This window comes from Metallibacterium sp. (assembly GCF_054637675.1).
The window spans coordinates 1-57,060 of the sequence record NZ_JBTSRB010000007.1 but is presented as its reverse complement, the minus strand read 5'-3'; the positions used below and the strand labels follow the sequence as shown (position 1 = coordinate 57,060).

The window sequence follows — 57,060 nt, the reverse complement described above, 5'->3', positions numbered from 1 at the left end:
TTTGCACGTGCTGCGCATCCTCGATGGCGATATCGTCAGTCGGCGGACGCCGCCCCTGCGACACCAGATGATTCTTGGCGGTGTTCACCGCGATCTTGTAAAGCCAGGTGTAGAACTGGCTTTCGCCGCGGAATGAGCCGATGGCGCGATAGGCGCGGATGAAAGCTTCCTGCGCGATATCCTCGCACTCGGTCCAGTCGTTGATGTAGCGGGAAACCAGCGCCACGATCTTGTGCTGATACTTGCGCACCAGCAGATCGTAGGCACGGGTATCGCCTTGCTGGACGCGCTCCACCAGCATGCGATCCGTTTCGTTTTCGCCCATCCGGGCCCGCTCCCCGCTGAAGATGTCGCGCGCTGATCTGGCCCGCGCTGTCGTTGAACCGTGCGACTGGATGTCGCGTACCGTAGGGTACAGGAAACTCAGCGCGCACCGAACCGGCCGCAAGTCATGCACGTGGCCAGGATGCAGTCGTTCACGCCCTATTTGCGCGATAGCCAGCAAACCGCGGCCATCGCGTCCATGCCAAAATTGACGGGTTACCGATCCGGAGATCCCAGGTGAGCCGACATCCCGGCGGTGAAATGCAGGAAGGCGAGCTGCTGGCGGCAGTGGACCTCGGTTCCAACAGTTTCCACATGGTCGTCGCGCGCTACGAGCACGGCGTGCCGCGCCTGATCGACCGCCTGCGCGAGACTACGCGCATGGCCGCCGGGCTGGATGTCAACGGCAGCCTTGATGCCGAACACCGGCAACGCGCGCTGGATTGCCTGGCGCGCTTCGGCCAGCGCCTGGCCGGGGTGGCACCCCAGCATGCGCGAGCGGTCGGCACCAACACCTTGCGCCAATTGCTGCATCCGCAGGAGTTTCTGCGTCCGGCCGAACGCGCGCTGGGGCAACCCATCGAGATCGTCTCCGGCCGCGAGGAAGCGCGCCTGATCTTTCTCGGCGTGGCGCACGGCCTGCCGTCTTCGCGCCAGCGCCGGCTGGTGGTGGACATCGGCGGCGGCAGCACCGAGTTCATCATCGGTCATCAACTCGAACCGTTGCACGCCGAAAGCATCCAGGTGGGCTGCGTGGCGTCGAGCCTGCGCTTTTTCCCCGGCGGCAAGATCACGCGTAAGCGCTGGCAACACGCGCGCGAGGAAATCGGCGTGCTGCTGCAGCAATTCGCGATGGACTATCGCGAAACCGGCTGGCAGGAATGCTTTGGATCGTCCGGCACGATCAAGGTCATCGAGGCGGTGGTCTCAGGGCTGGGACTGAGCGAGCATGGCATCACCCTGCCCGCGCTGGTGGGGTTGCGCGAGGTGTTGCTGCAGGCCGGGCACATCGATCGTCTGCGCCTGCCCGGGCTGTCCGAGGAGCGCATGCCGATCTTCCCAGGCGGTGCGGTGATTCTTGAAACCGCCTTCGAGAACCTCGGCCTGGAACGCATGCTGGCGGTGGAAACCGCGATGCGCGACGGCATTCTGTGGGACATGATGGGCCGCGCCGCGGGCAGCGATCCGCGCCGCGCCAGCATTCAGGCACTGGCACGCCGCTACGCAGTGGACGAGGCCCAGGCCGCGCGCGTGGACTCCACCGCGCAGGCATTGCTGCAGGCCATCGACGGGCAATGGGACTTGGGCGAGGACGCCGCCGAATGGCTGGACTGGGCCGCGCGCGTGCATGAAATCGGCCTGGCCATCGCACACAGCCAGCACCATCGTCACGCGGGTTACATCCTGCGCCATGCCGACTTGCCGGGTTTCTCGCGCGACGAGCAGCAACTGCTGGCCTGCATCGTCGAATCGCACCGGCGCAAACCCGACAAGGCCGCGTTCAACGCGCTGCCGCCGCGGCTGCGCATGTTTGCACGGCGCATCACCAGCCTGCTGCGCCTGGCGGTGCTGATGCGCCGCGCGCGGCGCTCCGAAGCCCTGCCGCCGCTGCGTCTGGACGCGCAGGGTGAACGTCTGCATCTGGTGCTACCCACGGCCTGGCTGGAGGCGCACCCGCTGACAATCACCGACCTGGATCTGGAGCGTGCGCTATTGACCGAACTGGGGCTGAAGCTGGAACTTGAGCGCATTTGATCCGGGCACCGCGCCAGCGGCCTATCATCAACACTTATTTCCCGAACCCTACCCGCCATGTCACGTCGATTGACCCGCCCACTCGATCTTGTCCTGCTTGCACTGGGGCTGCTCGCACTGCCCTTGCTGGCGCTCGCGCAGCCCGCACCCCGCGCTGCGACTCCACTGGCGAAGGCCGCTCCGACCAGCGCCCCCGCCAACGCAACCTCGGTTGCCGCGCCGCAGCCGCGTGTGCTGGTCAAAACCAGCGACGGTTCCTTCGTGATCGAGTTGTACCCGGACAAGGCGCCGAAAACGGTCGCCAATTTCCTCACCTATGTGCACGACGGTTTCTATGCCGGCACTGTGTTTCAGCGCGTGATCAAGGGGTTTTTGATTCAGGGCGGCTTGTTCGATCGCCAACTGCAGCCCAAGCCCACGCGTCCGCCGGTTGCGATCGAAGCCGACAACGGGCTTTCCAACCTGCGCGGCACCGTGGCCGCGGCGCGCGCCGCCGACCCGAACTCGGAAACCTCGCAGTTTTTCATCAACCTGGTGGACAACCCGCGGCTGGATTTCATCAGCGATCAAAGTGGCGCCACCTGGGGCTATACCGTGTTCGGCAAAGTCATCGAGGGCATGAACGTGGTCGACGCGATCGGCAATCTGCCCACCGGACCACAGGGACCGTTCACCGCCGATGTGCCGCGCCCGTTGCCCATCATCGAAAGCATCACCGAACTGCCCGCCGCTGCGGTGCTGCCGGCTGCGACGCCGGCACCGGCCAAACCGGGCGCGGCGCACCCGGCTGGCTGAGCATCTTGGCCTGCCTGTTCGTCTCGGACCTGCATCTGGACCCGGCGCGGCCGCGAATCACGCGCCTGTTCGAGCATTTTCTCGCCGGCGAGGCGCGCGCTGCAAAAGCCGTGTACATCCTCGGTGATCTGTTCGAGGCATGGATCGGCGACGACGACGACAGCGAACTGCCCGCGCGTGTCGCGCGCGCATTGCGCGCCCTCGCCAGTACCGACGTGCCGATTTTTTTCATCGCTGGCAATCGCGATTTTCTGCTCGGCGCCGACTATGCCGCGCGCGCTGGCATGCGCCTGCTGCCCGATGCCAGTGTGCACACCATCGCCGGTGTGCCCACGTTGCTGATGCATGGCGACGCGCTGTGCACGGATGATCATACCTACCTCGCGTTCCGCGATCAGGTACGCACACCCGAATGGCAGCGACAATTCCTCGCGCAAGCGCTGGATGCGCGCCGCGCCTTCGCCGCACAGGCGCGCGCCGGCAGCCGCGCGCATACCCGCGACACGCCCGAGGTGCTGATGGATGTCAACGCCCAGGCAGTCGCCAGCGCCATGCGCAGGGCTGGCGTGCGGCGCCTGATCCATGGCCACACGCATCGCCCGGCCCTGCACCGCTTCTGGCTCGACGCGCAGCCCGCCGAGCGCATCGTGCTGGGCGACTGGTACGAACAAGGCTCGCGCCTGCGCGTGGCGGCGGGCAGTCTGGCACTTGACAGTCTTGATCCCGCGCTGCCTGTCGAGCAGGCCTGAAACGCGCCCGCGCAGCACACCCGTGCCGCGATTTTTTGCGCAATGCGCTGTTGACGCGCGTGCACCTTGCAGGAATAATCCCGCGTTCCCGCCGGTTGTGCCATTGCCTTCCCGCGGGCTGCGCGCCCGTAGCTCAGCTGGATAGAGCACCAGGCTACGAACTTGGTGGTCGGGAGTTCGAATCTCTCCGGGCGCGCCACTTGAATATACAAACCAAAGGCCAGCTTCAGCGCTGGCCTTTGGTTTTTCGGCTGTTGCAAAGCGCGCGTGCGGATTGCGCTGCCAGAGCGCGTAGCGTGCCAAAATCGGCACCGCGCGCGGCAACAGCACCGCGGCCCCGTAGCTCAGCTGGATAGAGCGTTCCCCTCCTAAGGGAAAGGTCGCCCGTTCGAATCGGGCCGGGGCCGCCACCGCCACCGCCACCGCGCCGCGAAGGGCCGCAGCATGCCGGCTGCTAGAATCCCGTGTTGGTTCGGCCTCGCGCCGTCGTTATCGCAGGAGTTTTTCGTGACGCATTCCATCCTGGCCGCACTCGGCCTCAGCGATACCCATTCCGGCACTTATCTGGGCCAAGACGCGTGGGCAGCATCCGCGGAGGGCGATATGATCGAGGTGCGCGCGCCGCGCGACGGCAGCGTGCTGGGTCACGTGCAGGCCAGCGGCGCCGGGGATTACGAGCAGGTCGTGCAGCGTGCCGAGGTGGCATTCAGGGAATGGCGCCAGGTGCCGGCGCCGCGCCGCGGCGAAGCAGTGCGCCTGTGCGGCGAGGCGTTGCGCAGACACAAGGACGCGCTGGGCTCGCTGGTGGCGCTGGAGATGGGCAAGATCAAGCCCGAAGGCGATGGCGAGGTACAGGAGATGATCGACATCGCCGACTTCGCCGTGGGTCAGGCGCGCATGCTGTACGGCTTGTCGATGCACTCCGAGCGCCCCGGCCATCGCATGTACGAGCAGTGGCACCCGCTGGGCGTGGTGGGCATCATCAGCGCGTTCAACTTTCCGGTCGCGGTGTGGGCGTGGAATGCGTTCATCGCCGCCGTGTGCGGGGACATTTCCATCTGGAAGCCCTCGCCCAAGGTGCCGTTCAGCGCCATCGCCGCGCTCAAGATCTGCATCGAGGCGCTGCGCGCAGGCGGCTTCCCCGACATCTTTTTTCTGTTCAACGACGCCGGCACAGAGCTGGCCACGCGCTTCGTCGATGATCGCCGCGTGAGTTTGATCAGCTTTACCGGCTCGACCGCCGTGGGCCGCAACGTCGGCCAGCGCGTGGCGCAGCGCATGGGCCGCTCCCTGCTGGAACTGGGCGGCAACAACGCCATCATCGTGGACGAAAGCGCCGAGTTGAAACTGGCGATCCCGGCGATCGTGTTCGGCGCGGTCGGCACCGCCGGCCAGCGTTGCACCAGCACGCGCCGGCTGATCGTGCATCGCGCCAACCACGATTCCCTGGTCGACAAACTCAAGGCCGCCTACGCGCAGGTCGAACAGCGCGTGGGCGATCCCACCGATGCCGGCACGCTGATGGGGCCGCTGATCGACGCCGCGGCGGTACAGCGCTTCGAGGAGGCCATCGCGCGCGCCAAGGCCGCGGGCGGCAGCATCGCCTACGGCGGCGGAAAACTGCCGCGTCCCGGCAACTACGTGCGCCCGACGCTGATCACCGGCCTTGCGCCCGATGCCGAGGTGATCCAGCACGAGACCTTCGCGCCCATTCTCTATGTGCTGCCCTTCGACAACATGCAGCAGGCACTGGCCATCCAGAACGGCGTGCCGCAGGGCTTGTCCTCGGCGATCTTCACGCAGAATCTCAAGCACGCCGAGCAATTCCTGTGCTGCGCGGGCTCGGATTGCGGCATCGCCAACGTCAATATCGGCACCTCGGGTGCCGAGATCGGCGGCGCCTTTGGCGGCGAGAAGGAAACCGGCGGCGGGCGCGAGTCCGGCTCGGATGCGTGGAAGGCCTATATGCGTCGGCAGACCAACACCATCAATTACTCCGACGCGCTACCGCTGGCACAGGGCATCAAGTTCGAATTCTGAGCGATCCCGTGAACGCACACGCTGCGATCGAGGCCACCTTGCACGCCGCCGAAGTGGCGCTGCTGGATGCGCAGCAACGCGCTGATGTCAATGCCATCGCGGCGCTGCTGGCCAACGATTTCGAGGAAATCGGCTGCAGCGGTCGGCGCTATGATCGCGCCACCGTGCTGGCCGCGCTCGGCACGGCAAAACTGGATGCGGCCGAGATCGCGGATTTCAGTCTGCGCCTGCTCGCTGCCGACCTCGCGCTGGTGAACTTTCGCACGCGCGTGCGGCGCGGCGACACCGTGCTGCACAGTTTGCGCAGCTCGGTGTGGCGACGTGAACACGATGCCTGGCGGATCGCGTTTCATCAGGGCACGCCCTGCGCTGGCTGAGATTTGGCGTCGGACGATTCGCATCGATTTTGTGCAGGAGTTGCCAGACATGAACACGATCTACGTACGTACCAGCGGCGCCGCGATCGCCAGTATGGTCTTCGGCATCCTTGCCTGGGTCGCATTACCGCTGCTGGGCGCCATCCTCGCGGTGGTGTTGGGACATGTGGCGCGCGCCGAAATCCGCCGCGCGCCGCCGGGCAGCATCGGCGGCGATGGCATGGCCGTGGCCGGGCTGGTGCTGGGCTACGTGCATCTGGCACTGGCCGCGCTGGTGCTGGTGCTGATCGCCTGGCTGGGCATGTTTGCCATCGCCGCCTGGTTCGGGCACGTCTTCGTTTGAACACGCCCGCGCCAATGCCGCCATCGCGCGGCTATGCGCTGGCGCGCGCCCTGCTGTTCCGGCTGGATGCCGAGCGCGCACACGCGCTGGCGCTGACAGGTCTGGACTGGATGCAGCGCCTGCATCTCGTCCGCCTGTTGGTCAGTGTGGTGCCAGCGCTGCCGGTGCGCGCGTTTGGCTTGAGCTTTCCCAATCCAGTCGGTCTGGCCGCCGGGCTGGACAAGGATGCCGCGCACGTGGACGGCCTGGCTGCGCTGGGCTTCGGCTTCATCGAAGTCGGCACGGTGACGCCGCGCGCGCAGCCAGGCAATCCACGCCCGCGCCTGTTCCGCCTGCCCGCGCAGCAGGCCCTGATCAACCGCATGGGCTTCAACAACGCCGGCATCGATGCACTGCTGCGCAATCTCGATCGCGCGTGCTACCGCGGCGTGCTCGGCATCAACATCGGCAGGAACAAGGACACGCCCAACGCACAGGCTGCGGATGATTATCTGCACGGCCTGCGGCGCGTGCATGCCCACGCCAACTACATCACGGTGAACATTTCCTCGCCCAATACGCAGGGATTGCGCGACTTGCAGGTGCACGCGGCGCTGGATGCGTTGATCGGGCATTTGCGCGAGGCACAAGAGCGTCTTGGTGCACAAGCCGGCACGCGCAAACCCATGTTGCTGAAGATCGCCCCGGATCTGGACGAGCGCGACATGGACGACATGGCCGACGTGCTGCAGCGCCGCGGCATCGACGGGCTGATCTGCACCAACACCACGTTGGCGCGCGTGGGCGTGGCCGGCGCTGCGCACGCGCAGGAAAGCGGCGGGCTCTCGGGTGCGCCGCTGCGCGCGAGCGCCGATCGCGTGCTGCGCGGCATGCGCGCGCGCCTGCCGCAGGTTCCCGTCATCGGCGTGGGCGGTATCAATATGGGGGCTACTGCCGCGGAAAAAATCGCGGCCGGCGCGACGCTGGTGCAACTTTACACCGGGCTGATTTATCGCGGCCCGGTGCTGATCCATGAATGCGTGCAGGCGCTGCGCGCGCGGGCGGAGGCTGGCGATGCGCCCCGCGCAGATTGAACTGCCCGGCTGCATGCTGATCGAGGATGCGCCGCTGGATGCGCGCAACACCTTGCGCGTCAAGGCGCGCAGCGCTTGGCTGGCCGCGCTGAGCGACCCGGCCGCGCTGCCGCGGTTGCTGGACTTCCCCACCCTGCGCGGCCTGCCGCTGCTGGCGCTGGGCGCCGGTTCCAACGTGCTGTTCACCGGTGACTGGCCCGGACTGATCGTGCAGTTGCGCAACAGCGGTATCGAGCGCATTGGCGAAGCGCGGGGACAGGTGCAATTGCGCGTCGGCGCCGGCGAGTCGTGGGACGCATGGGTACGCTGGACCCTGGCGCAAGACTTGGTGGGGCTGGAGAATCTCATCCTGATTCCCGGCACGGTTGGTGCCGCACCGATCCAGAACATCGGCGCCTACGGTGTCGAGGTGGCACGCAGCATCCTCAGCGTCGAGGCTTGGGACCGCGAGCACAACTGCTTCGTCGAGTTGCCCGCAAACGACTGCGCGTTCGGCTACCGCGATTCGCGCTTCAGGCGCGAGCCGCAGAGATGGATCATCAGTGCCGTGCGTTTCAATCTGGCGCGCGAAGGTGCGCTGCATCTCGACTACGCCGGCATCCGCGAGGAACTCGCGGGCATGCGCGTCGAACAGCCGCGCGCGGTGCACGTGGCCGAAGCGGTGTTGCGCCTGCGCACACGCAAACTGCCCGATCCGGCGCTGATCGGCAACGCCGGCAGCTTCTTCAAGAATCCGCAGGTCGACGCCGCGCTCGCCGCCACGCTGCGCATGCGCCATCCAGGTCTGCCGCAGTGGCCGCAAGCCGACGGCAGCATCAAGCTTTCGGCCGCGTGGATGGTCGAGGCCACCGGCTGCAAGGGGTTGCGCGAGGGCGACGCCGGTATCTCCGAGCGCCACGCACTGGTGCTGGTCAATCACGGCGCGGCCAGCGGCGCGCAGTTGTGGGCGCTGGCCGTGCGCGTGCGTGACGCGGTGCACATGCGCTTCGGCGTACTGCTTGAGGCCGAGCCACGCGTGCTGCCCTGAGTGCGCGGAGCTGGCACCGCCCTGAACCTCGCCGCTCGCCGCGCCACCGTGCACTGGACGCGCCGTCAGTGAGCGGTTAGGCTTCGCACGCTGATCCGGCCGGCGCGAAGCCGCCCGACGCTGCACTCCCCGCACTGCGGGACATCATCCAGTCTGACTTCTGCCTGAGCAGCCGGGCATATGGCGAGCAGCCGGTTACAGTAGGAAATTTTGCGTGACGGCCGCAGCATCGCAGCACCTGATGCGCGGACCCTGTATGCGCAGATCGCGGGACCACGCTGAATGCAAGTCGCGCAGCGCATTTTGCTGAAACTGATCTCTGGCGCTTTCTTGGCGCCTGTTCGCAAACAGCGACACGCAATCCGAGAACACATTTGATCGCACCCCACAAAAGCCTGGCCGCGGCTTGCGGCCCTCGCCTGACGAGTGCCGCATGAGCACCGAACCTGCCGCCGCAGGAAGCATCGAAACGCCGCAAGGCCCGTTCAAGGCCGTCCCGCAGCAGCAGGAAATGCCGCTGGCGCTCGTGCGCGGCCAGCCGCTGCTGAGCATGCCGCAGGATTTGTATATCCCGCCGGACGCGCTGGAGGTGATTCTCGAAGCCTTCGAGGGACCACTGGATCTGCTGCTGTACCTCATCCGCCGCCAGAATCTGGACGTGCTGGATATCCCGATCGCCGAGATCACCCGGCAGTACATGGACTACATCGATCTGATGCACGCGATGCGCCTGGAACTGGCGGCCGAGTATCTGGTGATGGCGGCGATCCTTGCCGAGATCAAATCGCGGCTGCTGCTGCCGCGCCCGCCCAGCGACGAGGCCGGCAACGAATCCGATCCGCGCGCCGAACTGGTGCGTCGCTTGCAGGAGTACGAACGCTACAAACGCGCCGCCGAGGATCTGAACGCACTGCCGCGCGTGGAGCGCGACACCAGCGTGGCGCATGCCGATGCCGGCGAACGCAGCGTGCCGCGTGTGCCGCCGCCGGTGGATTTGCGCGAACTGTTGCTGGCGCTCAAGGATGTGCTGCGCCGCGCCGAACTCAGCGGCGCCGTGGCCATGCAGCGCGATGCGCTGTCGATCCGCGAGCGCATGAGTGATTTGCTGCGCCTGATCGAGGATGGCGCGTTTCACGTCTTCACCGAGGTGTTCAAACCCGGGCAGGGACGGCTCGGCATCGTGGTCAGCTTCATCGCCATGCTGGAATTGATCAAGGAAGGTTTGCTCGATGTGATCCAGGACGAACCGCTGGCGCCGATTTACCTGAAGGCGCGCAGCGCAGCGGCCTGAGTGCCACGCTGCCACGCAAGCGCACACCGCGCGCGCCACCCGATAACGCAACACACACGACCCGCACATGGACACCGATCAGATCAAGCGCATCCTCGAAGCCGCCCTGCTCGCCAGCCTCGAACCGCTGTCATCGACCAGGCTCGCCGGTCTGTTCACCGAGGACGAGGGCGTAACCGCCGGCGACATCGCGTGCGCGCTCGAAGCCCTGCGGGCCGATGCACCCGCGCGCGGCGTGGTACTCAGCGAAGTCGCCTCCGGCTATCGCTATCAGGTCGCCGGCGACGTGCATGCATGGGTCGCGCGCTTGAGCGCCGAGCGCCCGACACGCTACTCGCGCGCGCTGCTGGAAACCCTCAGCCTGATCGCCTACCGGCAGCCGATCACGCGCGGCGAGATCGAGCAGATTCGCGGCGTGGTGGTATCCAGCAACATGATTCGCACGCTGGAAGAGCGCGAGTGGATCCGCATCGTCGGCCACCGCGACGTGGCCGGCCGCCCCGCACTGTTCGGCACCACGCGCCAATTCCTCGACTACTTCAACCTCAAGGCGCTGGAAGATCTGCCGCCGCTGGCCGAGATCCGTGATCTGGAGGAACTGGCGCCGCAGTTCGAGTTCGAGGCCGCGCTCGGCAGCGCCAGTTCCACCCCACCCGCGCGCATCGATACCGAGGCCAGCACTGTCGGCATCACGCCTGATTTTTCCGCATCATCCGATTCCATCGACTCACCCGCGCTCGGAGAAATCGCGCCGACGCAAGACACCGATTCCAAGGAGCACCTCGCATGACCGCGCCCACGCGCACCCTGCTGTCACTCAAGCGTCAGGCCGCCGCCGACCACGGCCCGCGCCTCGAAGAACGCCTGCACAAGGTACTGGCCAACGCCGGACTCGGCTCGCGCCGCCTGCTGGAGCAACGCATCGAGCAGGGCGAGGTGCGCGTCAACAACGACGTCGCCACGATCGGCACCAGCGTCGGCGCCGGTGATCGTGTCGAACTCGACAACCACGCCTACGTGGTCGCCAGCGATCGCCGCGAAGACGCCGAAGTGCTGATGTATCACAAGCCCGAGGGCGAGGTGATCACCCGCGAAGACCCGGAAGGGCGCCCCACGGTGTTCGACCATCTGCCGCGTCTGAAAGGCTCGCGCTGGATCGCGGTGGGCCGCCTCGACCTCAACACCACCGGCCTGCTGCTGCTGACCACCGACGGCGATCTGGCGCACGCGCTGATGCACCCCGGCACCGCGCTGGAGCGCGAATACCTGTGCCGCGTGCATGGCGAGGTTCCGGACGAGGCCTTGGCGCGGCTCAGCGCCGGCATCGAACTGGAAGACGGCCCCGCGCGCTTCGAGGAAATCGCGCCGATCAGCCGCGGTGGCAGCCATAGCTGGTTCCGCGTGATTCTGCGCGAGGGCCGCAACCGCGAAGTGCGACGCCTGTGGGAATCACAAGGCCTCATGGTCAGTCGCCTCAAGCGCATCCGCTACGCCAACATCGAGCTGCCGCGCCTGTTGCGCCGCGGCCATTCGCAGGCGCTGGACGCTGAAGCCGTGAGCGCGCTGCGCGCGATCGCCGGGCTCGGTGCGCCGCAACCGACGCTGACCCTGCAGCCGGTGTTGCACCAGCGCCGTGCGCAGCGCAACGCGGTCAAGGTGCGCGCCGACCGCCCGCAAGCCTGGGCCGCCGGCAGCGACGAGAGTCGTGAGCTGGCTGCCTTCGATCGCGTGCGCGACGATCACCGCGACACGCGGCGGCGCACCACGGGTCCGAAGCGCGAGGTCAACGGCAACGTGATGCGCGCGGATCGCGCGCATGGCGCACGCAAGCCGCGCGCGTTCAGCCCTGGGCAGGAACTGCCCTCGGTGCGCCAATGGGTGGCGGGCGAGGATCGCCCCGGGCGCGGCGGCCCGCGCCGTGGCGCTGGCGCGCACATGGCAACAGGCCCGTGGCTACCGGCCAGTCGAGGCCACGGAGAACGCGCCGCACGGCCTTTCAGCGGCGAACGGGCGCCACGTCCCGGTGGCGAACGTGGGCCGCGCCCGGGTGGAGATCGCGGGCCGCGACCCGCTGGCGAGCGCGCGGCACGCCCATTCGGCGGCGAGCGTGGTCCGCGTCCGAGCGGCGATCGCGCCGCGCGACCCTTCAGCGGCGAACGCGGACCACGCCCAGGTGGAGATCGCGGACCGCGGCCCGCTGGCGATCGCCGCCCGCGCAACGATGCACCGCGCGGACCACGCCCGCCCGGCCGCGGACGCTGAGCCGCCGCCGTGGACCGCTATGCCGCGATGCAGTTGTTCCTGCGTGTGGTCGATGACGGCAGCTTTGCCGCCGCGGCCAACCACAGCGGCATCTCGCGCGCGCAGGCCAGCAAACTGATCCGCGCGCTGGAAGAAGACCTGGGCGTGCGCCTGATCCAGCGCACCACGCGCAAACTCAGCCTCACCGAAGCCGGCCGCCACTATCACGAACGCGTGGCCACAGCGATGGCGGCACTCAGCGAAGCCGCGGCCGAAGCCGGGCAGCGTCAGACCGAGCCACGCGGCCATCTGCGCGTGAGCGCGCCGACCTCGTTCGCGACGCGGCATCTGGCCGATGCGCTCACCGAATTCCTGCGCCGCAATCCGCGCATCGAACTGGAACTGGATTTGAACGATCGCCGCGCCGATCTCGTACGCGACGGTTTCGACATGGCCATCCGCATCGGCAATCTGGCCGACTCCAGCCTGATCGCGCGGCGCATCGCGCCCGCGCGCATGTTGGCGGTGGCTGCGCCAGCTTATCTGAAAGCGCATGGTACGCCGACGCATCCGCAGCAATTGGAAGCGCACACGGCGCTGCTGTACACGCTCACCGCGCACCCGGATGTGTGGGCCTTTGCGCGCGAGCAGGAAACCCTGAACGTGCGCGTGCACGGCCCGCTGCACGCCAGCAATGGCGACGTGCTCGCCGCTGCCGTGGTGCGGGGGTTGGGCGTGGCGGTGCAGCCTAGCTTCATCGTCGGCAATCTGGTGCGCAGCGGCGAGCTGATGCGCATCCTGTGCGACTGGCGCCTGCCCGAAGCCACGATCTACGCGGTGTACCCGGCCGGTCGCAGCCTGCCCGCCAAGACGCGCAGCCTGATCGATTTTCTGGCCGCGCGCTTCGGCGACGAACCTTATTGGGACGAAGGCCTGTTCAGTGCCGCGGCGTCCACGCCGGCTTCGCGCCGCGGCAAGCCTGGCGCGAAGTTCTGAACTGCTGAAGTTCAGCCCCTCGCCCGGTGGAAGAGGGAGCGCGGGGTTCGGGTGCCTCGCCTTTGCGCCACGCGAGAACCCATCCGGGCTATGCGCCACCTTCCCTTGCGGACTTCCGTTGGTCTCCCGGCGGGAGAAGGGAAGCCAGTTCATCCGACGAGCTGCGACAGCCTTCGGCAAGCACCGAATAGCCCCTCTCCCGCCGGGAGAGGGGTTGCGGTGAGGGTTCGAATCTTGCTTCTTGCTTCGTGACGAGAAAGACCAGTTGCTCATCCGGTACTGGGCGCCACCTCGTCCCGGCCCTCACGCACAGCGCCCGGGCATTCGGCAGCGCATGATCTGCCCGCGGCGGATCATGGGCGAAGGGAAGCAAGTCCCGCCAGCGTTGCTCGAACTTCTCAGATTTCGCTCAGGCTGAAATCGTCGGCATCCATCCACGCCGGAAAACGCGCGCGGTGCGCCAGCAATGCAGCCGGATCGAGCATGACGGTAACGGCCTGCGCGCTGCGCCCCAGTTCCATTAGCGGCTGACCGAGTGCGTCCAGCACCACGCTGTCGCCGGCGTAATCCAGACCGTTGCCATCGCGGCCGACGCGATTGACCGCGGCCACGCAGGCCAGATTCTCGATCGCGCGCGCGCGCAGCAGCGTGCGCCAGGCGTGGCGCCGCGGCTCGGGCCAGTTGGCCACGAACAAGAGCAGGTCGTAATCCATGCCGCCCGTGGCGCTTTCCATGCGGCGATTGCGCAGCCACACCGGAAAACGCAAGTCATAGCAAACCTGCGGCAGCACGCGCCAGCCCTTGATCTCGACGATCAGTCGCTCGGCGCCGCCGGCATAACGCTCGTGCTCGCCGGCCATGCGAAACAGATGACGCTTGTCGTAGTGCAGGCACTGGCCATCCGGCTGCATCCACAGCAGCCGGTTGAAATAGCGGCCGCCTTCGCGCACCACCAGACTGCCGGTGATCACCGCGCCCAAATCCGCCGCCAGCGCACGCAACCAGTGCACACCGGCGCCGTCCATGTCCTCCGCCTGATGCAAGGTGTCGTTGGTGAAACCGGACAGAAACGTCTCCGGCAGCATGATCAAGTCGCTGCCCTGCCCCTTGAGGCTGCGCAGCAATTCGCCGTAATACGCGCGATTGGCCGCGGCGTCGTGCCAGCGTGTTTCGCCTTGCACCAGACCGAGCCTCAAAGCTTGCACAGGCGCTCCGCGGCGGCGGCCAGGGTGGCATCGGATTTGGCGAAACAGAAGCGCAGCAGGCGCGCATCCGGTGGCGTCTCGTAAAATGGCGACAGTGGAATCGCGGCCACGCCGACCTCGCGCACCAGCCAGTCGCAAAAATTCAGATCATCGACATCGCGGATGGCGCTGTAATCGGCCAACTGGAAATAACCGCCGGGCACATCCAACAATTGCAGCCGCGAGGGGGCCAGCAGCGCGCGGAAAAGATCGCGCTTGGCTTGATAAAAAACCGGCAGTTCGAGGTAATGCGCGGGTGCGTGCGCCAGCATCTCGGCAAAGGCCCACTGCGCGGGCTGGAAGCTGCAGAACGTCAGGTACTGATGCACCTTGCGGAACTCGGCGCTGAGCACCTTGGGCGCGATGCAGTAACCCAGCTTCCAGCCAGTGCAGTGATAGGTCTTGCCGAACGAGCTGACCACGAAGCTGCGCTCGGACAGCGCGGCGTGGCGCAGCACGCTTTGATGCTGCGCGCCGTCGAACACGATGTGCTCGTAGACCTCATCGGACAGCACCCACAGCCCATGCGCCTGCACCAGCTCGGCCAGCGCATCGAGATCGGCGGTGGAGAACACCGCGCCCGAAGGATTGTGCGGGCTGTTGACGATGATCATGCGCGTGCGCGGCGTGACCGCGTCGCGCACGCGCTGCCAGTCCACGGAAAAATCCGGCAGGCGCAACGGCACATGCACCGCGCGCGCACCCTGCAGGTCGATGGCCGGCTGATAGCTGTCATAACAGGGATCGAGCACGATCACTTCCTCGCCGGCGCGCACGCTGCAGGCGATGGCGGCGAACAGCGCCTCGGTGGCGCCCGAGGTGACGGTGATTTCGGTATCGACGCCGACGCGGCGGCCATACAGACGCTCGGTCTTCAGCGCGATCTGCTCGCGCAGCGCGGTGATGCCGGTCATCGGCGCGTACTGGTTGCGGCCCTCGCGCATGGCGCGCGCCAGTGCATCCTGCAAGGCCTGCGGCGGGTCGAAATCAGGGAAGCCCTGACCCAGATTGATCGCCTGGTGCTGCAGCGCAAGCTGGCTCATCACCGTGAAAATGGTGGTGCCAACCGCGGGCAATTTGGTTTCGATCTGCATGCGTCGGCTCGGCTTTGAACGCGCGGCATGCTAGCACGCTACCCACGCACGGCATGGCCGTCCAAACCGCTGGCGCGCATCAATTCCATGGCGAATCTGGCCTCAAGAACCCCAGCAGTTGGCGCCGCCGCCGGTCGAGGTCTTGTTGCCGGCCTGATCGAGGCTCAGCGTGGCGCAGCCGGTATCCTGGGCCTGCGGACCGATGGCGGTGGCGGTAATCGTGTAGGTCGATGATGTGGGTGCAACCGTCATGCTGTAGTAGCCCTCGGCTGAATCGGCCGCGATCGTGGGGCAACTGCCGGTCGTGGGCGCGTAAGAGAAGTACTGCGCATAGCAGCGCTCCATGATGGCCTGATCCTGATTGAGCGCCGCGTAGGCATCCGAGCGCCGGCTGCGCAACACGTACTTGTTGTACGCGGGGTATGCGATCGCCGAGAGGATGGCGATGATCGCCACGACGATCATCAGCTCGATCAGGGTGAAACCACGCACAGGATTCATTGCTTGTTCTCCACGGGCGCCCGATCAGGCGCACCCGTCATGGTCGTGTCATCCGGCATCATTGCACCTGCCACCAACCCAGGCGCGAACGACCGCCGTATTGTTCGGGCGTCACCGGGATCTGGAGGTTGGAGCCAGGCGTATAAATATTGCCGCCGCCGCTGGGATTGGTGAGGATGGTTGGTGCGGCTGCGTAGCCGCCGCTGAGTTGCGTGCCCACCGGGTTGTTGCCACCGACGCTGACAAAGTTGCCATTAAGCCCCAGGCCGAGGCGCGGCTGAGTGAAGGCGCCGCCGTTGATGTAATTCACGTCCATGAGGAAAGATGTGCCTGTGGCGTTGCAGGTGAGCGAGCCGTTCGGCGGCGGCGTGTACGTGGTGAACACCACACCGCCGTTCTCGATCAGTGGCGAGGTAATCACACGTTCGCTGGGCGTGTTGCCGCTGATCGGCCCCGGCAAATCGAAGTACCAGCCTGACTGCGTGGACCAGTTGACCGGATTGCTGGTGATGGTGCGCGCGGTCTGTGCCAGAGCGTTGTGTTGCGAATCGAGCGTGCCCGCGGCCACATTGGTGATCGTCTGCTGCTGCAGGTTCGCGCGCAGCAATCCCGTGCTGGTGCCGTTGTCCCACACGCCGTAGAAGCTCTGCACCTGCGAGGTGCTGAGGTCGCCGGTGCCGAGCAGTTGCCCGGTACCGAAGAACAGCATCAGTCCAGGCTGGTTCGGATAATTGGGATTGAGCGTGACCGTCGGCGTGGTGGTGATGGGCTGACGGTTGCCGCTGGCATCGCGCGCCGTGAACAGCAAGCGCACCGTCCAACTGGCCGGGTTCGAATTACTGACGTTCACCGCCCACAGATTGCCCTGCAAATCACCGGCATACACCATGTCCGCCGGCGAACCCAGCAAGCCGTTGGCGTTGGCGGCCACCACGCCGGAAAGCCCGTTGGGCAGACTTGCATTGCAGGCGCCAGCCACCGCCGCGCATAGGTCGATCTTGCGCAACAAGGTGCCGCTGCCGGCTTTCACCGCATACAGCACGTCGCTCTGGTTGGGGCTGTTGTAGCCGTTGCCGAAGAACACGGCGAAGCCCGGCACGGTCTGGTTGTCACTGGTGTCCAGGACGGAATTGGCGTTGATCCGCGTGATGACCGGCTCGCCGTAGCTCAAGCCCATGTCCGGATCGCTGCCGTTGGCGTTGTATTCCCACAACACCTTGCTGGCGAGCTGCGCTTCGGTGGTCACGGTGGGATTGGTCACATCCAGCGCGAACACCGAGCTGCCGCCGGGGCCCTCGCCGCCGACCAGCAAGGTGTGCCACTTGCCGTCCGAGGACAGCAGGGCATCACCGGCCGCGGGCGAGCCATCGACGAAGAACAGATGCGCCTGGTTGTACAACGGCTGCGTGAGCTTTTGCAGGTTGGCGAACACGCCGTCCGGAATATACGCGAAGTTCTCGTTGCCGTTGCTGGCGTTGAACGCGTGCAGCATGCCGTCGTTGGCGCCCACGTACAGCGCCGGCGTGCGTGTGGCTTGCGCCGTCACGAAGGCCAGGTAAGAGGCATCGCCGTACGGGCCGTTCGGCGCGCCGACGTAGATCGGATTCGAGTCGGTGATGTCACCCAGCAGATGCGAACGGTTGCGGTAGGTACCGCTGTTGCGCTGTTCCAGCGCGGTATCGCCGCGCAAATAGTCGAGGACATTCTGCCCGGCGGCCGTGGTGCTGCCAAGCTGCGCCTGCTGTGCCGGGGAGAGATTGGCCCACTCGAACGGCACACCGGTATCGCTGACAGGATTCCACGTGGCGATAAAGCGGTTGGCGATGTTGTTGGCACAGCCCCCGGCGCCGCCGTTGGGTCCGCCCAGCGGCTCGACCACGCCAGCCCCGCATACCTGCCTGTCAAGTTGAAGCTCGGCTTGCCAGGTCGCGTTGCTGGTCGCGGTGTTCACCGTGCCATTGACGATCGGGAACGCCAGCAGATTGCCGGTCCAGTCCTGATAGGGCGTATCGGACGAGGTGTACCGGGTCTGGTAAATCGTGGTGTTGCTGCTGATGGTGGCCGAGTTCACCGCCGCCGAGGTGGTGGACTGCGTGCCCGCCTGGATCTGCACCAGGACCGTGTTGAGCGAGGTGACCAGCGCCGCGGGTGAAGTGGCCGCGAGATAGCCCGCGGGCAGCGTGCCGGTGCCATAACCCACGTTGATTTGCGGCGTGTTGAAGCCCGGGTTGTAGGTACCGCCAGCCACCGCCATGGCGTTGAGGGTTTGCGCCGCGACGTTGTTCAAGCTGGGATTCACCGCAGCACCCAGGCCCACCACATAGGTCTTGATACCGGCGGTGTTCAACGCAGTGATCGCGCTGATGGTGTCGGTCAGCGCCTGATCGTTGGTGGTCGTCAGCGCACCGGTGGTGGGATCGAAAGTAGCCGACACGCCAAATCCCGTCGCCGAGAGGCTGCCCAGCGGCGGCCAGTTGCCACCAGACGCATCCATGGTGGGCAAGCCGTCGGTGATCAGAATCACGTAGCGATTGATGTTGCAGCCAGCCAGTTGCGCCGAGGTATAGCCCGAAGGATTGGGCCTGGTTTGCAAATAACTGAGCGCTTTGGCCAGCAGGCCTGGCGTCGATGCCTGCCCGGCCGATGCCTTGATCTCGGAGCTGTCAGTATTATTCGTCTCGGGTGCCAGCGCATTGGTGAATTGGCTGATCGCCGTGGCAACACTACTAGTGGTTGGCGCCTGACCGGCTGAGGTCATCGGCACCACCAGATGACCCGTACTCGCGGACTGGCTTGCGCCGTACCCAAAGCCACGCAGCGAATACATCACCTGCGGCGAGAACGGGATATAGCCGGCGTTGGTGGGTGTAGTCTGGGTGGCTACCGATCCCGGGTAGGAGTTGTAGTACGTGCTGAGGATGTTGCCCAGGCTGGCGTTGTACTGGGCCAGCGAGTAATACGAGAAAGGATTGGCTGGCGATGGCCCGTTATAGGCCACACCCACCGAAGCCAGGCCACCGGCATACAACACGTCGTTGATGTTGGGATCATCGCTGCTGGCGCCGACCAGCATGTACTGGTTGCCCGACAGGGTGGCGCTGCCGTAGAGGTTGGCGATGGAGCTGCAATTGCTTTTCACGGTCGAACTGGCCGTGAGATAACCGAAGCAGGGATTGATCACATAACGATTGCCTGCCGGCGGCGTGGCGGTGAACGTGAATCCGCCCGCGGGCGACATGTAGTACACCCACGTCGTATATCGCGTCGGCGAACCGGTCTGATAGTCCACCAAGCCGAAATCGGTGTTCTGCATGTAGCTGTTGAGGATCGCCTGCATGGCGCCCTTGGCCACGTTCAGACGGCTGGCGCCGTTGTCGTACAAGGTTCCGCCACTGTTGACGGTATAAGGTGCGCAATTGCCGGTCAGCGGCGACACGCAGGTCGTGCCCGCATTCAGCGGCGGCGTGAACCCGTTGGGCACCTGATACACAACGGGCGAACTGGAGGCTGCCAGCGAGAGATTGCCGTTGCTGAGCGCGCCCGAGCCGGCCATGATCGCGCCCGACAGCGTGCCGTCCATCGACTCGGAATTGCCCACCGCGAACAACACCTGCGGCCGGATCGGCGAGGCTGAAGTCAGCGGCACCTGCGAAATCGGCACCGGCGTCGGCGCGGCCGCGTACGCAGGCACGATCGGTGGCGCGAACGCACCGGCGCCGACCACCAGCGCCGCAGTCAGCATCAGGTTGCGCAATGTCTTGTTGGCGTTCATATCGGGCCTGCGGGTGTGGATGCGGCTGGGCGGGGCGATTACTGGATCAGGCTTTGCACCACGGCTTGGCTGTTCTGGTTGCTGGGATTGGCGGCGCGCACGGTGATGCGGAAAATCGGCGCGCGATTGCCGGGGTATGTACCTGTCGCGGCCGACTCACCGGGACGCGTCACCGCGGGCAGTTGCTCGATCGCCACGCTGGGTACAGCCGCCGTGGCCGTGGTCGGCCAAGCCGTGGCGCCACACGTGTTTGTGCTCCAAGCCACCGACGCCGCGCACAACACGGGCGCGACCGGGTACTGCAACTGCAGCGCCGCGGCCTGATCGGTCATCAACGCGCCTTCGGCCGCGGCCAGCGCCATCTGCGCGCTTTTGGCATTGGCGGCCACGCGGATCTGCGTGGTCTGCATGGCCATGGCCACGATCGCGGCCAGGGTGAGCACCAGCAGCATCACCAGCGCGGTCAGCAACACGAAACCGCGCGCCTTCGTGCGCTTGGCAAAGAGCGTGCGTTGAATACTCATAGCGTGGTGTTCCGCAAGTTGATCGTCATCACGTAGACATGGCGCAGGCGCGTGTCATTCGGCACGGCACTATTTGGAGGGGGCAGATTTGGCAAGGTGATGGTGGTGCCCAGCACGTTCCATTGCTTCGGATTGCTGTCCGCCGGGACCGATCCCAAACCACCCTCGATCAGAAATCCAATGCGTATGCTGTTGACGATGGTCCACGGGTTGAACGGCAGGCTGGTCACGCCCGCGGGTGGAGTGGCCTGCAGTGCCTGCACATCTTTGGCGCTGAGGTACTGCGTGATCTGTCCGTTCAAGCCCACGCCATACAGCACCTGCATGTTGTCCACGCCGGGAATCAGCTCCTGCACGCTCCACTGTCCCTGCACCAGCACGGCCTGGTAAAGCGCGCTCTGCCCACCATGACCTTGGCCCACGAAATAGGCCACCTGCTGCATGGGCGCCAGTTGCACGCCGTCCTGATACACCGGGGCGATCTGCTGGCTGACATTGCCGGCGCCATGGCTGCCGATCGCCGCCACCGCCACCGGATTGGTGATGTCCGTGCTGCTGGTCATCGCGGGGACGAAGATCGAGCTCTTGGCGCAGTCGGACACCGCTACCGCAGTGACCAGCACGTGCAACACATTGCCGTTGGCATCGGTGAACTGGATCGGGCTGGCACCGGGACTGCTGGTGCCAGCGTTGTAGACAGTGAACTGATTGGGCGCGGTGGTCTGCTGCACAGTGGGCACCCCGATCGGATGCGTGCCCGGTGCCTCGCCGTTGAGCACCAGCACATCGCTGCCTTGCTCGGCCAGCCTGGCCAGATTGCCGGTCAGCGCCGGCGTCCAGTCGCCGCCATTGGTGACGTTGGCGGCATTGAGCGCGGTGATCGCGTAGCTGCCACCGACATCGGTGCCGTTGGCATCGAAGCCGAACACCGGCGCGGAAAAATTGCCGCGGCTGAACACCCACGGCCTCGCCCAGGTGGAATAGCTGATGCCGGGTGGCGGCGTCGTGACGGAATTGACCGCTTGGGCCAAGGTGCCGCAGCCGGTGAAACCGGCGCCGCGTATCGCCGGCGAGAGGATCGCCGAGATCGCGTTGTCGGCATTCTGGATGGCACCCTGCGCCGAGGACGAACTGACCACCTGACGCTGCGCCATGAACACCGTGGCGATGCCGGCCAGCACGATCAGACCGATGGCGATGGCCACCATCAGCTCGACCAGAGAAAAGCCCAACGAGTGATTTGGAGTGCGCCGCATCACATCACCGTCGTCAGGGTGAATTTTTGGGTGCTGGAAAGGCTGGTGTTCTGCTGCTGGCCACTCTTTTTGAACTGCTCGATGGCCTGGACGCCGGGCGCATCGCTCCAGCTCACGCTGACCGTCACACTGACGGTGCCATTGGTCGATGCCGCGCTGGCGATGGTGCCGCTGCCACTGGGCAGTTCATCGAGACTCGAGGTCCACTGGCTGGTATCGAACGCGGCCATTTGCTGCGGCGTGCAGATGTTGCCGGTGCCCTGGCAGGCTGGCGGACTGGCCGGCGTGCCGGTGTAAGTGCCGATGTAATTGCCCGCCTGCGTGCCTTGCAGGTTGGCGCGCATGCGATCGAGCATGTCGTAAGTGGTTTGCACCGCCTGCTGCTGGATGTAGCTGGAGGTGTCGGCCTTGTGCACCGTGACCAGCAGCGCCGCCACGCCGAGCATGCCCAGCGAGACGATGACCACCGCCACCAGCACTTCGAGCAGGGTGAAACCGGATGAACTGTGCTTGAGCATGGTTCTTCTCACGGGCAGGTCAATGGAGTGCCATCGGGCGCAAAACCGGGGCTGGCCGAGATCTGCACATAGCCGGCGGCGTTGACTTCGACCGCGCGGGCAGCGGGGACACCACGCGCATCGCACACTGTCAGCAGGCTGCTGGTGTTGGCCAGCCCACGACCATCGAAGGTGATCTTGGCTGCCCCACCCGCATTGACATTGATGCTGATCTGTTCGCCGGCGGCCAGGGTGTAGGTGGACAGCGGCACCGGATTGCTGCTCGGACCCGAATGCACCATCCAGGCCGTGCCGTTGGCGGCGCTGCCGAATGCGGTGAGGCAGCTCGCTCCGGGCGCCTGCCCGGCCGTCGCCGGTGGACTCACCGGGCAGACCCCGATCGGCGCGTTCTTGCTGAGCGCGGTGTTGCGTGCGTAGTTCAGCGCGCCCGAGAGGTTGCCCACGACGTCGTTGACGCGGCTATTCATCAACAGCGTACGGAAGCTGGGTATGGCGAAAGTCAAAACGATCGCCACGATGATCAGCACGACCATCAGTTCCAGCAGAGTGAATCCGCGCGCGTTGCGCATTGCCGCCCCCTGTCGCGGCCGACAGCCGCACGCTGAGATTGAACTCGGCGCGGCGCAAAAGCCCATGCCTATCCGATCAATGGCGGCGTTCAGCCGACGGATGGCAGGGATGCGCGGCCTGAGTGGGATGGCGATCACACTTTGACGCACCCCCGCAGGCAACGATCTAAGGCTTGCAGCAGCCATCGCCCGTCTTGATGGACGATCCACCTCCACGCTCGATCACCCGCTGTTAGACTGCTGCCATGACCGAGCAAATCGAAAATCTGATCCTGGAAATGCTCAAGGGTCTGCGCAACGAGGTGCAGACGCTCCGCTCAGAGGTGCGCGCCGAGTTCCAGGACGTGAAACAACGCCTCACCAGCCTGGAGCGTGGGCAGGCCAAGGGCCATGCCGACTATGCCGAGCTGTATGGTGATCACGCGCGCCAGCAGGCGGCCATTGATCGCTTGTCGGAACGACTGGACCGCATGGAAAAGCGCCTCGAACTGCAGAATTGACTTGCTGCGAGATGGTCGACACCGGCTGCGTTGCGCGCCGGTGGCAAAGCGAGAATCGCAGCGTTGCCTGGATGACGGCGCGCAGGGGATGCCTGTCCCGGCGGGAGAGGAGCTGATTATTCATGGCGCGTTCCCGGCTGATGGTCACGCCTCGTGCCGCAGCGCGGCAACACCGAAACGCTTCAGATACCCGAAGTACAGCAACGGGATCACCACCAGCGTCAGCAGCGTGGAGACGAGGATGCCGAACACCATCGACACCGCGAGGCCCTGGAAGATCGGGTCGCCGAGAATGAAGAACGCGCCGATCATGGCCGCCAGCGCGGTGAGGATGATGGGTTTCGCGCGCACCGCGCCGGCCTCGATCACGGCCTCCTCCAGCGGCTTGCCGGCCAGCACCGCGTGGTTGATGAAGTCCACCAGCAAGATCGAATTGCGTACGATGATGCCGGCCAGCGCGATCATGCCGATCATCGAGGTCGCGGTGAACTGCGCGTGCATCAGCCAGTGCCCGGGCATCACGCCGATCACGGTCAGCGGAATCGGCGCCATGATCACCAGCGGCACCAGGTAGCTGCGGAACTGCCCCACCACCAGCAGGTAGATCAGGACCAGGCCCATCGAATAGGCCAGGCCCATGTCGCGGAAGGTCTCGTACGTGGTGGTCCACTCGCCGCCCCACTTGATCGAAAAGCTGTCGCCATTCTCGGGCGGTCCGATGAAGTGCTGACTGAGGTGGTGCCCGTCGAAGGTGCGCTGGCTGATCTCGCTGACCAGCGTGAACATGCCGTACAGCGCGCTGTCCACGTGCCCGGCGTCATCGCCGGTAACGTAGGTCACGGGCAGCAGATCCTGGTGATAGATCGCGTCCGACCACGGCGTGGTCTTGACGTGCACCACCTCGGACAGCGGAATCAACTGGCCACCCTGCGAGCGCACGCGCAGCGTGAGCACCGAATCCAGCGAGCCCAGATCGGACTGCGGCAGGCGCAGCACCACCGGGATCGCGTGCTTGGCGTTGCCATCCTGCAGATACGTGGCATTGATGCCGCCCAGGCCCGCGGCGATGGCATCGACGATCTGCTGCTGGCTGACGCCCAGCGTCGCGGCGCGCGTGCGATCGATCACCAGCAACTTGCGCTGCGCCCTGGGATTCTCGACGGTGGTGTTCACATCGACGATGTTGCGCGTGTGCTCGAACAGGTGCTCGACGTCCAGCGCGATTTTCTTTTGCACCGCGTAGCTCGGGCCGTAGATCTCGGCCACGATCGGCGCCATCGCCGGCGGTCCGGGCGGGATCTCGACCACCTGCAGATGCGCGTGGAAGCGCGCGGCGATGGCCGCGAGTTGTGGACGCACCGCGCGCGCGATCTGGTGGCTCTGCCGTGAGCGCGCGTCCTTGCCCTCCAGATTCACCTGGATCATGCCCTGGTAAGGCATGGTGCGCATGAAGTACTGGCGCACCAGCCCGTTGAAATCGATCGGCGCGGGCGTGCCGGCGTACAACTGGTAGTTGACGACCTCGGGCACCCTGGCCAGCACCTGGCCCATGTCGGTGAGCACGCGGTTGGTCTGCTCCAGGGTGGAACCCTCGGGCATGTTCAACACCACCTGGAATTCGGATTTGTTGTCGAACGGCAGCATCTTCAGGATCACCGCCTTGATGCCGACCAGGCTCACCGAGAGCAGTACCAGCAAGCCGATCGCCGCGAACAGACGGCGCCGGTTGCGTTTGGCTTTCTCGCCCAGCAGGAACGGCGACATCACGCGATTGAACAGCGCGTAGAGTTTCTGATCGAGCTTGGACTCGGCGGCGTGGCCGGGACCGGCACCGTGCTCGTCGTGATGCTGCGCCAGCTTCTTGAGCAGGTGATACGCCATCCATGGCGTGACCACGAAGGCCACCGCCAGGGAAATCAGCATGCCGACGCTGGCGTTGATCGGGATCGGGCGCATGTACGGCCCCATCAATCCGCCGACGAAGGCCATCGGCAGCAGCGCCGCGATCACCGTGAACGTGGCGAGGATGGTCGGTCCGCCCACTTCATCCACGGCGATGGGGATGGCCTCGCTGAGCTTCTTGTTGCCCATGGCCATGTGTCGATGGATGTTTTCCACCACCACGATGGCATCGTCGACGAGGATGCCGATGGAGAAAATCAGCGCGAACAGCGATACGCGATTGATGGTGAAACCGATCGCCCATGAGGCGAACAGGGTGATGGCCAGGGTGATGACCACGGCGACGCCAACCACGATGGCCTCGCGCCAACCCAGCGCCAGCAGCATCAGCAACACCACCGACACCGTTGCCAGCAGTAGATGCTCCATCAGCTCGGTGGCCTTGGCATCGGCGCTGCGGCCGTAATCGCGGGTCACCGCCACGTGCACGTCGGCGGGGATCTCGATGTTCCTGAGCTGGGTCAGGCGCGCGCGGATGGCGTCGGTGATGTTGATCGCGTTCTCGCCCTGCTTCTTGGCGATGGCGATGGTCACCGCCGGCGCCAGTCCGGTAGCCGGCCCGCCCATGCCCACCGGCGTGCCGTAGGCGGCATAGCTGGTGGGGTAGTTGGCGCCGCCGACGACCTCGGCCACGTCGGACACATAAATGGGCTTGCCGCCGGCGAGGCCGATGACCAGGTTGTGCACCTGATTGGCGTCCATCAACAGCGTGCCGGCCTTGACCGGATAATCGGTGTTGCGGCTGTACTCGTCACCGGCGTCAGTGGCCACGTTGGCCGCCTTCAGCGCGTTGCTCAGGTCGGTGACGGTGAGGTTGTAGGCCGCCAGCTTGCCCGGATCGAGCTTGACCAGCACCACGCGCTGCGGTGCGCCCACGGTGTACACGTCGCGCGTGCCGGGCACGGTCTTGAGCGTGGTTTCCAGAGTGCGCGCGACCTCGGACAACTGCACCGGATTGGCGTGATCCGACCACAGCGTCAACGTCATGATGGGCACGTCGTTGATGCCCATGGGCTTGATGATCGGCTGACCCACGCCGAGGCCGGGCGGCACCCAGTCAAGGTTCGAATAAACCTTGTTGTAAAGACGGATGATCGCCTCCCGGCGCGGCACGCCGACACGGAACTCGGCGGTGATCACCGCCACGCCAGGACGGCTGACCGAGTACACGTGCTTGATGCCGCGGATCTCGGAGACTTTCTGTTCAAGCGGAAACGCGACCAGATTTTCCACATCGCGCACGTCCGCGCCGGCGAACGGCACCGTGATCGTGGCCATGGTGACCTCGATCTGCGGATCTTCCTCGCGCGGGGTGATGATGACCGCGGCAAGTCCCAGCAGCAGGCCCACGATCGCCAGCAACGGGGTGATCTGCGAGGCCTGGAACGCGCGCGCGATACGCCCGGAAATGCCGAGCGGCTGGGTGCCGGCCATGCGCTCAGGCTCCCTTGTCGTTCGGCTTGCCGGCGTCGTGCTGCTTGACCAGCCAGGCCACCGCCTGCAGCGGGTTGCTGGCGATGGTCTCGCCCGGCGTCAGACCCGAGATCACCTCGACCTGATCGCCGAAATGCGCTCCCAGCCGCACCTGGCGCAATGCGATATCGCCATCGCGGACCACGTACACGCCGCTGATCTCACCCCGCTGCAGCAACGCCGAATCCGGCACCAGCAGGCGCGGTCGCGAGCCGACCATGAAAGCCACCTGCACCACCTCGCCGGGATTCAGGCCGGTATCGGCCGGCGGCAATTGCAGGCGCACGGTGAAGGTGTGCGTGGCCGGATCGGCATACGGAAACACGATGACCTTGGCCGCCTCGATGCGCTTGCGTCCGCCATCGAGCACCACCCAGGCGCGCGCGTATTTGCGAATGACATCGACATCGCTTTGCGGCACCTGCGCCTCGACGCGCAATTGGTTGAGCGAGATGCCGGCGATCAGCGGCTGCCCCGGCTGCACCGCTTCGCCGATCTGCACGAAGCGCTGAGTGACGATGCCCGCGTAGGGCGCGCGCACCACGGTGTAATCCTGACTCTGCCGCGCCGCGCGCGCGTTCTGCCGCGCGGCATCCAGCGCGGCCTTGGCCGAATCACGCGTGGCCACGACCTGGTCGTACTGGGACTTGGAGACCAGCTTGCGCGCATAGATCTGCGCGATGCGCGTGTACTGCGCCTCGGCATCGGTATAGCTCGCCTGCGCGGAACGCACTCGTGCCGCCGCGGCACGCGCCGCGGAACCTTGCTCGACATCGGTGAAGCGTGCCACCACCGCGCCCTTGGGCACGTAATCATTGACATCGAAGGGCAGCTCGACCACGCGCCCGGCGGTCTGCGCCGACAGCGTGGCGCGATTGACCGCCTGCACCGTGCCATCCCACACGCGGTCGCGCGGCGTGACCTGCTCGGCGACCGTCAGCACCGGCGGCGCGGCGTTGGCGGTCGGTGCCGGTGCTTGCGAATGGCTGCATGCGGCCAGCAACACAAGCGGCGTCACCGCGAAGCCGTGCAAAAGCCTGCGCAGGCTGGGCATGGGCACGCGCCTCAACGGAACGCGCAACCGGCCGGCAGGCCGAGCTTGCGCAACACCATCGCCAGCGGGCAGAAACCGGTGAATGCCGACTGCAGCAGATTCAGTCCGACGAAGGCCGCCAGCAGCATCCACGGCGGAGAAACCAACCAAGCCAGCAGCACGCTGATCAGAATCATGCTGCCGGCAAAGGCGAAAACAATGCGGTCGATATTCATGGCGGACGAGACTCGTGTGGTGAAGTTGAAACGGTATGCGCGCTGCCACGCGGCGGCACGGTAGACCGTGGTTGACATAGCGCTATCCGCGCGCGAAGCAAGCCCCGCGCGCCGGATCGATCAGGACTTCGGCGTGTTCTTCATGCGTTCGATACCCAGCGCCTCGAGCACGTGATTTTTCTCGGTAGCTGGCTCGCCCACGAATTCGATCTTCTTGCGCGCCAGACAGGGCTTCACCTCCAGCACCACGTCGTCGCGTTTGCGCCAGCCCACGCCCACCCATGGGTTGGAGGGTGTGAACGAAAATCCCGGGCCATCACCCATCACGGTAATGGCGTGGTCGCCACCCATCCCCGCACGCAGCTCATACGCCGCAGTCATGCCGCCGATGCCGATGCCGGCGCCCAGCACGATGCTCTTTGCCATGGTCCCTCCCGCTCTCCGGTCGTTGCGTGCGGCATCGCGCACGAGGTCCAATCCATAATATTAGATATATCTTAATTATATTTTATACATACTGTCAACCGCCCTGCCGTGCCGCACGAGAGTACCCCTGTTGCCGGCAAGCGGGCACACTATCCGCAGCAGATAACCCGCAGGAGTCGACATGACCGCGTCGCGCAGCAATCGCAACAGCGTTGCCTTGGACAACAACTTTGACTTCGAGGGCATGCAGCGCAATGCCGAGGACGCCGCGCGCCTGCTGCGCGCCCTGGCCAACCCCCAGCGCCTGCGCATCCTGTGCCTGCTGGTCGGTGGCGAGATGTCCGTCGGGAACATCAACGCGCGCATCGATCTCAGCCAGTCCGCGCTGTCACAGCACCTGGCGGTGTTGCGCGAAGAGCATCTGGTGACCACGCGTCGCGAGGCGCAAACCATCCATTACGCGTTAGTCAACGGCCCCGCGCAGGTCATCATCGAAACCCTGCACGGCATCTACTGCAGCTCCAAGAAAAGCCATGGCAACACACAGCGCGCGTGCGCGCCCTGAGCGCGCGGGTTCAGACGCAGGAAAACCCCGCGGCCAGCACGGTGGCCTGCTCGCGCTCGCGCTTGAAAGTCGCGCCAATGCGACGCATGCGCTCAAAGGAATCCACCAGCTCGCGCGCATGGCGCACCAGTTCGCGGCCCGCCGGAGTAACACGTACGCCGCCGCGGTTGCGCTCGAAACACTCCGCGCCCAGATAACCCTCCAGCTTGCGCAACTGGATGCTCAGGGTTGATTGGGTGACGTGACAACGACGCGCAGCCTCGTGAAAATTCAGGCAGTCCGCGACAGCGATCAGATAGCGGAAATCACGGATCGTCATGGGCACCTTCCTGCGGGTTTGCGGGCGCGATGCTCACACAAGCGCGCACGGCAGTCCAAGCGATTGTCGCGATGGCGGGCATAGAAATAGCCTATCCCCTTGTGCGATGCGCTTGGCGCGGACATCGACTGACGCTAGCCTCCGTGATTTGATCCACAGTGCACCGCCATGGCCGACGCGCGTCGTTATCACCGCCTGCCCTCGCCGTTTCGCATGAAGCGCGGCGGCGAATTGATCGGCGCCCACCTGGCCTACGAAACCTGGGGAACGCTGTCGCCGCATGCCGACAACGCCGTGCTCATCCTGCCCGGGCTCTCGCCCAGCGCGCACGCGGCATCCGGCCCGCATGACTCATCCGATGGCTGGTGGGAAGCGATCATCGGCTCCGGCAAGGCCATCGACACCGAACGCTGGTTTGTCATTTGCGTCAACTCGCTGGGCAGTTGCAAGGGTTCCACTGGCCCGGCCTCGCACGATCCGACCAGTGGCAGACCCTACGCCATCGAATTTCCCGAACTCACCCTGGAGGATGCCGCCAACGCCAACCAACATCTGCTCGATGCGCTGGGCATCGCGCGCCTGGCCTGCCTGGTGGGCTGCTCGATGGGTGGCATGACCGCGCTCGCGCAGATGCTGCTGCACCCACACTGCACGCGCGCGCACATCAGCATTTCGACCGCGCCACAGGCGCAGCCATTCGCCATCGCCATTCGCTCGCTGCAACGCGAGGCCATCCGCCTTGATCCGAACTGGAACGACGGCGCCTACGACGATGCGCACTACCCCGAGGCCGGCATGCGCATCGCGCGCAAACTGGGCGTGATCACATATCGATCAGCGCTCGAGTGGAGCGGCCGCTTCAGTCGCATCCGCCTCGACAGCGGCGCGCGCGACGAAGATCCGTTTGCCTTCGAGTTCGCCGTGGAGTCGTACCTCGAAGCACACGCGCGCCGTTTCGTGCGCACCTACGACCCCAACAGTTACCTGTACCTCAGCCGCGCCAGCGATTGGTTCGACATCGCCGAATACGGTGGCGGCAGCGTGACCGCCGGGCTCAAGAGAATCCGCATCGAGAACGCGTTGGTGATCGGCGTGGATACCGATATCCTGTTTCCCATCGAGCAGCAGAAGGCGATCGCCGACGGCCTCGCCGAGGCCGGCGCCAAGGTCGATTTTGTGGCGCTGGATTCTCCACAAGGACACGACGCGTTCCTCGTCGATACCGATCGCTTCGGCGCCGAGATGCACCGTTTTCTCGACACCCTTGACACCACCGGCAGCGTCGCCCCAGCACCTGCGGAGCAGGCCCGCCATGACTGATGCAGTGAGCCCCATCTGTCAGCCACTGATCGATTGCGTCGACGCCGCGCTCGGCGCCAGCGACACCGAGGCACTGACCGCGCGTCTGCGCAACGGTCTGTGTCAGCTCATGCGCGATCAGCGCTTGCAACTGCCCGCCGCGATCCTCACCCCGCGGGGTGATCGCTATGCGCGGCGCGAGTTGTATCGCAGCACGCGCCACGCCTACAGCATCGTGGCGATGACCTGGGGACCGGGCCAGGGCACCTGCATCCACGATCACGCCGGCCTGTGGTGCGTCGAGGGCATCTGGCGGGGCCAGTTGCAGATCACCCGTTACGCGCTGCGTGCGCACGATGCCGCGGGCTGGCGCTTCGACGCCGAAACAGTCTTCATCGCCGGCACCGGTTCGGCCGGCAGCCTGATCCCGCCGCACGAGTACCACACCATCCGCAATCCCAGCAGCAGCGCGGTGGCGATCAGCCTGCACGTGTACGCAGAGCCCATCACCTGCTGCGGCGTGTACGAGCCGCAAGCCGGCGCGCCCGGCCATTACCAGCGCCGTGAACGGCAGTTGTCTCTCGACCCGATCGACTGAATACCGCATACTTCCCCGCTTGATCCGTGCCGAAGTGGCGGAATCGGTAGACGCAGCGGACTCAAAATCCGCCGGTGGCAACACTGTGAGGGTTCGAGTCCCTCCTTCGGCACCATTTGGAATTCCGGGCAGGTCCGCAGCAGTCCGGGAAACCCAGCAGAAACCTAGTAAAATGCTCACTTCCCCGTCCGGGGATATCCGCCGCAGACCGCTTACGCGGCCTGCCGTGACTTGAGTAGGGCTCTGAGTAACCCGCACGCGTGGCTTCGGAGCCCACTCAAATGCTGATCTACGAAGCTCAAGGTGTTGCACCCGCGTGAAAGTCACGGATGACAAGGGCCTATGTGTAAAAGTACCCCCGAGTCCGGCGCGGTGGCGGTTCTATCCAGTGTTACAGGTACTACGCGGGGGGTGCAATTCACCGCCGCGCTGGGGATCCTCGCCGAGATCGGCGACCTCGGGCGCTTTGAGCGCCCCCGCCCCGCCAGCTGATGGCCTAGCTCGGCATGACGCCCAGCGCCAGCACAGCTCCAGCGGCACGCGCCGGCTGGGCGGCATCACCAGACCGGCAATGGCTATGCGCGCAAGCTCTTGATCGGCGGGGCGACCTGGTCGTATCGCTATCCGGCCAAGGTCAGCCGCATCATCCAGGTGCGCCATGAAGCGCTTGCCAAGCCCATCGTCGATCGCGCCTGGGACACGCAACTGCGCCTGTGTGGTCGCCGCCTCACCCTGCACGGCAAACATCCAAACGTCGGATGAGCAACCGGGACGGGGCATGGCGTTGCCGAATTCGTGGTGACGATTGCTCTGCACTGAAGCCCTCACCCCAACTCCTCTCCCGGCGGGAGAGGGGACTTTTAGCTGCTGAACTTCGACGCGAATCAGGTCCATCAGAGCGCGTACTGGCGCGGCTTCCTGCCGTTGTTTGCTGAGGTTCGAGGCTAACCGGGTTTGGTTTTACTTATCCAAGCGCATCAAATTGCGCGGGCCAAAACCATATGGAAGAAGTTTTTCAATATCAGTTTTGCTTATCATTGTCAACGATGCGTTACTTGCAATTACTTTAACGCCGCCACCCGAGACTTGGCCTGCTTCGAGAATAATTTGCCGGCATCGCCCGCAAGGCATGACAATAGAATCCATATTGAGGTTTTCGGGCGAGAGACTTTGACCGATAACGGCTATCTCAATAATGTTGAAGTCGCCCGCCGTATTGGCTGCGCATATTGCAGCCACTTCAGCGCAAATTCCCAAGCCATAAGAAGCGTTTTCTAGGTTGGCGCCAAGATAGATCCGATTTGTTGCTGTCCTTACAGCCGCACCAACTGCAAAGTGTGAATATGGGGCATATGCATTTTTTAATGCGGAAAGCGCGCAATCCATTAATTCCTTATCTGCGGCTGATAAATTTTTACGGTTTTTCATTTTTTATTCCTTACATCATTCGTTAATAAAGAAACCTGATTCGCGATATGTCATGTCGAGTAGCGTTTAGCGACCTCGGCCTATAGACAGATTTTGATATCGCGCAGGCTCTCCCGGTTGGTCAATTGGGCACAGGCCAAGACCCGAAACTGCTCCGCGCAGCTCAGCGCACGTAGCCCTTTGTTGCTCCGTAGCGAGCCACGTTCCAGCCCAATGTCGCCGGCTGCGTCAGAACGCCCGTCAGCTGCGCGAACCGTGTCTTTCCCGTGTTCATGGCGATCTCCATGGCAAAGTCGACGAGAGTACCTGAATCAGGACAAGTCATTATACTGCGTGTGCCAAAGGTGCGTGCGAGGAACTGCGCCAACAGGCCGTTCTTTGCTGCGCTCATGTGCTATGTTGCCTCGAATCTTGCATGCTTATCCGCTCTTGATCAGCCGCGAATCTCAGCCATGAAAATTGCTCGCCAAGCGCAAGGTCGGCTCTCGGCATGGTTTGCAGAGCATCATGGCGCGCCCGTCGTGGCACCATCACGCGCAGGCGACATCGATGGTTGAAACGATACGCGGCTTCCGCCGGATAGCGCCGCGCATCCAGAAAACTGATTAGCGCTGATCTTCAGCATGGCGAGAACACCGGCACGGCGCGCAGGGCGTGCTCGGAGCGTGGTTTGCAGCGCGCAGCGGCGACCAGCAGGCGCGGAATAAGCGCTTTCAGATGAAAGCGGCGATTGAAGCGCCAGGCTGCTTCGCCAAGGTAGCGGTCGGCGTACTTGAAGAAGTGGAACGCATGATGAGTGCCATCCAGCGAGCGCTTGAGATTGCCCAGCACGATGTTGACCCAGCGTGCGCCTTCGTCCTCGCAGATGGCCTTGCGCGTGCTGGCAACGATGACGGTGTGCGCGTGATCGAGGTCGACGACGGCGCGAAACGCGCCGAGGCCATCGCTGTAAACCTCGGCACCAGGAACCAAGTGCGTTTGGCCCCACGCCTCGATCGCCTTCTTGTCGAAGGTTGGCACGGGTTCGATCACCGCGTGGCCGGGATAGCCCTCGGCATCGGTCTCCACCGCGATCAGGAACGGCCGCTTGTTTTCCGAGCCGCGCCCCGGCTTGCCGCCGGGCAGTTTGCCGCCAAGGTAAGCGTCGTCGATCTGCACGAAGCCTTCGAGCTGGCGCCCGATCTCACGATCGGCCATTGCCTGCATCAGCTTGTCCCTTGGGGACTTCCGTTGGTCGTGCTTGATGCGCCAGGCCGTGCGATAGCACACCCCGAGGTGGCGTTTGAGCGACAGCGCCGAGAGGCCGTTCTTGCTGTGCGTCAACAGGTACGACCAACGGAAGTCCCTGAGGGACAGGGCGAGGAACCACGTGGTCAGCGGCAGCTTGCTGCTGGCGAAGAGCGTGCCGCCGCGCAGACGGGTCTGTGCGTGGCAAGCACTGCACTGCCAGTAGGTTTGGTCAAAGCGCAAGCGGCTGGCATGGGCATGCCCGCAGTCGGTGCAAACGAAGTCCGATGGCCAGCGCGCGCGGCGCAGTGCGCGCGAACACGCCGCCTCGGTGCCGTCCCTTGGGGACTTCCGTTGGTCGTAGGCGGCGAGGAACTCGGTCAGCGACAATCCTGGCTGGAATTGGATGCGGTTCATGCCCTTGCGGTTTTTGCTGTTTGCAGTCATAGCGGCAACCTCGGCGGAAACGGTGGCCCAGCTTGGCCTGCGCCCGTCTCAAATCCCGCGACGTTGCCGAAGATCAGCGCTAATCAGTTCCCGAAAAGGGACTCCCCGCGATCGTACGTTGCCCTGCCGGATCGTCTGGTCGCCGCCGCTGATCGCGCATTTGATGTCTCTTGGGGACTTCCGTTGGTCGTTGTCCAGCAGGATGTTGACCCAGCGCGCACCGCGCACTTCGCAGGCGGCACGTCCGCCTGCAGTTTCCAGCACCGTACGTTGGGGACTTCTGTGGGTCGTGTGCACGTGCCCGGCGGCGGCAAAGCAACGAAAGCGGAACAAGCCGTCGCTGGCCCTTGGGGATTTCCGTGGGTCGTAGATCTGTCGGCTGGGGTGGAAGCGCGAGCGTCGGCAATCGCCGACGGCCGGGCGGCGGAACCCATGCGGCCAGCGCGCCCGGCACAAAGTGCGGTAGCACTTGGCTTCGGTGCCATACTGCTGCATGAACTCGAGCATCGGTCAACAGACACCGCTGAAACTGCACAAGATTCATCGCCGCGACACCCACCTTCGTTCTCTGAAATGGCTCATCGCCTACCGGAGCCGTCGCAAATTACTCGTCCGGCGGCTGAGGTTCGCGGCCAACCAGGTACCTTTGTTAGATTTATCGGATATTTAAATGAGCTCAAAAGAAATTAATGTTGTGACTCCGAAACAAGGCACTGCCTTGGCGCCTCGATTTAACTTGATACTTGGCGGCAATCCCAGTGCTGCAAACCTGAAGCGTTATCTGTCAGGTATTCCAAAGGTGGATGCCGTCGGATTGGAACAGCGTGCTGCTGCATTGTCGACTCGTTCGATCAAGTCAACATCAAAGCTGAAATCGCTCGACAAGATCATTGAGCTTATTGACCTGACTACACTTGAAGGCGCAGATACACCAGGTAAGATTCGATCACTTGCGGCCAAAGCAATTCGACCAGATCCCAGTGATCCCAGCACGCCCCATGTGGCGGCAGTATGCGTCTATGGAGATATGGTCCCATATGCGGTTGATTCGTTAAAATACTTTAATAAAATGCGCGATGGTAATAGCATCAAGATTGCAGCGGTCGCAACTGCGTTTCCTAGTGGTAGGGCATCCCTGAACGCTAAGATCGTAGACACTACTGAGGCCATCGCCGCAGGAGCCGACGAAATCGACATGGTCATTGACCGCGGCGCATTTTTATCGGGCCATTTTGATCAGGTTTTTGATCAGATCGCTTCGATCAAAGTTGCCTGTCGTCGCCCTGATAGTACTCATGCATGCCTCAAGGTTATTTTAGAAACGGGCGAATTGAACACTTATGACAATGTTCGCGAGGCATCCTGGCTGGCCATACTGGCGGGCGCAGATTTCATTAAAACCTCAACAGGAAAAGTATCGCCGGCGGCAACTTTACCTATGACATTGCTAATGCTGGAAGTAGTGCGGGACTGGTATAAGTTGACTGGTGAGCGAATTGGAGTAAAGCCTGCGGGCGGCATACGAAATTCAAAGGAGGCAATCCGCTACCTAGTGACAGTTGCCGAGACGGTGGGCGAAGAATGGTTACAGCCAAACCTATTCCGCTTTGGCGCTTCAAGTTTGCTGAATGACGTGCTACTTCAACGACAGAAGATGAAGACTGGCCATTACTCCGGTTCCAACTACGTAACAATCGATTAAGGCACACAACCATGACGTTTCTTGAATATGCCCCAGCCCCCGAGTCCAAGGCCATCCTTAAGCTGAAGCCTGAGTACGGATTGTTCATCGACGGAAAGTTCATCAGTGGCCATGGCAAGCCCTTTCAAACGATCTCTCCGTCAACCGAAGATCCCATCGCGACTATCTCGTGCGCGAATGAGCAGGATGTGGACGTAGCTGTTTCAGCGGCCCGTCGCTCATATGAACATATCTGGTCCAGGTTGAGTGGCGCTGTTCGAGGAAAATATCTGTTTCGCATCGCGCGACTAATTCAGGAACGATCTCGTGAATTAGCAGTAGCTGAGAGTTGGGATAACGGAAAGCCTATCAAGGAGAGTCGTGACGTCGATATTCCGCTGGTAGCGGCATGGTTTTTCTACTACGCCGGATGGGCGGATAAGCTCGATTACGCTGGACTCGGCGCAGACCCGCAGCCACTTGGCGTCGCGGCGCAAGTGATTCCATGGAATTTCCCGCTGTTGATGTTAGCATGGAAAATTGCTCCTGCACTTGCCGCTGGAAACACTGTCGTTCTTAAGCCGGCGGAGACAACACCGCTGACCGCTCTCTTATTCGCAGAAATCATGGAGCAAGCGGATATGCCGCCAGGCGTTGTGAATATTATCACCGGTGCTGGAGAGACAGGGCGCCTGTTGGTCAATCACCCGGATATCAATAAAGTAGCTTTTACCGGTTCTACAGCTGTTGGTCGGGAAATTGCGCGTGCCGTCTCTGGCACACACAAGAAACTGACTTTGGAACTGGGGGGTAAAGGCGCCAATATTGTCTTTGAAGACGCTCCGATCGATCAGGCGGTCGAAGGCATTGTTAATGGTATTTTCTTCAATCAGGGGCACGTATGTTGCGCCGGTAGTCGATTGATCGTGCAGGAAAGTATCCATGATGACTTGATCGAACGCCTTAAAAATCGGTTGTCGACATTACGCTTGGGCGATCCACTTGATAAGAACACGGACATCGGGGCGATAAATTCGTCTGAGCAGCTAGAACGGATCAAGGCGCTGTCCGCGGCCGGTGAAGTCGAAGGTGCAACGCGTTGGAGTGCTGATTGCGTAATGCCAGCAAAAGGTTTCTGGTTTCCACCGACAATCTTTACGAATGTCTCAACCAGCCATAGCGTCGCCCGTGATGAAATCTTTGGTCCAGTGCTTTCTGTCTTGACTTTCCGCACTCCAGCAGAGGCCATTACTAAAGCGAACAACACGCCTTATGGTCTGTCAGCCGGAATTTGGACGGACAAGGGCAGCAGAATCCTGGCTGTTGCCGATGAGTTGAGGGCAGGAGTGGTTTGGGCAAACACGTTCAACCGTTTTGATCCGTCCAGCCCGTTCGGGGGATACAAGGAATCTGGTTACGGCCGCGAGGGCGGTCGACATGGGTTGCTGGCTTACCTGAAATCAGGCGCGCCAGCCACTTTTAAGCGCTCCGACAAGCGAGTGCCCACGAGTGTCTCTCCTGTGAAAGCAATTCGGCGATCACGCAAGACGAAGCGGGTGGTGTGAAATGAGCCATATGATGATTCCAAAGACTTACAAACTTTATATCAATGGAGCATTTGCGCGCAGTGAATCTGGTCGAACCTATCAGGTGTTCGACAAAAACCACGTATTCGTGGCAAACGTGGCGATGGCATCGCGAAAAGACGCGCGTGATGCAGTTGTCGCCGCAAGATCCGCTTTTTCTTCCTGGTCAGGTGCGAGTGCCTATAACCGGGGACAGGTGTTATATCGTATCGCAGAAATCATGGAGGGCAGGCGCGAGCAGTTTATTGCGGAGATTCTTCAAGCCGAGGGAGGAGGCAGAGCGAATGCTGCATTGCAGGTAAACGAGACTATCGATACTTGGGTGTGGTATGCAGGATGGGCTGACAAGTACGCGCAAGTAGCTGGAAACACGAACCCGGTAACCGGCCCCTATTTCAATCTGTCAGTGACTGAGCCTACTGGTGTCGTGTCGGTCATTGCTCCCAAGCGACCCTCTCTGCTTGGATTCGCCAGCGCTGTCGCGCCAGTGTTGGTTTCCGGAAATACCGTGGTTGTCATTGCCAGCCAGCCACATCCATTACCCGCACTGAGTTTAAGTGAAGTATTGGCTACGAGTGACATCCCTAAAGGTGCAGTCAATATTTTGTCCGGTAATCCCGCGGAGATTTCACCTTGGCTTGCATCTCACGCAGACATAAATGCTATTTATCTGATTGGAGCCGGCGATCTGAACTGGGCAGACCTGCAAGCTTCAGCTGCTGAGACGCTCAAGCGGGTTGTGCCGCCCGAAGCTGGCAACGACGTTGTGTCGCGCTCTCTTGAAAGAATCCTGGCTTTCACTGAAATTAAAACAGTCTGGCACACTAAAAGTTTGAACTAGCGGACTATGGAAAAGCCCCCATTTTGTTGCGGCTAATTCATATCGATTCGGCTTTTCTTGCGACGCTTCGCAGCCCGCCGCGATGGCCCTTGACACGGGCATAGAGCTCTCTGGGGGCACGAGGCATCAGGCAAGGCAGCGTATTCCATAGATGTAGACCACTTGCAGCAGCGCTGCGCGCAGCCGCCGCTCTGGCCCCACCCCACCACATACCGCGCAGTCAGCACGCCACTCAAATTCGCTTGGATCGTGTCCACCAGCACACGCAACTCGCGAATCGGATGATCGCGCGGAACCTGATCTTCCACCGACTCATATGCACGGCCACACCGCGCATCGATCCCGCGCCTCTACGACCTGTGTCATCTATGACCACAGCGCACTCGCGGAGTTTCTCGACAATCTGCTAGTCGTCATCATTGGCCAGGAAATAATCCAGTGGTGCATGATGTTGGCTTGCGTACGCCCTCAGATAGCGCATGGTCCGCATGTAGCTCTGATAGCCTTTGCTGGCCGTCCATTCCTGCCGCATTTGCTCAGGTCCGGCAATCTTCAGCAAGCTGGTGGGTGTGTAATGCTGCGTCACGGCGGGTAGCGCGGAATCGCCGCGCAGGTGCGCCCGCAGCCAAGCAGCGCTGAGGGGCTGCCCGCTGGCACCCGCTATGCGACGCAACAACTTGCCGTCCGGACAGGCCCCGCGATTGAACGCAAGCGGCACCTGCTGCGCATGCACCGGCACGGACGCATCATCCGGATGCCGTCGCCAGATTCCGCGGATCACTGCGGCATTGCTATCCCACTGTGACATCGGTGGCAGGCCGAGGACTGCCTCCACGGTGCGGATCAGATTCACCTGCGAGTAGCGCGTGGTGACCTGGGTTTGACGCACCCAGGGGCCGAGCGCGACCGCGAAGGTCCGATGGGCATTGATATGATCGGCGCCGGATTGGGCATCGTCCTCGGTAACGAGGACCAGCATGTGTTTCCACTGCGGCGTGGTGCTCAGGTAGTGAATGATGCGAGCAGTGGCCAGGTCGTTGTTGGCGACGTAGTAGTCCGGCGTGTAGTAGCAGGGACTGCGTCCAGCGGTATGGTCGTCAGGCAGCCAGATGTAGAGAAAGTGTGGCAACTTGCCCGTATGCTGACGCATCCAGTCGATGGCAACCCGGGCCCGCTGCGTATCGAGAATCATCCGGTCCCAACCTGGGAAAGCGACCGCCAGATGCGCCTGCATCGCAGTGGAAATGGCGCCATCCTCGGTACGCGAGACAAATTCGCCAAAGTCCTCAAAGCTGACCCCGTGACGAAGCAGGTCGTTGAATAGATAGAGCCGCTCGGGATAGGCGATCCACGGATTGGTCCACTTGCCCAGAACCGACAGGTCGGTGTAGATCGCGTAGGGGTTGGCCTTGCCTCCAGGGATGCCGCCAGTACCGGTACTCAGCGAGGTAGGCACCAGCGACTGCGTCCAGCCGGGGTTGGGCAACAATCCGCGATTGGAGTAGTACTGCGGCCAGGTGCGCTGGACGAAATCGGAATCCGAAGCAGCGGTGACCCACTGGTGGGCTTGGGCGGTGACTTCACCGTCGGCATAGAAATTGTCGAACAGCGCGTCGTGCCGTGCCCACGAGAACAGGTTGGGCAATTCGCGCGGTCCGTAAAGGGCCAGTTTGCGATCAGCCCAGTGGCCTGCCGACGCAAAGTCGCCAAGATCCTCATCGAAAGTCTTGTTCTCCCGCAGGATGAAGACCACGTAATGGATGTGCTTGCGCAGATACGCCGTCGTCGTGCGGTTGTCGCGAGCCAGCGCGATGCGGTGAGCCTTGTCGAAGCCGTTATCGGCCAAGGCCACGGTGGTCAGGCGCGGCAGGTCGCGGTCGATGCGCGCATAGCTCAACCGTTGCAGCACTCCGTGCATCATGTTGCCCACCCACTGGTGCCTGAGATTGGGTCCGCTGCCGAGACCCTTGGCGGCGGTGACGTAAAGCGCATCGGGACCAGCCGCCAGACTGGTCGGATACCAGGCGGTGGGGATCAGACCGAGTTGCCGACTGCTGTGCAGATCGAACACGGCAATGTCATCGTTACCAGCGTTGGCGACGTAGAGTCTTCCGGCATGCACGGCCAGCGCATCGGGATAGCTGCCCGGCGGCGCGCCGGCCCAAGGCTCGTCATCAAAGGTGCGCACGATTTTCCGGGTGCGCGCATCGACCTCCACGGCCTCATCGAGATTGGAAGCCGTAAACACCACCCGCGAGCTGTCCGGTAAGGCAACCAGCGCGGTCGGGTGGATGCCCGGGTCCGGATTGTCCGGGCCGGTAGTCGGACCGAGGCAAACCCGGCCCAGCGGCTTGAGATTGCGCGCATCCAGCACGGTGGCTCCGCAGCCACCCCAATCACTGACTACCAGCAGACGACCATGATCGGTAAGCACCGGGGCAAAGGGATAAGATCCCGCATTCGCATACTGGATTGCACCGGTCTTCAGATCGATTCGGGCCACGGTATTACTGAGTAGACCGGTGACGTAAGCATGCCGGTCGTCGCGGCCGATCGTCACGCCATCCGGGTAGAAGCGATAGGCGCGACCCCGCGAGCCCTGGTACCGGTATGGATACTGCGTTTTAGGAAACGGATGGAAGGCGAGCCAATAGCGCCGAAGCACCTGCATACTGTTGGAGGCTGGCTGCAGGGCAACGAGCACGTCGCTACTGCCGCCCGCTGCGTACAGGCGTCCGTCTGCGCCCGCCGCCAGGCCCTGGAAGAAGTTCTGCCGTCCAATCCGGGTTACGTCTACCGCGACTTCAGTGGCTTTCGCAGCCACCCTGCCTTTGAACCCCTGCACCTGGGCCAGCCTGTGCAGGTCACGTGCGTCATAGCTTGTCACCGTCTGAATGCGAGTCGCTCCGTCGGCGAGGACATCAACCATCCCCTGATCGACCACCACGGCGGTAGCGAAGTTGGGGGTTCCTGCGAGTAGCCCGACCGGACTGATCCGGCGCCCGGTGGCGATGACATGGGTGATTGCCGGCAGATCGGCCAACCGACCGTGCAAGACCTTATCAACAGCGATCTCCGGAACGCCGCTCTGCGCATGGCGAACCCTGGGGGTGGCAGAAACCGCCGGACCGCAGACCAGAAGAAAAACCACGCCGCCGGCAAGACGGCACCAGGACCACCAAGAGAAACGAACCATGCGAAACCATCCGCAAGTATGGGAACGGGAAATCGAGGCGTATTCCGATTGGATCCGAATACGAATGTCCCACCGCTTTATATGATTTTAAGCCGCGTTGCGACAATAAAGCAATGCAAGCACGGGATGTCCGCCTCTACCCACACCCGTATCGGCATTAACTTCACGCATAACCTGCGGCTGTTGGCGACAATGGGGCGTCTGCAGCAACAGGCGCACGCGAGTGGATGAGGTCAGGGCCTGAGGTTTCTCCTCCTCGTTGAGGTTCGACGCGAGACCGGCACGGTGTAGGATGCACTCTGCTGAGTTCACTCTCATCCACGGCGCAGTGCGAGTCGCGCTGTTCGCGATGTTGTTCGCTACACTAATTCCTTTCGCATGCGGCATAATGACCGCCTGCCGTGAATGGCTGCGGCTTGCGGGCCATGCTGCACCGGAGGCTATCGATGTTTGTTCCCTCTACCTTTGCTGTCGCGCTGCTGATGACGATTCTGAGCACGATCTGCTGGGGCTCGTTCGCGAATACGTTCAAGGGCACGCGAAACTATCGGTTCGAGCTGTACTACTGGGACTATGCGCTGGGAATTTTTTTGATCGCGCTGGTGCTGGCGTTCACGATGGGCAGCTATGCGGGTGGGCCAAAGGCATTTCTTGCGAATGTGCACTCGGCCGATGATGTGAATCTGCTGTATGCGGCACTGGGCGGATTCATATTCAATATTGCGAATGTGCTGCTGATCGCGGGGATTGAGATCGTCGGGCTGGCCGTGGCGTTTCCGATCTCGATTGGAATTGCGTTGGTGGAAGGCGTGGTGCTGAGCTATGCGGTACAACCGCGCGGTAATGCGACGCTGCTGGGGCTGGGCGTGCTGATGGCCCTGGTGGCCGTGGTGCTGGTGGGAAAAGCGTATGGGGCGCTGCGCTCGGGCGCGAAGGCGGTGTCGCGGAAGGGCGTGGTGGTGTGCGTGGTGTCGGGATTGTTGATGGGGGTCTTTGCGCCGTTTGTGACGCGCGCAATGACCCATGGGCACACGCTGACACCGTATACGACCGCGGTCTTCCTGACGTTTGGCGCGTTCGTGTGCTGCTTCTTTTTCAACACGATGTTGATGCGGAGGCCGATTGTCGGCAGCCCGGTGGCGGCAGGGGACTACTTTCGCGCGCCGGCTCGATATCATGCGCTGGGCCTGCTGGGCGGAGCGATCTGGGGGCTTGGAACGGTGTTTAATTTTGTGGCCGCGAGCCTGGTGGGTGTGGCGATCTCATATGCGATCGGGCAGGCGTCGCCGATGGTGGCGTGTTTGTGGGGGGTGTTTGTTTGGAAGGAATTTCGTGGAGCGAATGCGCGCGCGAAGGGGTATCTTGCAGCGATGTTTGTTTCGTATCTGATGGCGCTGGTGCTGATTGCACGCGCTTATGCTGGGTAGTTTGGACGAGAGAAATGGACCGAATGGGAAAGAAGATCGTGGTGCTGGGGAGCTATGTGGCCGATGTGGCGTTTCGTGCGGCACGTCTGCCGGCGTGGGGCGAAACGCTGATGGGCAGCGGCTTTGCGCTGGGGCCGGGAGGCAAGGGGTCGAACCAGGCGGTGGCGGCGGCGCGCGCGGGCGCGTCGGTGCAGATGATCTCGCGGCTGGGCGATGATGCGTTTGGAAGGCTGGCGCGCGAGACGTGGGCGGCGGATGGGATCGATGCGTCGCTGGTGGGGAGCTGCGATGTGGCGACGGGTGCGGCGGCGATTTTGATCGATGAGGCGCGCGGGGAGAACGCAATTATTGTGGTGCCGGGGGCGTGCTTTACGCTGACGGCGGCGGATGTGGACGCTGCGGGTGAGGCAATTCGGTCGGCGGGGGTGTTGCTGACGCAGTTGGAATTGCCGCTGGGGACGGTGGAGCGCGGGCTGCGGCTGGCGCGTGCGGCGGGCGTGCTGACGATCTTGAATCCGGCGCCGGCGCAGGCGCTGGGCGATGAGATGTTGAGGCTGGTGGATTTTCTGATTCCGAATGAGAGCGAGGCCGCACTGCTGACAGGGCAGCCGGTGGAAAGTGTGGCGCAGGCGGAGAGCGCGGCCTGGGCGCTGCGGCGGCGGGGGGCTCGGTGCGTGATTGTGACGCTGGGAGCGCGGGGTGCGCTGGTGTGCGCGGAGGGCGCGACGAAGGCGTTGCTGGTGGGGGCGTTCAATGCAGGAGCGGTGGTGGAGACGACCGGTGCGGGCGATGCGTTTTGCGGAGGGTTCGCGGCGGCGCTGAGCGCGGGGCGGCCGGTGCTAGAGGCAGCGCGGTTTGGGTGCGCGACGGCGGGAATCTCGGTGACGCGCGCAGGGACCGCGCCGTCGATGCCGCGGAGGGAAGAGATCGAGGCGCTGCTGGGCGTGGGATAGATTGCGGGGTGGGTCCGGTCTTGCGCGGTTGGCACTCCAAGTCTTGCGGAGGGCAGTTCACCGCCGCGCTGGGTATCCGCGCCTAAATCGCGACCTCGGGCGCTTTGAGAGCGCCCCTGCCAGTTGATGGCCTGGCTCGGCATGACGCCCAGCCCGCGAATACAGCTCCTCCAGTAACCGCCGTCAGGGGCATCACCAAGGCCGGCAACGGCCATGCGTAGAGGCGATGCACAGCGATAGCGTGGTGATGGACATGCCAACCGCGTCCGAAGCTGTTCGGCCTGCACCACAGGCCGGATACAAGACTGCAGCCCAACCTGCTTACCCAGCACGCGCCGAAATCACTCGATCTCCTGGGGGTGGCAATATATAAATTTTCTCTAATCTAAAGCGGTCAGGCGGCTATACAGCTCGGATCTGCGGTCACGAAAGAACTGCCAGCGGTTGCGTATCTCGGCCACCATGTCCATGTCCATCTCGTGCACCAGCAGCTCGTCCTTGTCGCGGCTCGCGATCGCCTCGATCTGGCCACGGGGATTGACGAAGTAGCTCTGGCCGTAGAATTCGCCGATGTCCCATGGCTTCTCCCGGCCGACGCGGTTGATCGCACCGATCCAACAGCCGTTGGCGGCCGCCGATGCCGGCTGCTCGAGCTTCCACAGGTATTCGGACAGACCCGCGACCGTCGCCGACGGATTGACGATGTACTCCGCGCCGTTCAGCGCCAGCGCGCGCCAGCCCTCGGGGAAGTGGCGGTCGTAGCAGATGTACACGCCGAGTTTGCAGTAGCGCGTCTTGAACACCGGCCAGTCCGAGGCGCCCGGCTTGAAGAAGAACTTCTCCCAGAAGCCCGCCACCTGCGGGATGTGGGTCTTGCGGTACTTGCCGAGATAACTGCCGTCGGCGTCGATTACCGCCGCCGTGTTGTAATAGACGCCGGCCACGGGATCAGCCTCGTAGATCGGCACCACGATCACCATCCCGTACTTCTTCGCGTAGGCCTGCATCTCCTCGGTGGTCGGCCCCGGTATGGACTCGGCGGCGGCGTACCACTTGACGTCCTGGCTGGGACAGAAATAGGGCTGAGTGAAGACCTCCTGGAAGCAAAGCACCTGAACACCACGCTCGCCCGCCTGCTCGATGAGCGGGCGGTGTGCTGCCAGCATGGCTTCGCGGATCCTCGCCGGCGATTCGGCAGTATCCGCCTTCAGCGCCATCTGTATCAGACCACCACGCAGCTTTGCCATTGTTCATCTCCCGGAGTGATTATGCCTTCGCAACCTCATCCGCCGCCCGGAACGAAGCTCCCCGGCGACTCTCGTCAGCGCAGCCTTCAGCGCATCACGGCAGTCGGCTTCGCCAGCTTCGCCTTGCGGTCGAGCGCGGCAAATACCGGGCCGAAGGGCGGACGCTTCAAATACCGCCCAGCGCCGCGCTCGGCGCGCAGCTCCCCGCGCGCATAGACAACCTTGCCATGGCTCACGGTGTACATCGGCACGCCCGTCACGCTGCGGCCCTCGAATACGTTGTAGTCGACGCGCGAATGCTGCGTCTTCACGGACAGCGTGCGCGTCGCGTTTGGATCCCAGAGAACCAGATCGGCGTCGGCTCCGGGGGCGACGACCCCCTTGCGCGGATACAGATTGAAGATCCTCGCCGCGTTCGTCGAGGTGACCGCGACGAACTCCCCGGGTGTCAGCCGCCCGGTGTTCACGCCCGTCTCCCACAGCACCATCATCCGCTCCTCGATACCGCCGCAGCCGTTAGGGATCTTGCGGAAGTCCTGCAGACCGGCCGCCTTCTGCTCCGCGCAGAACACGCAGTGGTCGGTCGCCGTGGTCTGCAGACTCCCGGACTGCAGCGCGTCCCACAGCACATCCTGGTTGCGCTTGTCCCGAAACGGCGGGCTCATCACGTGGGCCGCCGCTGCCGCAATGTCCGGGTTGCGATACACGCTCTCATCGATCACCAGATGCCCGGCCAGGGCCTCGCCGAAGACCCGCTGGCCGCGCGCGCGCGCGCGCGCGATCGCTTCGGCGGACTCCGCGCACGACACGTGCACGACGTAGAGCGGCACATTGAGCACGTTGGCGATAGCGATTGCACGCTGCGCCGCCTCGCCTTCCACGGCCGGCGGACGGGATAACGGATGGCCCTCCGGACCGCGGATGCCCCGTTCGAAGATTTGCTTCTGCAGCTGGAAGACCAGCTCGCCGTTCTCGGCGTGCACGGTCGGCATCGCCCCGAGCTCGAGCGCGCGCGAGAAACTGTTCACCAGCGTCTCGTCATCCGCCATGATGGCGTTCTTGTACGCCATGAAATGCTTGAAGCTGTTCACGCCCTCCTGCCGCACCAGCGTGCCCATGTCGGCGTGCACCTGCTCGGACCACCACGTGACGGCCACGTGAAAGCCGTAATCGGCGGCGGCCTTCTCCGCCCAGCCGCGCCATTTCTGGTAGGCGACGAGCAGCGGCTCCTTCGGGTCGGGAATGACGAAATCGATGATGCTGGTCGTTCCACCGGCAAGCCCCGCGGCCGTGCCGCTGTAGAAGTCATCGACCGCCACCGTGCCCATGAAGGGCAGTTGCATGTGCGTGTGCGGATCGATGCCGCCCGGCATGGCGAGCAGGCCGCCGGCGTCCAGCACCTCGGCGCCCGCCGGCGCCTCGAGGTTCGCCCCCACCGCGGTGATGAGCCCCTCCGCACACAACACATCGGCACGCCGGGCGTAATCGGCGTTGACCACCGTTGCACCCCGAATCAGTAATGCGCCCATCGCAGCCCACCTCCGCACAACATCAACACGTCAATGACGAGCCGCCGGCCGGCTCTGCGCCGCTCGCACCCCGCCGTCAAAGTCATGGTCTGTGGCCGCACTCAATGATTCGACGGGAAACTGAACGCGGTCCCCTCACGGCTGCCGGCCGACGGCCAGCGTTGCGTGATCGTTTTTCGCCGGGTGTAGAAGCGCACCGCGTCCGGACCATACGCGTGCAGGTCACCGAACAGCGAGCGCTTCCAGCCGCCGAAGGAATGGTAGGCCACGGGCACCGGCAGCGGCACGTTGACACCGACCATGCCGACCTGGATCGCGTCGGTGAAATGCCGCGCCATCTCCCCGTCGCGAGTGAAGATGCAGGTGCCGTTGCCGTAGGGATGGGCGTCGATCAGCGCCATCGCATCACCGAGGGTCGGGACGCGCACCACGCACAGCACCGGTCCGAAGATCTCTTCCCGGTAGATCACCATGCCGGGCTCGACGTGATCGAACAGGCACGGGCCCAGGAAAAAGCCGTGCGGACGGTCGGGCACCGCGAGCGTGCGCCCGTCCACCACCAGTTCCGCGCCCTCGGCCACGCCCCGCTCGATGTAGCCGCGAACCTTCTCCAGCTGCTCCCGGGTGACGAGCGGCCCCATGTCGCAGTGGCTGTCGGTGCCCGCGCAGGTCTTGATCCGCGCCATCTCGGTCTTCAGCCCCGCCACGAGCGCGCTGGCGGTCTCATCCCCGACCGCCACCGCGACGGAGATCGCCATGCAGCGCTCGCCGCAGGTGCCGAATGCGGCACCGATGAGCGAGCGCACGGTCCCCGGCAGGTCCGCATCCGGCATGACCACCGCGTGATTCTTGGCGCCGCCGAGGGCCTGCACGCGCTTGCCCTGTGCGCAGCCGCGCGCATAGACGTACTCGGCGATCGGCGTCGAGCCGACAAAACTCACCGCCTGCACCCGCGGGTCCGCGAGCAGCGCATCGACCGCCTCCTTGTCCCCGTTCACCACGTTGAGCACGCCCGCGGGCAGACCCGCCTTGTGCGCGAGTTCAGCCACGTAGAGCGCCGCGCTCGGATCCCGCTCGGAGGGCTTGAGGACGAAGGTGTTGCCGCAGGCGACCGCCATGGGCCACATCCACAGCGGCACCATGGCGGGGAAATTGAACGGCGTGATGCCGGCGCACACCCCGAGCGGCTGGAACTCGCTCCACGTGTCGATGCCCGGGCCGACGCCGCGGCTGTGCTCGCCCTTGAGCAGCTGCGGCACGTACGTCGCGAACTCGACGTTCTCGATGCCCCGCTGCAGCTCGCCCAGGCTATCGGCGAGGGATTTGCCCTGCTCGGCCGTCACCAGCGCGCACACGGTGTCCTTGCTCTCCTCGAGCAGGTTCTGCAGCCGGGCCAACACGCGCGCGCGCTTTGCCGGCGCGGTCGCGCGCCACGCCGGGAATGCCTCCCGGGCGGCGCTGATGGCCGTTGCCACGGTGTTCGTGTCCGCCAAGAGAACCTGCCGGGCCACCTCGCCGCTCGCAGGGTCATAGACCGGCGCCGTGCGGCTGCCGCCGGCGACGCGCCGGCCCGCGATGAGGTGGTCCACCGTGTGCCCCGCGGCGTGCGCGGCGGCCGGTTTGAGTGAGAGTGTCGATGACATGGTTTCAGCCAGTGTGGTTGAGCGTTTCGCCTAAAGCATCGACCAGATGGTCGAGTTCAGCCGTGGTACTGATGAACGGCGGCGCCAGTTGGATCGTGGCACCGCCGTAGCGTACGTAGAAGCCCTTCTCGAACATCGCCATCGCGACCTCGAACGGGCGCCGCGCCGGCTCGCCGGGCATGGCCTCCAGGGTGAACCCCGCGGCCAGTCCATAGTTGCGGATGTCCAGGACATGCCGGGCGCCGCGCAACCCGTGCACTGCGTTCTCGAAGTACGGCGCGAGCTTGTGCACCCGCTCCGGCACGTGGTCGCGCTCCAGCAGATCGATCGTGGCGATGCCGGCCGCGCAGGCCACAGGGTGCGCCGAGTAGGTGTAGCCGTGCGGCAGCTCGAGCAGGTATTCCTGACCGCCTGCTTTCATGAAAGTATCGTAGATTTCCTTCTTCACCACGACGCCGCTCAGGGGCTGGGTGCCGTTGGTGCTCTGTTTGGCGAAGGTCATCAGATCCGGCGTGACGCCGAAGGCCTCCGCGCCCGTCCAGGCGCCGCAGCGCCCGAAACCGGTGATCACCTCATCGAAGATCAGCAGAATATTGTGCTCGGTGCAGATCTCGCGCAGCCGCGCCAGATAGCCGCGTGGGGGCACGATGACGCCCGCGGACCCGGAGAACGGCTCGACAATTACCGCGGCGATGGTCGAGGCGTCATGCAGCCTGATCAGGCTGAGGAGCGAGTCGGCGAGCTCGGCGCCCCCCGCGGGTGGTTCACCGCGGAAGAAAGAGCCGGCCGGGGGCTGCAGGTCCGGGAGGTGATCCGATTCGACGCCCTGACCGAAGAGCTTGCGGTTGGCCACTATGCCGCCCACCGAAATGCCGCCGAAATTGACGCCGTGGTAGCCCTGCATGCGCCCGATGAGGCGCGTCTTGCCCCCCTGCCCCCTGACGCGCCAATACGCGCGGGCAATCTTCAAAGAGGTGTCCACGGCATCCGAGCCCGACCCGCCGCAAAACATCACGTGATCGAGGCCCGCGGGCATGTGCGCGACGATCCGGTTGGCGAGATCGAACGACAGCGGGTGTCCGAACTGGAACGCCGGGGCGTAATCGAGCCTCGCGATCTGACGGCTCACCGCCTCGACGATCTCCTGGCGCGCGTGACCGAGACCCGTGCACCACAGCCCCGAGAGGCCGTCGAAAATCTTGCGCCCGTGCATGTCGGTGTAATACGCGCCCGTGGCCTCAGCGAACAGGCGCGGCGCGGCCTTGAACTGCCGGTTCGCCGTGAACGGCATCCAGTGCGCTTCAAGCCGTGCGGCGTCCGCGGACGGCGCGCTCTCGCGAAGAGTTGCTCGGGGATTTGCCATCGCTTGTACTCCAGATGCTCCAGACACCAACATGCTCACAACATGACAGAATCGTCGACGCGTTCAGTTTACAAACTCTGCAAACTCAGTCGCAAAGCCGCATCGCGCGCGGCCTCATGACAATCCGCAGCCGCGCAGGATGAGCGACATGACGTGCTGCGTAGCCCTCGCCTGCGCCGCGCGGTCGAGGCTCGCGCAGCCGAGCACGGCGCAGATCTGCACTTCGAAGTCCGCGTACGTCTGGGTCGCCGCCCAGATCGTGAAGAAGAGGTGGCTGCTGTCGACCGGCGCCATGCGCCCCTCGGCAATCCACTGATCGATCACCGCGACCTTGCGGCGCATCAACGGACGCAGCGTGCGCACCAGCGTCGTGCGCAGCTCGGGCGCGCCGTGCAGCAGTTCGTTGGCCCACACCCGCGAGGCGTACGGGCGCGCGAAGGACAGGCGCATCTTCTCGCGGATATACCGCTCAAGCGCCTCGCGCGGCTCGGCGGTGGCGACGATGCAGTCCGCCGGCTCCAGCCACTCGTGCAGCGTCCGCTCGAGCACCGCGCGGTACAACGCCTTCTTGCTTCCGAAATAATAGTGCAGGTTGGGCTTGGGGAGCCCGACCGCCTTGGCGATCTCGGCCATGGTCGCCCCGCCGAAGCCGGCACCCGCGAACACACGTTCGGCGGCCTGGATGATGGCGGTCTCGTGGGCCACGCGCTTGCGCCACGGCTGCGCGCCGCCCTTCTCTGCGCTGCGCGGGCCAGCGGCCTCGCGCAGCGTCGCCACGGCGTCGGCCCGCTTCGCGCGCGACCGGGTCGCGGCGCGGCGCGGTTGCGGATCCGGCCTCGCGGCGGCCATCAGGCGCCGCTCCGCAGCGGATTGTTCGGATGTTGTGTCCATTCGAGCGCGGCACCGCTCACCGCCTGGCCCGTGCGCCGGTCGATTTCCCCCGGCGCAAGCTCGCGCAGCGTGATGCACCCCGGCACCGGACAGACGTTGACACACAAGTTGCAGCCCACGCACTCCTCTTCCTTCACCTCGAAGTGGCGCCGTCCGTCGCGCTGCGCCGTGATCGCCTGGTGCGCGGTGTCCTCGCAGGCAATGTGACACCGCCCGCATTGAATGCACAGATCCTGATTGATCACGGCCTTGGAGACGCGATTGAGGTCGAGGTAGCGCCACTCCGTCACGCTCGGCAACGCGCGGCCGCGCAGCGCCTCGACGCTCGCCAATCCCTTCGCATCGAGGTAGGTCGCGAGCCCGCTGATCATTTCCTGGACGATCTTGAAGCCGAACACCATCGCCGCGGTGCACACCTGCACGGAGCCTGCGCCGAGGGCGATGAACTCGAGCGCATCGCGCCAACTTCCGATGCCGCCGATCCCCGAGACCGGAAGCCCCGCGGTCTCGGGGTCGCGGGCGATCTCCGCGACCATGTGCAGCGCCATCGGCCGCACCGCAGGTCCGCAATAACCGCCGTGCGTTCCCCTGCCGCCGACCTCCGGGCTCATCCGCAGGGTGTCCGGATCGACGCCCATGATGGAGTTGACGGTATTAATGAGGGAGACCGCGTCGGCGCCACCGGCCTTGGCTGCGCGCGCCGGAAAGCGGATATCGGTGACATTGGGCGTCAGCTTGACGATCACGGGCAGGCGCGTGTAGCGCTTGCACCAGGCTGTCACCATCTGGATGTACTCGGGAACCTGCCCCACCGCCGAGCCCATGCCCCGCTCGCTCATGCCGTGCGGACAGCCGAAGTTGAGCTCGATGCCGTCGCAGCCGGTGTCCTCCACGCGCGGCAGAATCGCCTTCCACGACTCCTCCCTGCACGGCACCATGATGGACACGACCACGGCGCGCTCCGGCCAGCGGCGCTTGACCGCGGCGATCTCCGCAAGGTTGGTCTCGAGCTCCCGGTCGGTGATGAGCTCGATGTTGTTGAAGCCGATGAGACTGCGGTCCGCGGCGAGCAGCGCGCCGTAGCGCGGGCCGCTCACGTTGACCACCGGCGGGCCGGCCTCCGCCAGGGTCTTCCACACCACCCCGCCCCAACCCGCCTCGAACGCGCGCTCGACGTTGTAAGCCTTGTCGGTGGGTGGCGCGGAGGCCAGCCAGAACGGGTTCGGGCTGCGGATGCCGCAGAAGTCGATGTCTAATCGGGCCATGGAATTCTCCGGATCACTGCTCGGGGCGGCTGCGCTCGCCGCGCAGTTGCCGGTCGATGTCGCGCGCGGCGCGCAGACCGTGGGCCACCGCCTCGACCGTCAGATCCTGCCCCCCGGCGATGCAGTCCCCGCCGGCCCAGACGTTCGCGATGCTGGTGCGGCCGGACTCGTCGGCCGCGATCCGGCCGTCGCGCTGCGCCAGTTTGCACTCGGCCAGCACCCGGCCGTCGAGCCGCTGCCCGATCGCCTTCAGGACCATGTCCGCCTCGAGCACGAGCTCTTCGCCAGCCGGCACGAGCCGCTCGCCCTCGAGCCGCTGGCGCGCGAAGCGCACAGCACGAGCGCTGCCGCCCTCGCCGAGCACTTCCACGGGTGCAAGCCAGTGAAGAATGCCGACACCCTGGGTCAGCGCCAGCTCCTGCTCGTGGCGCGAGGCACGCATGTGCTGCGGCCCGCGCCGGTAGACAATGGTGACGCTTTCGGCGCCGAGCAATTTCGACTGCACGCCCGCATCAATGGCGGTCATGCCGCCGCCGATCACGAGCACGCGCCGCCCCACGGGCAGCGTGCCGAGATCCTGTGCCTGGCGCAGCGTGCCGATGAACTCCACCGCATCAACGACGCCCTCGAGCGCCTCGCCGGGGACACCTAACTGTTGGGTATTGCCGAGTCCCACACCAAGGAACACTGCATCGTATTCGCGGCGCAGCGCTTCGAACTGCGCGGCGCTCGCGAGGCGCCAGCCGCTGCGCAGCGTGATGCCTCCGATCGCGAGCAGCCACTCCACCTCGCGCTGCGCAAAGCCGCCGGCGACCTTGTACGCGGCGACGCCGTATTCGTTGAGGCCACCCGCCTTGGGCTTCGCATCGAACAGCGCAACAGCATGCCCCTCGCGGGCGAGCGCATGCGCGCACGCCAGACCCGCCGGTCCCGCGCCGATCACCGCCACGCGCCGGCCACTCGCCGGGGCGCGCGTGAAGATCTGCGGCTGCGCGCTCGCCATGAGCGCATCGACCGCGAAGCGCTGCAGCCGGCCGATGGCGACCGGCTGTCCCTGCTGGGTGTTGCGCACACAGACCTGCTCGCACAACACCTCGGTGGGGCAATCCCGCGCGCAGGAGCCGCCGAGGGGATTCGACTCGAGAATCGACTCAGCCGCGCCGCGCGCATTGCCCTCGGCGATGCGCCGGATGAACGAGGAAACATCGATGTGGGTCGGGCAGGCTTGCATGCACGGCGCATCGAAGCAGTACAGACACCGGTTCGCCTCGAGCAGCGCCTGCGCCTCGGTGAGCGGCGCAGCGCGATCGGCGAAGTGAGCGGCATACGTCTGCGGCGACAGACGGCCCGGGCGAATGTCCGCTCGACGCGGCTCACTCATTGCACTCCCCCAAGATACAGAGACAGATCCGCAGCATACCTACTTTTGACCATTTGGTCAAGTATGCGCCGCCGCCCGCGCGCCGGCCCGCGCAGCTCGAAACGCCGCGCAGAAACGTGCGTGCGCCGCGCGCGGTGCGCGCCAGTTCGCGCATCGGGCTGCACGGGGAACTCACCGGACTCAGCCGCATCTGGCGTGTCCGGGCTGCCGCAGATATTCCGCGGCCGGAACCTGTGCGCGGCGCGCGGCGAGTCGCATGCCGGCGGCGTAGGCCGCTGCCGAGAGGCCGAGCGCGACGAACCACGCGTAGCGGTACAGGTGCGTGAATACGGCGCCTGGTTGCGGAAAGGTCCGCGGCAGCGAGGCGTGCAGAAAGCCCGGCAGGCACGGCAGAACCCCGATCAGGAAGGCGCCCACCGCGATGGGGTTCCAGCCGCGCCAGTAGTAATAGCGGCTGTCCAATCACCCGCCGTCGGATGTGGTAGTAATCCACGATCAGGATGCCCGTCACCGCCCCGAGCAGCGCCGAGTAGCCGACGAGCCAGGTGAGGATGTAGCCGTGCGTGCTCGAGAGGATCTTCCACGGCATGATCGCCGCCGCCACGACCGCCGTGATATAGCCGCCCGTCTTGTAGTGGTCAGCGTCGTCTGATGGCGATAGGCGCGGCACTGGTAGCACACCCGGCCTGCGCGACGAGGCGCTTTTCAACCGCCGCAGGCGGATCAACTGGGCGCGGGGCCGGCCAGCGCACTCGGGGCAGCGAAACCTCTTCGGCCAACGCGCCCGGTACAGCGCCCGGCAGCACCTAGCCTCGGTGCCGTACTGCTGGATGAGGCGATTCATCAACCGCCGCAGGCGGGTCACTGCGCCATCGACAACCCCGGCTGAGGCGCTTTCCAACCGTCACAGGCGGGTCAACTACACCGGGTTCATGGCCATGACGGCTCTCCGCCTCGTAACATGCCTCCAAGGCTGCGCTACACATGTCTCAGATCACGCGACAGGCGGCTGAGCGGCGTCGCTGATCAGGCTTGGCGATGGGGTAACCCTCGTTCGATCAATGGGTTGCACGCGACCCGCGCGCATCAATGGATTCGACAAGTGGGTAATCAGGTGGCGGCATTCGCTTTTTCATATTACGGAAAAATTACCTGTTATTTACGTTATATATACTTTTGGCGATGGGTGTAGTTTGCGCCATTTTATATGGTAGAAAGCAGCACAGCATAATTGACCAAATGGTCAAAAGTAGGCTTCTGCCAAGGGTCGAGTTTATGTCGCTGCAGATACCGAAGCCAAATACCACTCCGCTTGTACCAAGCGCGCTGGACGGTCGGCTTGCGCTGCCCGACCTGTGGGGGATCGTGCGCGCTCGCAAGCTTGACCCGCCGCCCGCGGCGGTTGAGAAGCGCCTCGCCGTGGCCCGCAGATCTACGGCCCGTGCCGCGCATGCCGCCATCCGACGCCCTTGCTCAGCAGTCCCCAAGGGACGGTGCTGGTGGAGACTTGAAGTGCGCCGCGCCGCCTGCGCAGTGCGCAGTGCGCGCCATGATGCTCTGCAAGTCGTGCGCAAGCCGTGCCGAGAGCCGACCTTGCGCTTGGCGAGCAATTTTCTGAGATTGGGGGCCGATCAGGTATCAAAGTGATAGCGCCTCAGGTGGACCCGGAGGCTGGAGGACGATCCGGGTTCTGTTTGATCACACTTCTGGAGAACTCCTATGCGGAATTTCAAATTCTCACCGATTTTCTGTGCACTGATTGGCGCCGGTGCGGTGGCCTTTTTGCCAGCCTGCGCACAAGCGCAGACCCCGCCTGCCCCGCACGGCAGCACCAGCAAGCCTAAGCACGTGGAGAAACTCACCAAGATCGAAGTGATCGCCCGCGAGCTGACGATTACGCGCATTCCGATGAGATCGGCCTACAGCGTGTCGATTATCGGTCCTTCAGCGATCCGGTTTGCCTCGCCGATGCTCGACGTGCAAAACCTGCTGCAGCGCACCCCCTCGATCAACGTACGTACGCCCGCGCCGAATGGTGTGCGCACCAACATCACCTTCCGCTCGTTCAACAGCGGCCAGTTTTCGGAAACCTTCGCGGGCGTGCCCATCAACGGCGTGTTCAATGGCGGCACCACCAATGCGGCCTCCGACCGCAACTCCATTCCGTTGACACTCAACAACATCAGCAGTGTGAACGTTTACCGTGGCATCAACAACCCCGCGGTGAACGCGTACAACTCGCTGGGTGGCACCATCGCCTTTGAACCGCGCCAACCCGGACCCAAGCCGGATGCCTCGGTCACCATGGGGGGTGGCAGCTTCAGCACCTGGTTCTATGGAATTACCGCCAATACGGGCAGCATTGCTGGCGTGCGCAGCCTGATCAGCATTAATCACAATACCAGCGCCGGTTGGCAGGCCAACTCGGGCAACCGCAACCTCAATATCAATTACTCCGGCGTGCTGCCCTATGCCGATGACGCGGGCGAGCTCTATGCCTACGCGATCTACAACAAAAACACGGGCTTCACCCCGCACTCCATCCCGGTGCCACTACTCCAGCAATTCGGCTATAGCTATGGTTGGCCTCTGAACTACAGCAACAGCTACAACAGGGATCACTCGGGCACCTACATTATCGGCGACAAGATGCAGGTCAACAAGGTATTTTCGTTCAACGCCAGGTTCTATGCACGCGACAACGTCTACAACCGTGTCTCCTATGCCAATCCGGCGTTCATCCAGAGCGCGACGCAGCCGTACTTCTTGCCCAATACGCCGAACCTGCCGCCATTCTGGATTCCAAATTATTTTTATCCAGGTTACCCAGGTTATCCAAACGGCCCCACTTACAACCCGGTCACCCTGTTCGGTCCCCCTAACGCGCTCGGGGGTTATCCGGGCATGGCCTATCACACCTACATGAATAGCACCCAACAGACCGGCTTCATACCGCATTTCACGTTGAAGCTGCCGCACAATCTGGTGCAGTTCGGCGGTGCGTATTCGCATACCAAGCTGTTTTCGGCCGAATTCTGGTACGGCGCCAATCCCATGCCGTTGGTCAATGGCTACAACGATGCCTGGTGGGAAAACGACTGGCGCACTCTGGGATCAGCGTTCGTGCAGGACCAGATCAGCCTGTTCGGCGGCAAGGTGCACGTCACGCCAGGCCTGAAGTACCTGTACTCCAGGACCTATGATGAAGATCAAATCGGCTTCTTCTACCCCATCACCGGCGCCGTATCCGACTCCGAGCACTTCGTCTCGCCGACGCTGGGCATCAACTGGCGCCCGATACGCCACGTCAGTTTGTATGCCGCGTGGGGCGAGAACATGAAGTTCCCGAATATCGGCGCGTACTATGGCAACATTGGCCAGACGAATGCCCTCGGACAGTACGTCGTCGTGCCGCTCAATGTGAAGCCCGAATACGTGCGCGATTTCGAGGTCGGGGCGCGTTATGAGGCACACGGATTCCAGGGTTCGCTGAACGGGTATCGCGAGAACTTCACCAACACCTTCATCTCCGTGACCAACCCCGTTAGCCAATTGACAACAACAGTCAATGGCGGCAAGTCGACTTACTCGGGTATCGAACTCGACGCTCAGCAAACCCTGCACACCACCGACTACGGCGACTTCAGCCTTTTCGGCAACTTGTCCTTGAACAAGGCTTACTTCAGTTCCAGCTTTAACTATTTCGGCACACAGGTCAATCCCGGAATGCCTTTGGCCAACGTACCCCGGCATCTGGCCAACCTCGGTGTGGGCTGGAAACGGGGAAGTTGGCGCGCGAGTATGAATCTGCACTACGCGAGTTCGCAGTACCTGAACCAGCTCTCCTCCGGCTTGGCGAGCGCTGTCACGATCCCCGGTTACGCGGTGACGAACTTCGCTATCCGTGACACCCTGGATCTGGGCATGGGTATGCTGAAGAACGTCAAACTTGCGTTGCACATCGACAACATATTCAACCGGCATTACGACGTGACCGGCTTTGAATACACCACCTTCGCCGGCAATCCGTACTCGAGCGTGCTGATGGAGGAGCC

General features: G+C 64.0%; 47 protein-coding genes, 3 tRNA genes and 4 pseudogenes (1 of these 54 only partly in view). 26 read left to right on the top strand and 28 right to left on the bottom strand.

The window, feature by feature from the left end:
* Positions 1 to 325 carry the 5' portion of an RNA polymerase sigma factor RpoE gene (gene rpoE, locus ACYDAT_RS04130; RefSeq protein WP_297900073.1) on the bottom strand. 257 nt of this gene lie to the left of the window's left edge, so the window shows 325 of its 582 coding nt (coding positions 1-325); the start codon lies at positions 323 to 325; its stop codon lies beyond the left edge, outside the window.
* A gap of 260 nt (positions 326 to 585) precedes the next feature.
* On the opposite strand from rpoE, the gene ACYDAT_RS04125 reads away from it, so the two are divergent.
* The 14 genes from ACYDAT_RS04125 to ACYDAT_RS04060 all read left to right on the top strand — a co-directional run bounded on the left by ACYDAT_RS04125 (position 586) and on the right by ACYDAT_RS04060 (position 13,011).
* Positions 586 to 2,079 carry a Ppx/GppA phosphatase family protein gene (locus tag ACYDAT_RS04125; protein WP_461448600.1) on the top strand — a complete coding sequence of 498 codons (1,494 nt, stop codon included), beginning with the start codon at positions 586 to 588 and terminating at the stop codon, positions 2,077 to 2,079.
* A 57-nt stretch (positions 2,080 to 2,136) separates the two neighbouring features.
* Positions 2,137 to 2,874, top strand: coding sequence for a peptidylprolyl isomerase (locus ACYDAT_RS04120; RefSeq protein ID WP_461448572.1), 738 nt, complete (start codon positions 2,137 to 2,139; stop codon positions 2,872 to 2,874).
* 5 nt (positions 2,875 to 2,879) lie between these two features.
* Positions 2,880 to 3,623 carry a UDP-2,3-diacylglucosamine diphosphatase gene (locus tag ACYDAT_RS04115; RefSeq protein ID WP_461448570.1) on the top strand — a complete coding sequence of 248 codons (744 nt, stop codon included), beginning with the start codon at positions 2,880 to 2,882 and terminating at the stop codon, positions 3,621 to 3,623.
* A 122-nt stretch (positions 3,624 to 3,745) separates the two neighbouring features.
* Positions 3,746 to 3,822: transfer RNA gene (locus tag ACYDAT_RS04110), tRNA-Arg, on the top strand.
* A gap of 134 nt (positions 3,823 to 3,956) precedes the next feature.
* Positions 3,957 to 4,033 (top strand) — tRNA-Arg (locus ACYDAT_RS04105).
* Between the two features lie 97 nt (positions 4,034 to 4,130).
* Positions 4,131 to 5,663: an L-piperidine-6-carboxylate dehydrogenase gene (amaB, locus tag ACYDAT_RS04100; RefSeq protein ID WP_461448568.1), complete on the top strand. Its 1,533-nt coding sequence runs from the start codon at positions 4,131 to 4,133 to the stop codon at positions 5,661 to 5,663.
* 8 nt (positions 5,664 to 5,671) lie between these two features.
* Complete coding sequence (locus tag ACYDAT_RS04095; protein WP_461439889.1) at positions 5,672 to 6,040, top strand: nuclear transport factor 2 family protein; 369 nt, start codon at positions 5,672 to 5,674, stop codon at positions 6,038 to 6,040.
* Between the two features lie 49 nt (positions 6,041 to 6,089).
* Positions 6,090 to 6,383, top strand: coding sequence for a DUF4190 domain-containing protein (locus ACYDAT_RS04090; RefSeq protein WP_461439888.1), 294 nt, complete (start codon positions 6,090 to 6,092; stop codon positions 6,381 to 6,383).
* A gap of 14 nt (positions 6,384 to 6,397) precedes the next feature.
* Positions 6,398 to 7,456 carry a quinone-dependent dihydroorotate dehydrogenase gene (locus tag ACYDAT_RS04085; protein ID WP_461448566.1) on the top strand — a complete coding sequence of 353 codons (1,059 nt, stop codon included), beginning with the start codon at positions 6,398 to 6,400 and terminating at the stop codon, positions 7,454 to 7,456.
* Positions 7,437 to 8,483: a UDP-N-acetylmuramate dehydrogenase gene (gene murB / locus ACYDAT_RS04080; RefSeq protein WP_461448564.1), complete on the top strand. Its 1,047-nt coding sequence runs from the start codon at positions 7,437 to 7,439 to the stop codon at positions 8,481 to 8,483. Before ACYDAT_RS04085 ends, murB begins: the two co-directional genes overlap by 20 nt.
* A gap of 433 nt (positions 8,484 to 8,916) precedes the next feature.
* Positions 8,917 to 9,774 (top strand): segregation and condensation protein A, encoded by an 858-nt coding sequence (locus tag ACYDAT_RS04075; RefSeq protein ID WP_461439885.1) that lies wholly within the window; start codon positions 8,917 to 8,919, stop codon positions 9,772 to 9,774.
* Between the two features lie 67 nt (positions 9,775 to 9,841).
* Positions 9,842 to 10,564, top strand: a complete 723-nt coding sequence (gene scpB, locus ACYDAT_RS04070) for an SMC-Scp complex subunit ScpB (protein ID WP_461448562.1) — start codon at positions 9,842 to 9,844, stop codon at positions 10,562 to 10,564.
* Positions 10,561 to 12,036, top strand: coding sequence for a pseudouridine synthase (locus ACYDAT_RS04065; RefSeq protein ID WP_461448560.1), 1,476 nt, complete (start codon positions 10,561 to 10,563; stop codon positions 12,034 to 12,036). The genes scpB and ACYDAT_RS04065 overlap by 4 nt, the downstream gene beginning before the upstream one ends.
* Positions 12,037 to 12,045: 9 nt before the next feature.
* Complete coding sequence (locus ACYDAT_RS04060) at positions 12,046 to 13,011, top strand: LysR family transcriptional regulator (protein WP_461448558.1); 966 nt, start codon at positions 12,046 to 12,048, stop codon at positions 13,009 to 13,011.
* A 398-nt stretch (positions 13,012 to 13,409) separates the two neighbouring features.
* Here the strand turns inward: ACYDAT_RS04060 and ACYDAT_RS04055 are convergent, their stop codons facing one another.
* The 8 genes from ACYDAT_RS04055 to ACYDAT_RS04020 form a co-directional block, all read right to left on the bottom strand.
* Positions 13,410 to 14,216, bottom strand: a complete 807-nt coding sequence (locus ACYDAT_RS04055) for an amidohydrolase (RefSeq protein WP_461439881.1) — start codon at positions 14,214 to 14,216, stop codon at positions 13,410 to 13,412.
* Positions 14,204 to 15,349, bottom strand: coding sequence for a pyridoxal phosphate-dependent aminotransferase (locus ACYDAT_RS04050; RefSeq protein WP_461448556.1), 1,146 nt, complete (start codon positions 15,347 to 15,349; stop codon positions 14,204 to 14,206). The genes ACYDAT_RS04055 and ACYDAT_RS04050 overlap by 13 nt, the downstream gene beginning before the upstream one ends.
* Positions 15,350 to 15,451: 102 nt before the next feature.
* Positions 15,452 to 15,850, bottom strand: a complete 399-nt coding sequence (locus ACYDAT_RS04045; RefSeq protein ID WP_461448554.1) for a type IV pilin protein — start codon at positions 15,848 to 15,850, stop codon at positions 15,452 to 15,454.
* A 58-nt stretch (positions 15,851 to 15,908) separates the two neighbouring features.
* The gene (locus tag ACYDAT_RS04040; protein WP_461448552.1) at positions 15,909 to 19,622 is read right to left on the bottom strand and encodes a pilus assembly protein; all 3,714 of its coding nucleotides are present in this window, start codon (positions 19,620 to 19,622) and stop codon (positions 15,909 to 15,911) included.
* 38 nt (positions 19,623 to 19,660) lie between these two features.
* Complete coding sequence (locus tag ACYDAT_RS04035; RefSeq protein WP_461448550.1) at positions 19,661 to 20,146, bottom strand: pilus assembly PilX family protein; 486 nt, start codon at positions 20,144 to 20,146, stop codon at positions 19,661 to 19,663.
* Positions 20,143 to 21,402, bottom strand: coding sequence for a PilW family protein (locus ACYDAT_RS04030; protein WP_461448548.1), 1,260 nt, complete (start codon positions 21,400 to 21,402; stop codon positions 20,143 to 20,145). Before ACYDAT_RS04030 ends, ACYDAT_RS04035 begins: the two co-directional genes overlap by 4 nt.
* On the bottom strand, positions 21,402 to 21,920 hold the full coding sequence (pilV, locus tag ACYDAT_RS04025) for a type IV pilus modification protein PilV (protein ID WP_461442176.1): 519 nt from the start codon (positions 21,918 to 21,920) through the stop codon (positions 21,402 to 21,404). Before pilV ends, ACYDAT_RS04030 begins: the two co-directional genes overlap by 1 nt.
* 8 nt (positions 21,921 to 21,928) lie before the next feature.
* On the bottom strand, positions 21,929 to 22,489 hold the full coding sequence (locus ACYDAT_RS04020; protein WP_461439492.1) for a GspH/FimT family pseudopilin: 561 nt from the start codon (positions 22,487 to 22,489) through the stop codon (positions 21,929 to 21,931).
* Positions 22,490 to 22,734: 245 nt separating this feature from the next.
* Between ACYDAT_RS04020 and ACYDAT_RS04015 the strand changes: the two genes are divergently transcribed.
* A complete protein-coding gene (locus tag ACYDAT_RS04015) occupies positions 22,735 to 22,989 on the top strand; it encodes a hypothetical protein (RefSeq protein WP_461442177.1) in 255 nt (84 codons plus the stop codon).
* Between the two features lie 144 nt (positions 22,990 to 23,133).
* Here the strand turns inward: ACYDAT_RS04015 and ACYDAT_RS04010 are convergent, their stop codons facing one another.
* From ACYDAT_RS04010 to ACYDAT_RS03995, 4 genes are all read right to left on the bottom strand, one after another.
* Positions 23,134 to 26,385 carry an efflux RND transporter permease subunit gene (locus tag ACYDAT_RS04010; RefSeq protein WP_461448546.1) on the bottom strand — a complete coding sequence of 1,084 codons (3,252 nt, stop codon included), beginning with the start codon at positions 26,383 to 26,385 and terminating at the stop codon, positions 23,134 to 23,136.
* Positions 26,386 to 26,389: 4 nt separating this feature from the next.
* Positions 26,390 to 27,478 (bottom strand): efflux RND transporter periplasmic adaptor subunit, encoded by a 1,089-nt coding sequence (locus tag ACYDAT_RS04005; RefSeq protein ID WP_461439489.1) that lies wholly within the window; start codon positions 27,476 to 27,478, stop codon positions 26,390 to 26,392.
* A gap of 11 nt (positions 27,479 to 27,489) precedes the next feature.
* A complete protein-coding gene (locus ACYDAT_RS04000) occupies positions 27,490 to 27,693 on the bottom strand; it encodes a YgaP family membrane protein (RefSeq protein ID WP_461439488.1) in 204 nt (67 codons plus the stop codon).
* Positions 27,694 to 27,813: 120 nt separating this feature from the next.
* Positions 27,814 to 28,119, bottom strand: coding sequence for a hypothetical protein (locus ACYDAT_RS03995; RefSeq protein ID WP_461439487.1), 306 nt, complete (start codon positions 28,117 to 28,119; stop codon positions 27,814 to 27,816).
* A gap of 244 nt (positions 28,120 to 28,363) precedes the next feature.
* Between ACYDAT_RS03995 and ACYDAT_RS03990 the strand changes: the two genes are divergently transcribed.
* A complete protein-coding gene (locus tag ACYDAT_RS03990) occupies positions 28,364 to 28,684 on the top strand; it encodes an ArsR/SmtB family transcription factor (protein WP_461439497.1) in 321 nt (106 codons plus the stop codon).
* Between the two features lie 10 nt (positions 28,685 to 28,694).
* Here the strand turns inward: ACYDAT_RS03990 and ACYDAT_RS03985 are convergent, their stop codons facing one another.
* Entirely contained in the window at positions 28,695 to 29,003 is a 309-nt protein-coding gene (locus ACYDAT_RS03985; RefSeq protein WP_461439486.1) for a LysR family transcriptional regulator, read from the bottom strand.
* A gap of 168 nt (positions 29,004 to 29,171) precedes the next feature.
* On the opposite strand from ACYDAT_RS03985, the gene metX reads away from it, so the two are divergent.
* From metX to ACYDAT_RS03965, 4 genes and pseudogenes are all read left to right on the top strand, one after another.
* On the top strand, positions 29,172 to 30,323 hold the full coding sequence (gene metX, locus ACYDAT_RS03980; RefSeq protein WP_461448544.1) for a homoserine O-acetyltransferase MetX: 1,152 nt from the start codon (positions 29,172 to 29,174) through the stop codon (positions 30,321 to 30,323).
* Entirely contained in the window at positions 30,316 to 30,900 is a 585-nt protein-coding gene (locus ACYDAT_RS03975; RefSeq protein WP_461448542.1) for a cysteine dioxygenase family protein, read from the top strand. Before metX ends, ACYDAT_RS03975 begins: the two co-directional genes overlap by 8 nt.
* A gap of 28 nt (positions 30,901 to 30,928) precedes the next feature.
* Positions 30,929 to 31,015 (top strand) — tRNA-Leu (locus ACYDAT_RS03970).
* 326 nt (positions 31,016 to 31,341) lie between these two features.
* Positions 31,342 to 31,644: pseudogene (locus tag ACYDAT_RS03965) on the top strand (transposase); the annotation flags it as partial.
* Between the two features lie 216 nt (positions 31,645 to 31,860).
* Here ACYDAT_RS03965 and ACYDAT_RS03960 read toward each other — a convergent pair.
* The 4 genes and pseudogenes from ACYDAT_RS03960 to ACYDAT_RS03945 form a co-directional block, all read right to left on the bottom strand.
* Positions 31,861 to 32,328: a cytidine deaminase gene (locus tag ACYDAT_RS03960; protein WP_461439483.1), complete on the bottom strand. Its 468-nt coding sequence runs from the start codon at positions 32,326 to 32,328 to the stop codon at positions 31,861 to 31,863.
* A gap of 83 nt (positions 32,329 to 32,411) precedes the next feature.
* Positions 32,412 to 32,602, bottom strand: a pseudogene (locus ACYDAT_RS03955) (DUF4372 domain-containing protein); the annotation flags it as partial.
* A gap of 344 nt (positions 32,603 to 32,946) precedes the next feature.
* A complete protein-coding gene (locus ACYDAT_RS03950; RefSeq protein ID WP_461448540.1) occupies positions 32,947 to 34,002 on the bottom strand; it encodes an IS1595 family transposase in 1,056 nt (351 codons plus the stop codon).
* Between the two features lie 417 nt (positions 34,003 to 34,419).
* Positions 34,420 to 34,509, bottom strand: a pseudogene (locus ACYDAT_RS03945) (IS1595 family transposase); the annotation flags it as partial.
* A 163-nt stretch (positions 34,510 to 34,672) separates the two neighbouring features.
* On the opposite strand from ACYDAT_RS03945, the gene deoC reads away from it, so the two are divergent.
* Genes deoC through ACYDAT_RS03930 form a run of 3 tightly spaced genes read left to right on the top strand, consistent with a single transcriptional unit; the run spans position 34,673 to position 38,110 of the window.
* Positions 34,673 to 35,704, top strand: coding sequence for a deoxyribose-phosphate aldolase (deoC, locus tag ACYDAT_RS03940; protein WP_461448538.1), 1,032 nt, complete (start codon positions 34,673 to 34,675; stop codon positions 35,702 to 35,704).
* Positions 35,705 to 35,715: 11 nt separating this feature from the next.
* A complete protein-coding gene (locus ACYDAT_RS03935) occupies positions 35,716 to 37,248 on the top strand; it encodes an aldehyde dehydrogenase family protein (RefSeq protein ID WP_461448536.1) in 1,533 nt (510 codons plus the stop codon).
* A 1-nt stretch (position 37,249) separates the two neighbouring features.
* Complete coding sequence (locus ACYDAT_RS03930) at positions 37,250 to 38,110, top strand: aldehyde dehydrogenase family protein (protein ID WP_461448534.1); 861 nt, start codon at positions 37,250 to 37,252, stop codon at positions 38,108 to 38,110.
* A gap of 406 nt (positions 38,111 to 38,516) precedes the next feature.
* On the opposite strand, the gene ACYDAT_RS03925 is transcribed toward ACYDAT_RS03930, so the two are convergent.
* Entirely contained in the window at positions 38,517 to 41,306 is a 2,790-nt protein-coding gene (locus tag ACYDAT_RS03925) for a bifunctional YncE family protein/alkaline phosphatase family protein (protein ID WP_461448532.1), read from the bottom strand.
* A gap of 446 nt (positions 41,307 to 41,752) precedes the next feature.
* Here ACYDAT_RS03925 and ACYDAT_RS03920 point away from each other — a divergent pair, with 446 nt between their 5' ends.
* Both ACYDAT_RS03920 and rbsK read left to right on the top strand, forming a co-directional pair.
* Positions 41,753 to 42,733: a GRP family sugar transporter gene (locus tag ACYDAT_RS03920; protein WP_461448530.1), complete on the top strand. Its 981-nt coding sequence runs from the start codon at positions 41,753 to 41,755 to the stop codon at positions 42,731 to 42,733.
* Between the two features lie 23 nt (positions 42,734 to 42,756).
* The gene (gene rbsK / locus ACYDAT_RS03915) at positions 42,757 to 43,686 is read left to right on the top strand and encodes a ribokinase (protein WP_461448528.1); all 930 of its coding nucleotides are present in this window, start codon (positions 42,757 to 42,759) and stop codon (positions 43,684 to 43,686) included.
* Between the two features lie 380 nt (positions 43,687 to 44,066).
* Here the strand turns inward: rbsK and ACYDAT_RS03910 are convergent, their stop codons facing one another.
* The 9 genes and pseudogenes from ACYDAT_RS03910 to ACYDAT_RS03870 all read right to left on the bottom strand — a co-directional run.
* A complete protein-coding gene (locus ACYDAT_RS03910; protein ID WP_461440560.1) occupies positions 44,067 to 44,933 on the bottom strand; it encodes a nitrilase-related carbon-nitrogen hydrolase in 867 nt (288 codons plus the stop codon).
* 86 nt (positions 44,934 to 45,019) lie between these two features.
* Positions 45,020 to 46,462: a dihydropyrimidinase gene (hydA, locus tag ACYDAT_RS03905; protein ID WP_461448526.1), complete on the bottom strand. Its 1,443-nt coding sequence runs from the start codon at positions 46,460 to 46,462 to the stop codon at positions 45,020 to 45,022.
* A 101-nt stretch (positions 46,463 to 46,563) separates the two neighbouring features.
* Positions 46,564 to 48,105, bottom strand: a complete 1,542-nt coding sequence (locus ACYDAT_RS03900; RefSeq protein WP_461448524.1) for a CoA-acylating methylmalonate-semialdehyde dehydrogenase — start codon at positions 48,103 to 48,105, stop codon at positions 46,564 to 46,566.
* A gap of 4 nt (positions 48,106 to 48,109) precedes the next feature.
* Positions 48,110 to 49,468: an omega-aminotransferase AptA gene (gene aptA / locus ACYDAT_RS03895; protein WP_461448522.1), complete on the bottom strand. Its 1,359-nt coding sequence runs from the start codon at positions 49,466 to 49,468 to the stop codon at positions 48,110 to 48,112.
* 114 nt (positions 49,469 to 49,582) lie between these two features.
* Complete coding sequence (locus tag ACYDAT_RS03890; protein ID WP_461448520.1) at positions 49,583 to 50,317, bottom strand: TetR family transcriptional regulator C-terminal domain-containing protein; 735 nt, start codon at positions 50,315 to 50,317, stop codon at positions 49,583 to 49,585.
* A complete protein-coding gene (gene preA / locus ACYDAT_RS03885) occupies positions 50,317 to 51,624 on the bottom strand; it encodes an NAD-dependent dihydropyrimidine dehydrogenase subunit PreA (RefSeq protein WP_461448518.1) in 1,308 nt (435 codons plus the stop codon). The genes ACYDAT_RS03890 and preA overlap by 1 nt, the downstream gene beginning before the upstream one ends.
* A gap of 13 nt (positions 51,625 to 51,637) precedes the next feature.
* Positions 51,638 to 53,005, bottom strand: a complete 1,368-nt coding sequence (locus tag ACYDAT_RS03880; RefSeq protein ID WP_461448516.1) for an NAD(P)-dependent oxidoreductase — start codon at positions 53,003 to 53,005, stop codon at positions 51,638 to 51,640.
* Between the two features lie 180 nt (positions 53,006 to 53,185).
* A complete protein-coding gene (locus ACYDAT_RS03875) occupies positions 53,186 to 53,467 on the bottom strand; it encodes a cytosine permease (protein ID WP_461448514.1) in 282 nt (93 codons plus the stop codon).
* A 13-nt stretch (positions 53,468 to 53,480) separates the two neighbouring features.
* Positions 53,481 to 53,849, bottom strand: a pseudogene (locus ACYDAT_RS03870) (transposase); the annotation flags it as partial.
* 875 nt (positions 53,850 to 54,724) lie between these two features.
* Here ACYDAT_RS03870 and ACYDAT_RS03865 point away from each other — a divergent pair.
* Positions 54,725 to 57,060: TonB-dependent receptor (locus ACYDAT_RS03865; protein ID WP_461448512.1), on the top strand; the 2,336-nt coding region annotated here is incomplete at its 3' end.

What these genes read in the sequence shown, in the direction of transcription:
- ACYDAT_RS04125 (WP_461448600.1), top strand. Translation starts at nt 586, where the DNA reads ATGCAGGAAGGCGAGCTGCTGGCGGCAGTGGACCTCGGTTCCAACAGT.
- ACYDAT_RS04120 (WP_461448572.1), top strand. Translation starts at nt 2,137, where the DNA reads ATGTCACGTCGATTGACCCGCCCACTCGATCTTGTCCTGCTTGCACTG.
- ACYDAT_RS04090 (WP_461439888.1), top strand. Translation starts at nt 6,090, where the DNA reads ATGAACACGATCTACGTACGTACCAGCGGCGCCGCGATCGCCAGTATG.
- ACYDAT_RS04085 (WP_461448566.1), top strand. Translation starts at nt 6,398, where the DNA reads ATGCCGCCATCGCGCGGCTATGCGCTGGCGCGCGCCCTGCTGTTCCGG.
- murB (WP_461448564.1), top strand. Translation starts at nt 7,437, where the DNA reads ATGCGCCCCGCGCAGATTGAACTGCCCGGCTGCATGCTGATCGAGGAT.
- ACYDAT_RS04075 (WP_461439885.1), top strand. Translation starts at nt 8,917, where the DNA reads ATGAGCACCGAACCTGCCGCCGCAGGAAGCATCGAAACGCCGCAAGGC.
- scpB (WP_461448562.1), top strand. Translation starts at nt 9,842, where the DNA reads ATGGACACCGATCAGATCAAGCGCATCCTCGAAGCCGCCCTGCTCGCC.
- ACYDAT_RS04065 (WP_461448560.1), top strand. Translation starts at nt 10,561, where the DNA reads ATGACCGCGCCCACGCGCACCCTGCTGTCACTCAAGCGTCAGGCCGCC.
- ACYDAT_RS04050 (WP_461448556.1), bottom strand. Translation starts at nt 15,349, where the DNA reads ATGCAGATCGAAACCAAATTGCCCGCGGTTGGCACCACCATTTTCACG.
- ACYDAT_RS04045 (WP_461448554.1), bottom strand. Translation starts at nt 15,850, where the DNA reads ATGAATCCTGTGCGTGGTTTCACCCTGATCGAGCTGATGATCGTCGTG.
- ACYDAT_RS04040 (WP_461448552.1), bottom strand. Translation starts at nt 19,622, where the DNA reads ATGAACGCCAACAAGACATTGCGCAACCTGATGCTGACTGCGGCGCTG.
- ACYDAT_RS04035 (WP_461448550.1), bottom strand. Translation starts at nt 20,146, where the DNA reads ATGAGTATTCAACGCACGCTCTTTGCCAAGCGCACGAAGGCGCGCGGT.
- ACYDAT_RS04030 (WP_461448548.1), bottom strand. Translation starts at nt 21,402, where the DNA reads ATGCGGCGCACTCCAAATCACTCGTTGGGCTTTTCTCTGGTCGAGCTG.
- pilV (WP_461442176.1), bottom strand. Translation starts at nt 21,920, where the DNA reads ATGCTCAAGCACAGTTCATCCGGTTTCACCCTGCTCGAAGTGCTGGTG.
- ACYDAT_RS04020 (WP_461439492.1), bottom strand. Translation starts at nt 22,489, where the DNA reads ATGCGCAACGCGCGCGGATTCACTCTGCTGGAACTGATGGTCGTGCTG.
- ACYDAT_RS04015 (WP_461442177.1), top strand. Translation starts at nt 22,735, where the DNA reads ATGACCGAGCAAATCGAAAATCTGATCCTGGAAATGCTCAAGGGTCTG.
- ACYDAT_RS04010 (WP_461448546.1), bottom strand. Translation starts at nt 26,385, where the DNA reads ATGGCCGGCACCCAGCCGCTCGGCATTTCCGGGCGTATCGCGCGCGCG.
- ACYDAT_RS04005 (WP_461439489.1), bottom strand. Translation starts at nt 27,478, where the DNA reads ATGCCCAGCCTGCGCAGGCTTTTGCACGGCTTCGCGGTGACGCCGCTT.
- ACYDAT_RS04000 (WP_461439488.1), bottom strand. Translation starts at nt 27,693, where the DNA reads ATGAATATCGACCGCATTGTTTTCGCCTTTGCCGGCAGCATGATTCTG.
- ACYDAT_RS03995 (WP_461439487.1), bottom strand. Translation starts at nt 28,119, where the DNA reads ATGGCAAAGAGCATCGTGCTGGGCGCCGGCATCGGCATCGGCGGCATG.
- ACYDAT_RS03990 (WP_461439497.1), top strand. Translation starts at nt 28,364, where the DNA reads ATGCAGCGCAATGCCGAGGACGCCGCGCGCCTGCTGCGCGCCCTGGCC.
- ACYDAT_RS03985 (WP_461439486.1), bottom strand. Translation starts at nt 29,003, where the DNA reads ATGACGATCCGTGATTTCCGCTATCTGATCGCTGTCGCGGACTGCCTG.
- metX (WP_461448544.1), top strand. Translation starts at nt 29,172, where the DNA reads ATGGCCGACGCGCGTCGTTATCACCGCCTGCCCTCGCCGTTTCGCATG.
- ACYDAT_RS03975 (WP_461448542.1), top strand. Translation starts at nt 30,316, where the DNA reads ATGACTGATGCAGTGAGCCCCATCTGTCAGCCACTGATCGATTGCGTC.
- ACYDAT_RS03960 (WP_461439483.1), bottom strand. Translation starts at nt 32,328, where the DNA reads ATGAAAAACCGTAAAAATTTATCAGCCGCAGATAAGGAATTAATGGAT.
- ACYDAT_RS03950 (WP_461448540.1), bottom strand. Translation starts at nt 34,002, where the DNA reads ATGACTGCAAACAGCAAAAACCGCAAGGGCATGAACCGCATCCAATTC.
- deoC (WP_461448538.1), top strand. Translation starts at nt 34,673, where the DNA reads ATGAGCTCAAAAGAAATTAATGTTGTGACTCCGAAACAAGGCACTGCC.
- ACYDAT_RS03935 (WP_461448536.1), top strand. Translation starts at nt 35,716, where the DNA reads ATGACGTTTCTTGAATATGCCCCAGCCCCCGAGTCCAAGGCCATCCTT.
- ACYDAT_RS03930 (WP_461448534.1), top strand. Translation starts at nt 37,250, where the DNA reads ATGAGCCATATGATGATTCCAAAGACTTACAAACTTTATATCAATGGA.
- ACYDAT_RS03925 (WP_461448532.1), bottom strand. Translation starts at nt 41,306, where the DNA reads ATGGTTCGTTTCTCTTGGTGGTCCTGGTGCCGTCTTGCCGGCGGCGTG.
- ACYDAT_RS03920 (WP_461448530.1), top strand. Translation starts at nt 41,753, where the DNA reads ATGTTTGTTCCCTCTACCTTTGCTGTCGCGCTGCTGATGACGATTCTG.
- rbsK (WP_461448528.1), top strand. Translation starts at nt 42,757, where the DNA reads ATGGGAAAGAAGATCGTGGTGCTGGGGAGCTATGTGGCCGATGTGGCG.
- ACYDAT_RS03910 (WP_461440560.1), bottom strand. Translation starts at nt 44,933, where the DNA reads ATGGCAAAGCTGCGTGGTGGTCTGATACAGATGGCGCTGAAGGCGGAT.
- hydA (WP_461448526.1), bottom strand. Translation starts at nt 46,462, where the DNA reads ATGGGCGCATTACTGATTCGGGGTGCAACGGTGGTCAACGCCGATTAC.
- ACYDAT_RS03900 (WP_461448524.1), bottom strand. Translation starts at nt 48,105, where the DNA reads ATGTCATCGACACTCTCACTCAAACCGGCCGCCGCGCACGCCGCGGGG.
- aptA (WP_461448522.1), bottom strand. Translation starts at nt 49,468, where the DNA reads ATGGCAAATCCCCGAGCAACTCTTCGCGAGAGCGCGCCGTCCGCGGAC.
- ACYDAT_RS03890 (WP_461448520.1), bottom strand. Translation starts at nt 50,317, where the DNA reads ATGGCCGCCGCGAGGCCGGATCCGCAACCGCGCCGCGCCGCGACCCGG.
- preA (WP_461448518.1), bottom strand. Translation starts at nt 51,624, where the DNA reads ATGGCCCGATTAGACATCGACTTCTGCGGCATCCGCAGCCCGAACCCG.
- ACYDAT_RS03880 (WP_461448516.1), bottom strand. Translation starts at nt 53,005, where the DNA reads ATGAGTGAGCCGCGTCGAGCGGACATTCGCCCGGGCCGTCTGTCGCCG.